53 protein-coding genes, 2 tRNA genes and 3 pseudogenes (1 of these 58 only partly in view) are annotated in these 57,444 nt (G+C 62.5%); 21 read left to right on the top strand and 37 right to left on the bottom strand.

All coding sequences use genetic code 11. The features are described 5' to 3' along the window. The 4 genes in view from V3587_RS28760 to pknB are tightly spaced (at most 3 nt apart) and all read left to right on the top strand, a layout consistent with a single transcriptional unit that may run on beyond the window. On the top strand, nt 1–282 hold the final stretch of the coding sequence (locus V3587_RS28760) for an FtsW/RodA/SpoVE family cell cycle protein (protein WP_003943414.1). 1,170 nt of this gene lie to the left of the window's left edge; 282 of the gene's 1,452 nt are visible here — the last part of the coding sequence; its start codon lies off the left edge, out of view; it ends in the stop codon at nt 280–282. Continuing rightward, a complete protein-coding gene (locus V3587_RS28755; protein WP_007735774.1) occupies nt 279–1,745 on the top strand; it encodes a peptidoglycan D,D-transpeptidase FtsI family protein in 1,467 nt (488 codons plus the stop codon). The genes V3587_RS28760 and V3587_RS28755 overlap by 4 nt, the downstream gene beginning before the upstream one ends. 3 nt (nt 1,746–1,748) lie before the next feature. Continuing rightward, nucleotides 1,749–3,107 (top strand): protein kinase domain-containing protein, encoded by a 1,359-nt coding sequence (locus tag V3587_RS28750; RefSeq protein ID WP_283377578.1) that lies wholly within the window; start codon nt 1,749–1,751, stop codon nt 3,105–3,107. Beyond that, the gene (gene pknB / locus V3587_RS28745) at nt 3,104–5,029 is read left to right on the top strand and encodes a Stk1 family PASTA domain-containing Ser/Thr kinase (protein ID WP_007729221.1); all 1,926 of its coding nucleotides are present in this window, start codon (nt 3,104–3,106) and stop codon (nt 5,027–5,029) included. The genes V3587_RS28750 and pknB overlap by 4 nt, the downstream gene beginning before the upstream one ends. Before the next feature lie 57 nt (nt 5,030–5,086). On the opposite strand, the gene V3587_RS28740 is transcribed toward pknB, so the two are convergent. Together V3587_RS28740 and V3587_RS28735 are read right to left on the bottom strand one after the other, a co-directional pair. Beyond that, the gene (locus V3587_RS28740) at nt 5,087–5,752 is read right to left on the bottom strand and encodes an aminodeoxychorismate/anthranilate synthase component II (protein WP_003942537.1); all 666 of its coding nucleotides are present in this window, start codon (nt 5,750–5,752) and stop codon (nt 5,087–5,089) included. A 22-nt stretch (nt 5,753–5,774) separates the two neighbouring features. After that, on the bottom strand, nt 5,775–6,488 hold the full coding sequence (locus tag V3587_RS28735) for a DUF881 domain-containing protein (RefSeq protein ID WP_003942461.1): 714 nt from the start codon (nt 6,486–6,488) through the stop codon (nt 5,775–5,777). 102 nt (nt 6,489–6,590) lie between these two features. Between V3587_RS28735 and crgA the strand changes: the two genes are divergently transcribed. Together crgA and V3587_RS28725 are read left to right on the top strand one after the other, a co-directional pair. Continuing rightward, nucleotides 6,591–6,854 (top strand): cell division protein CrgA, encoded by a 264-nt coding sequence (gene crgA / locus V3587_RS28730; protein ID WP_003942576.1) that lies wholly within the window; start codon nt 6,591–6,593, stop codon nt 6,852–6,854. Nucleotides 6,855–6,961: 107 nt separating this feature from the next. After that, a complete protein-coding gene (locus V3587_RS28725) occupies nt 6,962–7,453 on the top strand; it encodes a PH domain-containing protein (RefSeq protein WP_003942511.1) in 492 nt (163 codons plus the stop codon). 7 nt (nt 7,454–7,460) lie between these two features. On the opposite strand, the gene V3587_RS28720 is transcribed toward V3587_RS28725, so the two are convergent. Together V3587_RS28720 and V3587_RS28715 are read right to left on the bottom strand one after the other, a co-directional pair. Continuing rightward, a complete protein-coding gene (locus tag V3587_RS28720) occupies nt 7,461–8,309 on the bottom strand; it encodes a TauD/TfdA family dioxygenase (RefSeq protein ID WP_042453359.1) in 849 nt (282 codons plus the stop codon). A gap of 122 nt (nt 8,310–8,431) precedes the next feature. Next, nucleotides 8,432–9,799, bottom strand: coding sequence for an FAD-binding oxidoreductase (locus V3587_RS28715; protein ID WP_024487653.1), 1,368 nt, complete (start codon nt 9,797–9,799; stop codon nt 8,432–8,434). A gap of 139 nt (nt 9,800–9,938) precedes the next feature. Between V3587_RS28715 and V3587_RS28710 the strand changes: the two genes are divergently transcribed. Further along, nucleotides 9,939–11,804 carry a helix-turn-helix domain-containing protein gene (locus V3587_RS28710; protein WP_283377577.1) on the top strand — a complete coding sequence of 622 codons (1,866 nt, stop codon included), beginning with the start codon at nt 9,939–9,941 and terminating at the stop codon, nt 11,802–11,804. On the opposite strand, the gene V3587_RS28705 is transcribed toward V3587_RS28710, so the two are convergent. After that, nucleotides 11,795–13,138 (bottom strand): MFS transporter, encoded by a 1,344-nt coding sequence (locus tag V3587_RS28705; RefSeq protein ID WP_042920739.1) that lies wholly within the window; start codon nt 13,136–13,138, stop codon nt 11,795–11,797. The two genes, V3587_RS28710 and V3587_RS28705, sit on opposite strands and share 10 nt — an antisense overlap. Before the next feature lie 304 nt (nt 13,139–13,442). On the opposite strand from V3587_RS28705, the gene V3587_RS28700 reads away from it, so the two are divergent. Beyond that, nucleotides 13,443–13,970, top strand: coding sequence for a lipoprotein LpqH (locus V3587_RS28700; RefSeq protein WP_283377576.1), 528 nt, complete (start codon nt 13,443–13,445; stop codon nt 13,968–13,970). A gap of 31 nt (nt 13,971–14,001) precedes the next feature. Here the strand turns inward: V3587_RS28700 and V3587_RS28695 are convergent, their stop codons facing one another. Both V3587_RS28695 and V3587_RS28690 read right to left on the bottom strand, forming a co-directional pair. After that, nucleotides 14,002–14,946 (bottom strand): rhomboid family intramembrane serine protease, encoded by a 945-nt coding sequence (locus tag V3587_RS28695; RefSeq protein WP_030536709.1) that lies wholly within the window; start codon nt 14,944–14,946, stop codon nt 14,002–14,004. Nucleotides 14,947–14,963: 17 nt separating this feature from the next. Next, nucleotides 14,964–15,491, bottom strand: a complete 528-nt coding sequence (locus V3587_RS28690) for a peptidylprolyl isomerase (protein WP_007729190.1) — start codon at nt 15,489–15,491, stop codon at nt 14,964–14,966. A gap of 90 nt (nt 15,492–15,581) precedes the next feature. Between V3587_RS28690 and V3587_RS28685 the strand changes: the two genes are divergently transcribed. Further along, entirely contained in the window at nt 15,582–16,034 is a 453-nt protein-coding gene (locus V3587_RS28685) for a hypothetical protein (protein WP_039973062.1), read from the top strand. A 57-nt stretch (nt 16,035–16,091) separates the two neighbouring features. Here the strand turns inward: V3587_RS28685 and V3587_RS28680 are convergent, their stop codons facing one another. The 16 genes and pseudogenes from V3587_RS28680 to dnaA form a co-directional block, all read right to left on the bottom strand. Beyond that, nucleotides 16,092–17,369, bottom strand: a complete 1,278-nt coding sequence (locus V3587_RS28680; protein WP_283377575.1) for a lipase family protein — start codon at nt 17,367–17,369, stop codon at nt 16,092–16,094. Nucleotides 17,370–17,496: 127 nt separating this feature from the next. Next, nucleotides 17,497–19,161 (bottom strand): alpha/beta hydrolase, encoded by a 1,665-nt coding sequence (locus tag V3587_RS28675; RefSeq protein ID WP_007729186.1) that lies wholly within the window; start codon nt 19,159–19,161, stop codon nt 17,497–17,499. Between the two features lie 62 nt (nt 19,162–19,223). Then, nucleotides 19,224–19,970 (bottom strand): annotated as a pseudogene (locus tag V3587_RS28670) (baeRF11 domain-containing protein). A gap of 639 nt (nt 19,971–20,609) precedes the next feature. Then, nucleotides 20,610–20,682 (bottom strand) — tRNA-Ala (locus V3587_RS28665). A gap of 176 nt (nt 20,683–20,858) precedes the next feature. Beyond that, a tRNA-Ile gene (locus V3587_RS28660) sits at nt 20,859–20,932 on the bottom strand. A gap of 75 nt (nt 20,933–21,007) precedes the next feature. Continuing rightward, nucleotides 21,008–22,402 (bottom strand): DUF3566 domain-containing protein, encoded by a 1,395-nt coding sequence (locus V3587_RS28655; protein WP_283377574.1) that lies wholly within the window; start codon nt 22,400–22,402, stop codon nt 21,008–21,010. Beyond that, nucleotides 22,402–24,933 carry a DNA gyrase subunit A gene (gyrA, locus tag V3587_RS28650; protein ID WP_047272672.1) on the bottom strand — a complete coding sequence of 844 codons (2,532 nt, stop codon included), beginning with the start codon at nt 24,931–24,933 and terminating at the stop codon, nt 22,402–22,404. Before gyrA ends, V3587_RS28655 begins: the two co-directional genes overlap by 1 nt. 86 nt (nt 24,934–25,019) lie before the next feature. Then, entirely contained in the window at nt 25,020–27,056 is a 2,037-nt protein-coding gene (gyrB, locus tag V3587_RS28645) for a DNA topoisomerase (ATP-hydrolyzing) subunit B (RefSeq protein ID WP_003942515.1), read from the bottom strand. Between the two features lie 197 nt (nt 27,057–27,253). Beyond that, nucleotides 27,254–28,177 (bottom strand): alpha/beta fold hydrolase, encoded by a 924-nt coding sequence (locus V3587_RS28640; protein WP_047272671.1) that lies wholly within the window; start codon nt 28,175–28,177, stop codon nt 27,254–27,256. Between the two features lie 28 nt (nt 28,178–28,205). Then, nucleotides 28,206–29,327, bottom strand: a complete 1,122-nt coding sequence (locus V3587_RS28635; protein ID WP_039973074.1) for a PDR/VanB family oxidoreductase — start codon at nt 29,325–29,327, stop codon at nt 28,206–28,208. Then, nucleotides 29,327–30,238 carry a metal-dependent hydrolase gene (locus tag V3587_RS28630; RefSeq protein WP_007729174.1) on the bottom strand — a complete coding sequence of 304 codons (912 nt, stop codon included), beginning with the start codon at nt 30,236–30,238 and terminating at the stop codon, nt 29,327–29,329. Before V3587_RS28630 ends, V3587_RS28635 begins: the two co-directional genes overlap by 1 nt. A 124-nt stretch (nt 30,239–30,362) precedes the next feature. After that, a complete protein-coding gene (locus V3587_RS28625; RefSeq protein ID WP_003942471.1) occupies nt 30,363–30,908 on the bottom strand; it encodes a DUF721 family protein in 546 nt (181 codons plus the stop codon). After that, a complete protein-coding gene (gene recF / locus V3587_RS28620; RefSeq protein ID WP_007729171.1) occupies nt 30,901–32,130 on the bottom strand; it encodes a DNA replication/repair protein RecF in 1,230 nt (409 codons plus the stop codon). The genes V3587_RS28625 and recF overlap by 8 nt, the downstream gene beginning before the upstream one ends. Next, a complete protein-coding gene (gene gnd, locus V3587_RS28615) occupies nt 32,131–33,039 on the bottom strand; it encodes a phosphogluconate dehydrogenase (NAD(+)-dependent, decarboxylating) (RefSeq protein WP_047272670.1) in 909 nt (302 codons plus the stop codon). A 44-nt stretch (nt 33,040–33,083) separates the two neighbouring features. Next, entirely contained in the window at nt 33,084–34,268 is a 1,185-nt protein-coding gene (dnaN, locus tag V3587_RS28610) for a DNA polymerase III subunit beta (RefSeq protein ID WP_007729165.1), read from the bottom strand. A 584-nt stretch (nt 34,269–34,852) separates the two neighbouring features. After that, on the bottom strand, nt 34,853–36,415 hold the full coding sequence (gene dnaA / locus V3587_RS28605) for a chromosomal replication initiator protein DnaA (protein ID WP_003942491.1): 1,563 nt from the start codon (nt 36,413–36,415) through the stop codon (nt 34,853–34,855). Nucleotides 36,416–37,195: 780 nt separating this feature from the next. On the opposite strand from dnaA, the gene rpmH reads away from it, so the two are divergent. The 7 genes from rpmH to V3587_RS28570 all read left to right on the top strand — a co-directional run bounded on the left by rpmH (nt 37,196) and on the right by V3587_RS28570 (nt 41,011). Continuing rightward, a complete protein-coding gene (rpmH, locus tag V3587_RS28600; RefSeq protein WP_003942540.1) occupies nt 37,196–37,339 on the top strand; it encodes a 50S ribosomal protein L34 in 144 nt (47 codons plus the stop codon). A 26-nt stretch (nt 37,340–37,365) separates the two neighbouring features. Next, complete coding sequence (gene rnpA / locus V3587_RS28595; protein ID WP_003942450.1) at nt 37,366–37,746, top strand: ribonuclease P protein component; 381 nt, start codon at nt 37,366–37,368, stop codon at nt 37,744–37,746. Further along, nucleotides 37,743–38,123: a membrane protein insertion efficiency factor YidD gene (gene yidD / locus V3587_RS28590; RefSeq protein WP_007729147.1), complete on the top strand. Its 381-nt coding sequence runs from the start codon at nt 37,743–37,745 to the stop codon at nt 38,121–38,123. Before rnpA ends, yidD begins: the two co-directional genes overlap by 4 nt. A gap of 4 nt (nt 38,124–38,127) precedes the next feature. Then, complete coding sequence (gene yidC, locus V3587_RS28585; protein WP_047272669.1) at nt 38,128–39,234, top strand: membrane protein insertase YidC; 1,107 nt, start codon at nt 38,128–38,130, stop codon at nt 39,232–39,234. 20 nt (nt 39,235–39,254) lie between these two features. Beyond that, nucleotides 39,255–39,818 carry a Jag family protein gene (locus V3587_RS28580; RefSeq protein WP_003942504.1) on the top strand — a complete coding sequence of 188 codons (564 nt, stop codon included), beginning with the start codon at nt 39,255–39,257 and terminating at the stop codon, nt 39,816–39,818. Nucleotides 39,819–39,937: 119 nt separating this feature from the next. Continuing rightward, on the top strand, nt 39,938–40,264 hold the full coding sequence (locus tag V3587_RS28575; RefSeq protein ID WP_054781443.1) for a hypothetical protein: 327 nt from the start codon (nt 39,938–39,940) through the stop codon (nt 40,262–40,264). Nucleotides 40,265–40,519: 255 nt separating this feature from the next. Next, entirely contained in the window at nt 40,520–41,011 is a 492-nt protein-coding gene (locus V3587_RS28570) for a DUF6301 family protein (RefSeq protein ID WP_047272667.1), read from the top strand. 70 nt (nt 41,012–41,081) lie between these two features. On the opposite strand, the gene V3587_RS28565 is transcribed toward V3587_RS28570, so the two are convergent. Continuing rightward, entirely contained in the window at nt 41,082–41,444 is a 363-nt protein-coding gene (locus V3587_RS28565) for a hypothetical protein (protein WP_003942456.1), read from the bottom strand. Between the two features lie 707 nt (nt 41,445–42,151). Here V3587_RS28565 and rsmG point away from each other — a divergent pair. From rsmG to V3587_RS28545, 4 genes are all read left to right on the top strand, one after another. Continuing rightward, nucleotides 42,152–42,832, top strand: coding sequence for a 16S rRNA (guanine(527)-N(7))-methyltransferase RsmG (rsmG, locus tag V3587_RS28560; protein WP_039973059.1), 681 nt, complete (start codon nt 42,152–42,154; stop codon nt 42,830–42,832). An 81-nt stretch (nt 42,833–42,913) separates the two neighbouring features. Further along, nucleotides 42,914–43,915 (top strand): ParA family protein, encoded by a 1,002-nt coding sequence (locus V3587_RS28555; protein ID WP_003942510.1) that lies wholly within the window; start codon nt 42,914–42,916, stop codon nt 43,913–43,915. Nucleotide 43,916: 1 nt separating this feature from the next. Beyond that, nucleotides 43,917–44,957, top strand: coding sequence for a ParB/RepB/Spo0J family partition protein (locus tag V3587_RS28550; protein ID WP_007729136.1), 1,041 nt, complete (start codon nt 43,917–43,919; stop codon nt 44,955–44,957). 255 nt (nt 44,958–45,212) lie between these two features. Further along, complete coding sequence (locus V3587_RS28545) at nt 45,213–45,896, top strand: hypothetical protein (RefSeq protein WP_007729135.1); 684 nt, start codon at nt 45,213–45,215, stop codon at nt 45,894–45,896. A gap of 20 nt (nt 45,897–45,916) precedes the next feature. Here the strand turns inward: V3587_RS28545 and V3587_RS28540 are convergent, their stop codons facing one another. From V3587_RS28540 to nox, 4 genes are all read right to left on the bottom strand, one after another. Next, on the bottom strand, nt 45,917–47,107 hold the full coding sequence (locus V3587_RS28540; protein WP_003942558.1) for an N-acetylmuramoyl-L-alanine amidase: 1,191 nt from the start codon (nt 47,105–47,107) through the stop codon (nt 45,917–45,919). A gap of 128 nt (nt 47,108–47,235) precedes the next feature. Next, nucleotides 47,236–47,559, bottom strand: coding sequence for a thioredoxin (gene trxA / locus V3587_RS28535; RefSeq protein WP_003942530.1), 324 nt, complete (start codon nt 47,557–47,559; stop codon nt 47,236–47,238). A gap of 38 nt (nt 47,560–47,597) precedes the next feature. Next, nucleotides 47,598–48,605, bottom strand: a complete 1,008-nt coding sequence (trxB, locus tag V3587_RS28530; RefSeq protein ID WP_003942521.1) for a thioredoxin-disulfide reductase — start codon at nt 48,603–48,605, stop codon at nt 47,598–47,600. A gap of 131 nt (nt 48,606–48,736) precedes the next feature. Continuing rightward, entirely contained in the window at nt 48,737–49,948 is a 1,212-nt protein-coding gene (nox, locus tag V3587_RS28525; protein WP_007729131.1) for a 4,4'-dithiodibutanoate disulfide reductase, read from the bottom strand. A gap of 98 nt (nt 49,949–50,046) precedes the next feature. On the opposite strand from nox, the gene V3587_RS28520 reads away from it, so the two are divergent. After that, nucleotides 50,047–50,613 (top strand): helix-turn-helix domain-containing protein, encoded by a 567-nt coding sequence (locus V3587_RS28520; protein ID WP_003942539.1) that lies wholly within the window; start codon nt 50,047–50,049, stop codon nt 50,611–50,613. A 9-nt stretch (nt 50,614–50,622) separates the two neighbouring features. Here the strand turns inward: V3587_RS28520 and V3587_RS28515 are convergent, their stop codons facing one another. From V3587_RS28515 to V3587_RS28475, 9 genes and pseudogenes are all read right to left on the bottom strand, one after another. Then, a complete protein-coding gene (locus tag V3587_RS28515) occupies nt 50,623–51,339 on the bottom strand; it encodes a hypothetical protein (protein WP_007729130.1) in 717 nt (238 codons plus the stop codon). A gap of 53 nt (nt 51,340–51,392) precedes the next feature. Next, nucleotides 51,393–51,719: pseudogene (locus V3587_RS28510) on the bottom strand (sigma-70 family RNA polymerase sigma factor); the annotation flags it as partial. A gap of 546 nt (nt 51,720–52,265) precedes the next feature. Then, nucleotides 52,266–53,105, bottom strand: a complete 840-nt coding sequence (locus V3587_RS28505) for a phage major capsid protein (protein WP_283377573.1) — start codon at nt 53,103–53,105, stop codon at nt 52,266–52,268. A 146-nt stretch (nt 53,106–53,251) separates the two neighbouring features. Next, the gene (locus V3587_RS28500) at nt 53,252–53,797 is read right to left on the bottom strand and encodes a hypothetical protein (RefSeq protein ID WP_283377572.1); all 546 of its coding nucleotides are present in this window, start codon (nt 53,795–53,797) and stop codon (nt 53,252–53,254) included. Nucleotides 53,798–53,837: 40 nt separating this feature from the next. Next, a complete protein-coding gene (locus V3587_RS28495; RefSeq protein WP_283377571.1) occupies nt 53,838–54,125 on the bottom strand; it encodes a hypothetical protein in 288 nt (95 codons plus the stop codon). Nucleotides 54,126–54,128: 3 nt separating this feature from the next. Next, nucleotides 54,129–54,623, bottom strand: coding sequence for a hypothetical protein (locus V3587_RS28490; RefSeq protein ID WP_156519390.1), 495 nt, complete (start codon nt 54,621–54,623; stop codon nt 54,129–54,131). Between the two features lie 46 nt (nt 54,624–54,669). Further along, a complete protein-coding gene (locus V3587_RS28485; RefSeq protein ID WP_283377570.1) occupies nt 54,670–54,999 on the bottom strand; it encodes a hypothetical protein in 330 nt (109 codons plus the stop codon). 235 nt (nt 55,000–55,234) lie between these two features. Next, nucleotides 55,235–57,097: a hypothetical protein gene (locus tag V3587_RS28480; protein ID WP_283377569.1), complete on the bottom strand. Its 1,863-nt coding sequence runs from the start codon at nt 57,095–57,097 to the stop codon at nt 55,235–55,237. Beyond that, nucleotides 57,094–57,444: pseudogene (locus tag V3587_RS28475) on the bottom strand (bifunctional DNA primase/polymerase); the annotation flags it as partial. The pseudogene V3587_RS28475 and the gene V3587_RS28480, both read right to left, overlap by 4 nt.

The following is a 57,444-nucleotide window of genomic DNA, read 5'->3' as shown; positions in this document are numbered from 1 at the left end:
TTGGCAGTGCGCGACAGCTTCGGCAAACTGCTGGCCGCCGGTCTGTCGTTCACCATCGCGATCCAGATCTTTGTCGTCGTCGGCGGCGTCACCAAGCTGATCCCGCTGACGGGTCTGACTACACCGTTCATGTCGTACGGCGGCTCGTCGCTGCTCGCGAACTACCTACTGCTGGCCATCCTCGTCCGGATCTCGGACGCGGCTCGTGCGCCGGTAGTGACGAAGAAGAAAGGTCCGCCCCCAATCGCTGACGCCAATACCGAGATGATGCCGCGCGTATGAACACTCCACTGCGCCGCGTCGCGATGGCCGTCATGGTGATGGTCGTCGCGCTCCTCGCCAACGCCACGTACGTACAGGTCATCAAAGCTGACGACCTGCGAGCCGACCCGCGCAACTCGCGGGTGCTGCTCGACGAGTACTCACGCCAGCGAGGTCAGATCTCGGCTTCCGGTCAGGTGCTTGCCGCCTCCCGCGCCACCGACGACCGGTACAAGTACCTGCGCGAGTATCCGAATCCGTACCCGTACGCACCGGTCACGGGCTTCTACTCGATGCAGTACGGCAGCGCCGGCCTCGAGCGCACCGAGGATCCGATTCTCAACGGCTCGGACAACCGGTTGTTCAGTCAGCGCTTCTTCGACCTGGTGTCCGGACGCGATCCGCGCGGCGGCAACGTCGTCACGACGCTCAATCCGGCCATGCAGCAGGTGGCGTACGACCAGCTGACCAGCAAGGGTTACACCGGGTCCGTCGTCGCGATCGAGCCGAGCACCGGACGCATCCTGACGATGGTCAGCACTCCGAGCTACGACCCGAACCTGCTTGCCAGCCACGACGGCGCCGAAACCACCAAGGCGTGGGACGAGCTCAATGCCGATCCCAACGATCCGCTGGTCAACCGCGCGATCTCGCAGACCTACCCACCCGGCTCGACGTTCAAGGTGCTCACCACGGCCGCAGCTCTTGGCAACGGTGCGACGCCGGACGACCAGCTGACCGCGGCTCCGCAGATCACGCTGCCCGGCACCAGCACGACCCTCGAGAACTACAACGGCAGCACGTGCGGCCCCAACCCGACGGCGTCGTTGCGCGACGCGTTTGCGCGCTCGTGCAACACGGCGTTCGTCGAACTGGGCATCAAAGACGGCGCCGACGCCATCAAGGACGAGGCCAGCGCCTTCGGTATCGGACCCAACACTCCCGCGATCCCGCTGCCGGTTGCAGACAGCACGGTCGGCGACATCTCCGACGACGCGGCTCTCGGCCAGACCAGCATCGGCCAGCGTGACGTCGCGGTGACCCCGCTCGAGAACGCAGTGATCGCCGCGACCGTCGCCAACGGCGGTGTGCGGATGCAGCCCAACCTGATCTCCCAGTTGCAGGCACCCGATCTGACCGATCTCAGTACGCCGTCACCGGTGTCGATGGGTCAGGCGATCTCGCCGGCAGTGGCCGCAACGCTGACTGATCTGATGATCGGCTCGGAGAACTTCACCGGCGGCGACGGCAAGATCCCCGGAGTTCAGATCGCGTCCAAGACCGGTACCGCCGAGCACGGCGTGAACCCGCGGGAAACTCCGCCGCACGCCTGGTACATCGCTTTTGCACCGGCGCAGAATCCGACGGTCGCCGTGGCCGTCATCGTCGAGAACGGTGGTGACCGCGGACTCGCCGCTACCGGTGGCTCGGTTGCTGCGCCGATCGGTCGTGCAGTCATCGCAGCCGGAATCCAAGGGGGCTGAACCGTGGCGTTGAACAACGGCGCTTTGATCGCCGATCGTTACCGATTGATCCGTCTCATCGCCACCGGTGGGATGGGTCAGGTGTGGGAAGCCACGGACTCCCGGCTCAACCGTCGCGTCGCCGTCAAGGTACTCAAGTCCGAGTTCTCTTCCGATCCGGAGTTCTTGGAGCGCTTCCGCTTCGAGGCCCGCACCACCGCGCAGCTCAACCATCCCGGTATCGCCGGAATCTACGACTACGGCGAGACCCGCGACAGCTCGGGTGATTCCACGGCGTATCTGGTGATGGAACTCGTCAACGGTGAACCGCTCAACGCCGTCCTGGCACGCGTCGGCCGCCTGGCGGTTCCGCATGCCCTCGACATGCTCGAGCAGACCGGCCGCGCCCTGCAGGTCGCACACGACGCCGGTGTCGTGCACCGCGACGTGAAGCCGGGCAATATCCTCATCACGCCTACTGGCCAGGTGAAGATCACGGACTTCGGCATCGCCAAGGCCGTCGAGAACTCTCCTGTCACGCGCACGGGAATGGTGATGGGCACCGCCCAGTACATCGCGCCCGAGCAGGCTCTCGGTCAGGACGCGACCGCGGCGAGTGACGTGTACTCGCTGGGAATCGTCGGATACGAAGCACTTTCGGGTCGACGTCCGTTCACGGGTGACGGCGCGCTGACCGTCGCGATGAAGCACGTGCAGGAAACCCCGGCGCCGATGCCGGCCGACCTGCCGCCGAACATCCGCGAGCTCATCGACATCACGTTGACCAAGGATCCGGCCGGCCGCTACGCCAGTGGCGGCGAGTTCGCCGACGCCGTTGCAGCCGTTTGGGCAGGGAGACATCCACCGCCGCCCGGTCTGCTCGCTACCGGTGCCGCGAGCGCGTTGCCGGCAACGGGTGCCACGCAGGTCATGCCGCCGACGTACGCGGGCCCGGTGACGGGCGCCGCTGCTGCGGACGACGCGGCAGCCGGCGGACTGACCAGTGGACAGAAGGCCGTGGCGTGGGCCGGCGGCGGATTGATCCTGTTGGCGTTGATCATCGGCGGAGTCTGGATCGCGACCGACGGTCCGAGCGACCCGACGCCGCCCGTCGTCACGTCCACGACGTTGCCGACCACCACGACGACCAAGCCCACCACCACGACGACTCGGCCGACGACGACGACCACCGAGCCGACAACAACGACGACTCGGCCGACGACCACAACGACCGAGCCGACAACCACCACGACAACGCCGACCACGACCACAACAACTCCGACGACCACAACCACCACCACGACGACAACGACGACCACAACGACCACTGAGCCGTTGGCGGATCCCGGAGACGCTGAAGAACCGCTAGGACAAGACCAATGACGACACCCCGCAATCTCTCCTCCCGCTACGAGCTGGGTGAGATTCTCGGCTTCGGCGGAATGTCCGAGGTTCACCTGGCGCGCGACCTCCGACTCAGCCGCGACGTCGCGATCAAGGTGCTGCGTGCAGACCTCGCGCGCGATCCCACGTTCTACTTGCGGTTTCGTCGTGAGGCGCAGAACGCTGCCGCGCTGAACCATCCGGCGATCGTGGCCGTCTACGACACCGGTGAAGCCGAGACCGACGCCGGGCCGCTGCCGTACATCGTCATGGAGTACGTCGACGGCGACACGTTGCGTGACATCGTGCGCAGCACCGGGCCGATGGCTCCGCGCAAGGCGATGGAAGTGATCGCGGACGTCTGTGCCGCTTTGGACTTCAGCCACCGCAACGGCATCGTGCACCGCGACGTCAAGCCCGCCAACATCATGATCAACCGTGCCGGCGCCGTGAAGGTGATGGACTTCGGTATCGCCCGTGCCATTTCCGACGCGTCGAGCCCGATGACGCAGACGGCCGCCGTGATCGGCACCGCTCAGTACCTCTCGCCGGAGCAGGCGCGAGGTGAGCAGGTCGACGCGCGTTCGGACGTGTACTCGCTCGGTTGTGTGCTGTTCGAGATTCTGACGGGCGAGCCGCCGTTCAAGGGTGATTCACCGGTCGCCGTGGCGTACCAGCATGTTCGTGAAGATCCGCAGACGCCGTCGGAGATCAATCCCGACATTCCGCGCGAGCTGGATTCGATCATTCTCAAGGCAATGAGCAAGAACCCGGCCAACCGCTACCAGAGCGCCGGCGACATGCGCAGCGACTTGGTACGCGTTCTGGGCGGTCAGCGTCCGAGTGCGCCGATGGTGATGAACGACGAGGACCGCACCACCATCCTCGGCGCCGTCGGCTCCGACACCGGGAACTACCGCACTGCTCCCGATCCGGTCGAGCCGGTTGCTGCGAGGACAACTCGCGCCGCCGAGCCGCCTGCCAAGAAGAAGGGCGGACGCTACGCCCTGATGGGCATCGCGGCGCTTCTGGTGATCGGTCTGGTGACGTTCTTCCTCATTCGGGTGAACTCGCCGAAGGTCGAGATGGTGACCGTTCCGGGTGACCTGACCAACCAGCCCGCCGACGTCGCCGAGGCGACGCTGACCAACGCCGGATTCCAGGTGGAGCGTCAGCAGAAGACGGACAAGGTGATCGCCGCCGGAAACGTCATCACGACGCGTCCGGTTGCCGGGGTGCGCATCGAGAAGGGCAGCACCGTCACCATCGACGTGTCCACCGGCCCCGAGCAGGTCGCGATCCCACGCCTGACCGGGCTGAGCCAGGACGACGCGGAGAAGAAGCTCAACTCCGTCGGACTCCGACTTGATCCGACCATCGGCAAGGCGGCATCGACCGTCGCCGAGGTCGACAAGATCGTCAATCAGGATCCTGCCGTCGGAGTGTCGGTTGTTCTCGATTCCGCGGTCTCGATCACCGTCGGCACCGGACCGGAGCAGGTTCGTGTCCCGGATGTCACCGGTCAGCGTGAAGAGGTGGCGAGGCCCAACATCGAAGGTGCCGGGTTCGTCGTCCAGATCACGGAGATCGATTCGGGTCTGCCGAAGGGACAGGTCGTTTCGACCGACCCGACCGGCGGTACTTCGGCCACCAAGGGTTCGACCGTGACGCTACGAGTGTCCAACGGCAACCAGGTCGCGATGCCTGATCTGACCAACAAGACGGTGTCGGAGGCGTTGAGCACGCTTCGCGCAGCCGGTTGGGCGGGAACCGCTTCGCAGCTGGTGCAGAACCAGAGCACGACGCTCACCCCGGAAATGGTGGGCAAGATCGTCTCGCAGACGCAGCCTCCGGGCTCGGAGATCTCCAAGGACGCAGTCATCACCGTCAGCGTCGGAGCGCTCGGAATCCCCGGCCGCTAGCAAAGTGAAAAAGTGCCTCCCGGAGATTTCCGGGAGGCACTTTTTTGTGGACAGGTGTCAGAGAATTGCGGGTAATGCGCCACCGAGCGCCGACGCGACCTCGGCCTCGAGGGCTGCGACGAGTCCTTCCGGAGGCGCCTCACCGCAGACTGCGAGCCAGTTCGCGAGCATCCGGTGCCCACCCTGGGTGAGTACGGACTCGGGGTGGAACTGGACGCCGTGAATCGGCAGTTCGCGGTGACGCATCGCCATCACGACGCCACTCTCGGTGTGTGCGGTCACCTCGAGTTCCTCGGGAATGGTGTCCTCGAGAACCGTCAGCGAGTGGTAGCGGGTAGCGGTGAACGGATCGGGCAGTCCGGCCAGGACGCCGACGTCCTTGTGGTGAACCAGACTCGTCTTGCCGTGAAGCAGTTCGGGCGCGCGGTCGACGGTTCCGCCGAAAGCCGCACCGATCGCCTGATGTCCGAGGCAGACGCCAAGCAGCGGGGTCTTGGTGTCGGCGCAGACCTTCACCAGATCCATCGTCGCTCCCGCGCGCTGCGGAGTTCCGGGGCCCGGGCTCAGGAGAATGCCGTCGAACTGCGCTACTGCACCCTCGAGGTCTGCCGTCAGTTGTGGATCGTCGTTGCGCCAGACCACGGCTTCGGTTCCGAGCTGGCCGAGGTACTGCACCAGGTTGAACACAAAGCTGTCGTAGTTGTCGACGACGAGAATCCTCATGAGAGCAGGGTAAACGCCCGTGCTATCCGCCGGTATAGGCGGGGACCGTGATCTGCGACGGCGTTGCCTGCGTGTACCCGAGGCCGAAGCGGGTCGCGTACTGCTTGTAGATCCGAATGCCCGGTTCGGCGGCGAGGGCCGCCTCGAGGCGCGCAACGTCACCGATGGCGCTCATCACGTAGGGCGGGCTGTAGGTACGTCCGTGAAGAAGAAGAGTGTTTCCGATGCACCGCGGCGCCGACGTACTGATGATCCGTTGGTCCTGCATGCCCACCGCTTCGGCCCCGCCGGCCCACAGTGCGTTCAGGACGCTCTGAACGTCCTGCTGATGCACGACGAGGTCGTCCGGGGTGGCGTCGACCGGATACTTGCCGTCGGCGTTGCGCGGAGCGTCCGTCATCGTGACGACAACACCCGGGCCGGTCATCTCCGTCAGTCCCGCGTCGGCGGAGATGTTCTTGATGTCACCGAGCGCGGCGGCCACTCCGGCGTCGGACCGAGCGGCGTCTTGCTGCAGCGAATCGAGCTGGGCGGCAAGTTCGTCCCGGTCGGCCGAGACTTTTTCGGCATTGGCCTGGGCGCTGCGAACCAGATCGGAGAGCCTGGTGCTTTCGGTGACCTGGAGCTGGTTCTCCTCGGCGGATCGTTGCGCCGTGGCGACCATCAGACCGGCTACCAGGCAGACGGCAAGTACACCGATGTGCCAGACGGTTCGTGAAGATTCACCCGAAGACACGTGGCTCCTCCCGGATTGTGCAGGTCGGCCGGTGACCAACTGGACACAGCTACGTTAGCGTGTAGGTAACACATGCAGGTCACACCGTAGAGCGAGGACGTCATGCCCAAGTCGAAGGTCCGTAAGAAGAACGACTACACAGTCAACCCGGCAAACCGCACTCCGGTGAAGGTGAAGATGGGTCCGTCGAGCACGTTGTACGTCTCGGTGATGCTCGGATTCATGCTTGTCGGCCTGGCATGGCTGATTGTGTACTACTTGGCCGCGGATTCGATCACGTGGATGAACGACTTGGGAAACTATAACTTCCTCGTCGGCTTCGGTTTCATGGTTGTCGGCCTTGTCATGACCATGAGATGGCGCTGACCAGCGAGTATCTGATTCGACCCGGATCGTGACCGTCATTCAATTACATGGGTGTCATTCATCCCCATTGTGGATAACTCCTGTGGACAACCTAGGAAGTTATCCACATGCTCGAGGATGAATTTCATCCACAGCCTCGTGACAACGTCACGGAGGTGATCTCGTGGGCCACTCCGATGGGTGTTGTCTACGCGATGTTCGGCGGCGGAATTGCCCTCGCGATCGCCTCGATAATCGCGCCCACGGAGCCTGCCGGACGCTTCCTGCTCGCCCTCGCGGTGATCGGGCTGTTCGTGATGGGCGGACTCGCCCTGCGTCAGCGTCCCCGCCTGGCTGTGATCGAAGACGCGGGAACCAAGTCGATCGCGGTGCAGCGACTGCGCGCCCGCCACGAGTTCACCCGCGAACAGATCGACCGCGTGCGTCTCGTCCGCTACCCGCGTCTGGGTCGACGCGTCCCGATGCTCGAGATCGACATCGTCGACCGTCCCACCGACACGGAGAAGCTGTTGATCTTCGGACGCTGGGATCTCGGCACGTCGCCGGAGGACGTCCTCGACGTGCTCGCTGTCCACGGATTGGTACCGCCCGAGAAATAGGCGCGGGTTACATGGCCAGTGCCGCGAGGTCCGGCTGCACGATGTCGAGAGCCTGCTGCGGCACCGCGACTGCGTCGCTCGACCATCCCCAGATCGAGTACAGCTCACGGCCGGGGTCGGTGTATCCGTCGCGGCCGTGCAGTACCCGGTAGTTGTCGATGCAGATCATCTCGCCGGCTTCGGCGCGGAACATCGGACCGCTGTCGCGCACGTGAATCACAGCCTCACTCCACTGCTTCACCAGCGGCCACTGCGCTACTTCCGATTCACCGGCGATCGGCGCGAGGTACGGGTGATAGCGAACCTGGTTGCGTCCACTCGGCACCGTCCTGGCGATCGGCGCAAATGTGTTCTGCGGGAAGTTCGGTTCCGAATGGTCGATGTCTGTGCTCCAACAGAATTCGGCCAATTCAGCGGTTGCGGGATCGAAGGCGAGCAACCGCGTCAGTTTGAGCGCATCGATGAGAAACGAGTCGCCGCCACTCGGATACGCCGGACGCTTGCACCACAGAAACAGATAGTCGGGCGCGTAGTCACCGAACGCAAAACCGTCGTTGTGGGCGGTCATCCGCTCGCCGGAGATGCCGAACGAGCGCTTCCTGCCGCGTTCGTCCACCGGTTGGGTGTCGACGACAGCTGCTTCGGCATCCTGACTCTTGGCACTCGCCTCGAACTGACGGCCGACGCGAATGCACTTCTCACCGAGCAAATTCGACGCGAAGGCAATGGCATCTTCCTCGGTGTGCAGGCCACCGAAGACCGCGGCCCCGTCGAGAGCGATTGCCGCCCGGACGGCCTCGACCGTGTCCACGCGCCGCGGAACAACACTTGCCAGCGTCAAATCGGAAGAGAACATTCATGACTCCATACGTCGAGTTGGCCAAACGGTTCAACTCGAGCGTAGGAACTCGTCATTTCGACGGCGTAACTCCGGAAACCGATTCGGTTACGGAGCCGGCCTTCAGATCACCCGGCCTTTCAGATCACCTTGCCGGGGTTCATGATTCCGTGAGGGTCGAGTGCGCCCTTGATTGCATGATGCATCGCGACGACGGCCGGTGACAGTTCCTGCGCCAGGCCACCCATCTTCAGTAGGCCGACGCCGTGCTCACCGGTCACGGTTCCGCCCAACTCGAGGGCGTTGTCGATGATCTCGGCAAAAGCGGCCTGAGCGCGCCTCCGCGCCGCTTCGTCGTCGTGTGGCGTGATCAGCAGCGGGTGCAGGTTGCCGTCACCCGCGTGCGCGATGTTCGCGATGTGCGTGTCGTGCCGGGCCGAAATGGCCTCAATCCGTGCCAACATCTCCGGGACCGCTGCCTTGGGGACACAGATGTCCTCGGTGAGCACCGGGCCGAGCCGCTCGAGGGCGGGGTATGCCAGACGCCGGGCGGAGAACAGGGCGTCGGCTTCCTCCTGGTCGGTGGATCTCGCGCTCCAGGTAGCCCCGGAGCGGTTGAAGCAGGCCAACATTCGCTCAGCTTCGGCGTCGCCGATCTCGCCAGGTGTGTCGATGCGGCCGAGCAGGACCACCTCGGCGTCAGCCGAGAGGCCCATGTTCTTCCAGGCATCGACGGCAAGGAGACACTGCCGATCGATCAACTCGAGAGCCGACGGCGTGAGACCGTCCGCGGCGACGGCTTCGACGGCCTTGCCCGCAGCAACGATGGAGTCGAAGTATCCGACGATGGTGCGTTCGGGATCGCGCTGAGGACGAAGCTTGACGGTCACCTCGGTGATCACCCCGAGAGTGCCTTCGGAGCCGACCATGAGTGCCGAGAGATCAAACCCAGCCACTCCCTTGGCAGTTCGACGCCCGAGCCGAACCAGCTCACCGGTTCCGGTGACCACCTGCATGCCCAGTACGTAGTCCTTGGTGACGCCGTACTTGACGCAGCACAGGCCGCCGGCATTGGTCGCGACGTTGCCGCCGATCGTCGACCAGGGTGCGCTCGCCGGATCGGGTGGATACCAGAGGCCGTGCTCGGCGCAGGCGTCGCGGAGGTGATCGTTGACCACTCCGGGTTCGACCACGGCCAAACGCTCGAGGGTGTTGATCTCCTTGATGGCGTTCATCGCGTCGAAGGCGATCACGACGCCGCCGGCGACTGCGTTGGCTCCACCCGACAGACCGGTTCCGGCGCCGCGCGTGACGACGGGCGCACCGTGGGCGATGCACGCCTGCACAACTGTCTGTACCTGCTCGGCTGTGCGCGGGCGGACCACGGCGACAGGCATCTCGTAGGGAGCCCACTCGGCGTCGTCGTGGATGTAGCTCGCCATGATGTCGGGGTCGGTGATCAGTCGATCCGCATCGATCTGCGAGCCGAGCGCCTCGAGGAGTGTCATGTCTCCACGATAGTGACGGCGGCTACACCGCCCCATGTAGATTTACTCCGAGAAACCGGAAACTGTATGGACATTCTCTCCATACTCATCTTTGGTCAGACGAGTTGGTCTGACGAGTTGGTCTGACAAGGGAGCGCGGATGCACGAGAACTGGCTACAGCTTCTCCTGGCCGAGGCATCCACCGAGGAACTGATCGAACACCGCGATCAGTTGGCCGCTGGGTCAGGCCCCGAGGTCGCCGCCGAAATCGAGCGAGAAGCCCGATCGGCGCTTCAACTACGAAGTCTCCTGGCTCAGCGCCGACAGCGCGCCACCGAACTCGGGGCACTCAACGACATCGCGTCGCTGCTGACCACGATGCACGATCACCACGCCCTCCTGCAGGAGATCGTGCATCAGGCCAAACGACTACTCGGCGTCGACCTTTCGTACCTTGCTCTCATTCACGACGACATCTTGATCATCGAAGTCACGAGCGGTGCGTACACGTCCCAGCTACTCGGCCTCACGGTTCCCTTCCGCGAAGGTCTGATCGGTCGCGTGGTCGAGAACTCCTCTCCTGCTTGGTCTCCCGACTACCGAAACGATCCCTCGTTTGCACACATCGGACCGGCCGACGACGCAGCGCGAGCCGAGAACATGCGCGGCCTGCTGGCTGTGCCGCTGACTTTGAACGGCAAGATACTGGGTGCCCTGTGCGCGTGCAAACGTCAAGAGCGCCGATTCGGCAACGAGGAAGTTGCGTTGCTGTCCGCCCTCGCAGCCCATGCCTCGGTGGCGATCGAGAATGCCCGCTCTCTCGAACGCTATCGCGCGACGGTTGCAGAAGTGAACGCCGCGAACACCGAACTTGCCAAGCGCACAGCACTTCTCGAACAGACACTGACTTGGGATCGTTCGCTCACTCAGGTTGTCCTGCGCGGCGGCGGTGTTCGCGAACTCGTGGAGGAAACCTCGGCGTCGACGGGTTCGCCCGTGTTCTTCGTGACCGGAACATCCGAGATCCCACCGGGACTGCAACGGGTGAGCGAGAGCGTGCATCGGGTCTTCGACATCCTTGCCGCCGACCGACGCGAGCAGGAAGTGACGCTTATCGTCGGTGAGCAGTTCCTGTTCGCCACCGAAGTACGCAGTGCCGGTGACCAACTCGGAGTTCTGTTCCTACTCTCGCGCCAGGAACCCACCGCCGCCATGAGATTGGCACTCGAAAGGTCTGCTCCCGCCATTGCGCTGGCACTGGTCGGCGAACGGGCAGCCCGGGAAGCCACCCGCCGAGCACGCGATGCATTTCTGGTCGATCTGATCACCAGGCCTGCGCCGACGCCGGCCGAGGTCACCGGTCAGTTCCGCCTGGCCGGGCTCAATCCTGACCGCTCGTACACCGTCGTGGTGGCCCGCCCGGCCGACGCCGTCGACCGTGCGCGTCGCAGTATCGAGGAAATTGCATTCCCCTCGGGAACCGTTGTTGCCGAACATGGTTCACGAGTCATCGCACTGATTCCCGGAATGTCACCGGCAGCAGTTGCGGCGGCGTGGGTTCAGCCGGCGGAGAACCCGACAGTGGGAATCGCCGATCCCGCGGTGGGAGCGGAAGGTCTGGCGCGGGCGTATGTCGAGGCACAGCACACCGTCGACGTCCTCGAGACTCTCGGTCGGGCCTCCCACGTGGAACCGGCAAGTTCACTCGGCATCTACCGAATTCTCCTCAGCCGCACGGGCCGCGAAGAACTGGAAGCCCTGACAGAGCGTTCCCTCGGTCCTCTCCTCGAGGAGGAGCAACGACGCGGCGTTCCGCTATTGGACACCCTCGCGTCGTACCTGTCACACAATTGCAAGCACTCCGCGACCGCCGCCGCGCTCGCGATTCACGCCAACACTCTGTACCAACGGCTCGAGTCGATCGACCGATTGATCGGTACACAGTGGCGTCAGCCGGACCAGGCGCTCGATCTTGCGCTCCTGATCCGGCTGCGTGCCAGTGCCGGGAAACTCGGTCAGATCTGAGCGGGCTTGCTCGATCGCTTTGCCAGTGCCACCACAAGGATTGCGGCACAGAGCATCACGGCGCCCACCACCCACAGTCCTGCCTTGGCATTTCCGGTCACATCGGTGAGCCAGCCGGTGATGTACGGAGCACCGAAGCCCGACGCGTTGCCGATCGAGTTGATCATGGCGATGCCCGCGGCCGCGCTGGCACCCGTCAGGAACGTGGTGGGCAGGTACCAGAAGACGGGGAGCGCACAGAGGACGCCGACAGCAGTGAGCGAGACCGCAATCATGACGGTGAACGGTGAATCCAGGTACAGCGCAATCGGAATGGATACCGCGCCCAGGAGCGTCGGGGCTGCAACGTGCCACATTCGTTCACCGGTCTTGTCGGAATGGCGGCTCCACAGCACCATCGCGACAGCGCCGATCGCGTAGGGGACGGCCACGATCAGGCCTGTCTCGACGAGCGAGAAATCGGTGTCGAACGTCTGCTTGAATCCCGCGACGATGCTGGGCAGGAAGAAGCTCAAAGCGTAAAGCCCGTATGTGATTCCGAAGTAGACCAGACCGAAACCGATGACGCGGGGATCGCGCAGGGTCTTACCGGCCGACTGGTGACCGGCGTCGCCGAGTTCTTTCTCCTCGTCGGCCATCGACTTCATCAGCCAGGTGCGCTCCTCGAGGGTCAACCACTTTGCGTCGGCGGGACGATCGGTGAGGTAGAACCAGACGACAAACGCCAAGATCACGGCGGGCAGACCCTCGATCAGGTACATCACGCGCCATCCGGCGAGGCCGAACAGTCCGTCGCCGTACTGGATGATGGCGGCCGAGAGCGGGGCACCGAGCGCCGACGAGAGCGGAAGCGTCAGCAGGAACAAGCCCATCAGGCGTACGCGGTACTTCTTCGGGAACCAGAAGGTCAGGTAGAGAAGAACTCCGGGGAAGAAGCCGGCCTCGGCGATTCCCAGCAGAATGCGGAGGAAATAGAGGCTGCCCACGTTGGGCACGAATGCCAGCGCAGCGGCGAGGATGCCCCAGGTGAGCATGATCCGCGCGATCCACAGCCGGGCGCCGAAGCGGTGCAGGGCCAGGTTGCTCGGCACCTCGAACAACAGATAGCCGACGAAGAAGAGTCCGGAGGCGAGGCCGAACATCGTCTCGGTCATCCCGAGGTCGGCGCTCATGGTGAGCTTCGCGAAGGCGATGTTCGTACGATCCAGATAGTTCACGAAATAGAGCAGGATCAGGAAGGGAATCAGCCGGCGCGCTACCTTCTTCACCACGCGAGATTCGATCTCGCTCGGCGCAACCCCACCGTCAGTGGTGGTGCTATCGGTGGAGGTCATGGCAGGGGTACTCCTCGGAAAAGGTCAGCGTTGCTATCTACGAAGTGACTCAAGCCACAGTAGAAGCACGACTGAGCCCAACCTATGTGGACAATCTCTACAGAAGCCGTCTCTGCATGTGCGATTGCTCCCAAAGATCCGGCAGATGATCCCGGGCAGCCCGACGAACGTCCCTGAACAGTCGAAGGCGACAAACCCGTCTGAGCTGGGGGTTTAGAGCTACGAGCACCGAGTCACTGGCTAGTGTTGTCGGCGAAACAGCCAGAGCAAGTGCGGACGCACCGCGTGACTTGAAGGACAGAACATGACGAAGTTGGTTCGGACCACGATGACCCGCCGGTCCTCCACCGCAGTCGCTGCCACCCTCGCGGCGGTCGCTATATTCGCCTCCGCCTGCGGCAGCGACTCCGACAAGACCAACTCCGACAAGAGCGCTGCCGGCGCCTCGTCCGCTACATCCTCGGCCACCGTCGGCGGGAAGACGCTCGACGCCAAATTCGAGACGAAGTGCGCAAAGGACGGCGGCACGACAGTTATGACACTGCTCGACGCGGAAAATCCCACCTACGGCATGTTGACCGTCTCGGCCATCGTCGATGAATCCGGCACGGTTCAGACTGCCGGAATCGCCGGAAGCGAGGGTGGATCGAACGGTCTGCCGTACACCGCCGGATTCGCACCGGGACTGCCCGGCGGATCTGCCAGTGCCAAGCAGAACGGCGATACCTTCGTGGTGACGGGCGAGGGAATCGGCGCCCGGGACAAGGGCAACCCGACGGCGACGTCGAGCTTCGAGATCACGTTCGCCTGTGAGTCCATCATCGGCGGCTGAGCCATAGAACGGCTGGGCCCTAGGATTCTTGCTAGCTGATTCCCAGCTGTTCGCGCAGTTGAACGACGCGGAGCACGATGACTCCCAACGTCACCACAGTGACGGCACCAAAAGCGATCCAGCCGATCCGCACCGCCTTCACGCGGTTCTCACCGGCGCCCAACCACTGCGGGGCGTACAGGAATGCAGCGGCCGTTGCGGCACCTGCCACCAGACCTCCCGCGTGACCCCAGAACGAGATCCCGGGCAGCGAAATGCTGATGATCACATTGATCGCGATCACCGAGATGATCGGGACCGGGCTTCGACGCAAACGCAATAGAAGGACTGCCTGTGCGCCCATGATGCCGAAGATCGCTCCCGACGCCCCAGCAGTCCAGGACAGGGCCGTGAGCGAAGAGAACACCGGCTGGAATGCCATCACCGAGGCTGAACCGCCGAGAAGCGAAACCAGGTAGATGCCGATGTACCTCGAGCGGCCCATCACGATTTCGGTGTCGCGTCCGAGGATGTAGAGGGCGTACATGTTGACCGCGAGGTGCAAGATGCCGAAGTGCAAGAACCCGGAGCCGATGAGCCGGAACCAGTCACCGCTGGCGACCAGACCCGGATTGAGTGCCCAGTTCGCGAAGATCGACGAGCCGACCTGATTGTTCATGATGCTTCGCGACTGCGCGAAGGTGGCGAGGAACGCCAGGACGTTGAGCCCCATCAAGGTGTACGTCACGATCGGGATCGCACGGGCGGGGCTCACGGTGTTTCCGGCGACGCCCCGAACGGGGCGGACATCGCGTTGGCCGGCAGCTACACAGTCAACACATTGGTATCCCACCGCCGCCTCGCGGAGGCAGTCCGGGCACGCCGGACGTCCACAACGATTGCAGGAAAGTGCGGTGGGTCGATCTGGATGGCGGACGCACCGCGGTTGGGGCGGGATGCCCTCACTCGCACCGCCGCCCCAACCGGGGTTCGTCATCTGCTTGTTTTACCTGTTCAGGAGATGGTGATGCTGTTGATCACGACGGGCTCGACCGGACGATCGCCACGATCGACGGCGGTGGAGGAGATAGCGTCGACAACCTTCTTGGAATCGTCGTCGAGAACCTCACCGAAGATGGTGTGGCGACGGTTCAGGTGCGGCGTCGGGCCGGTAGTGATGAAGAACTGCGAGCCGTTGGTTCCCGGGCCTGCGTTGGCCATGGCCAGCAAGTAGGAGCGGTCGAACTGCAGTTCCGGGTGGAACTCGTCACCGAACTTGTAGCCCGGGCCGCCGGTGCCGGTTCCGGTGGGGTCGCCACCCTGGATCATGAAGCCGTCGATGACGCGGTGGAAGATGGCACCGTCGTAGAACGGGCCGGTCTTGGTGCCGGCGGCGTTTGCGGTGGTGTACTCCTTCGAGCCGTCGGCGAGGCCGACGAAGTTCTCGACGGTCTTCGGCGCATGGTTGCCGAACAGAGCGATCTTGATGTCGCCGCGGTTCGTGTGCAGCGTTGCGGTTGCGGTCTGATGAGTTGAAGTCACACCACCATCGTGCCATTGCCGGCGTTCTCGCGGATGTCGCCCCGCAAAAGTCTCCCTGTCCTCGCCCCACTGTTATGGCACAGTGAAGTCATGACACGAGTGACCGAGTCCCTCAGCACGCAGTTGCCCGACACCTTCGATCACGCGCGCGCCCGCGTCGAGGACACCTTCGACGAGACTGCCGCCTACCTCGAAGAGACAGCTGCTCGCATCAAGGAGTCCGAGGCAGCCGACAACGCTCGCCGTATCGCCGCGGTGGTCGCGACGTCGGTCGCTCGCGGCGCTGGGCAGGTCGGGTTGTTCCTGGGTCGTCAGGGCAAAGTCCTCGCCAAGAAGGGCGTCGAGCGCGCAAAGGCCATCCCCACGAAATCCACGGAACGCACCGAGAAGCCTCGCGGTCGCAAGCGCGTCACCGTGTTCGTCATCGCCGGTGTTGCGGTGATCGGTGGCGCGGTGTTCTTCAAGAGCCGCCGACGCGAGCATCCGCCGGTCGCTTCCGCACCCCCTCGCCTCGAGGAGAACTCGGCCGAGAAGACCGCTTAGTCGAGATACGAAAAGCCCCGGAACAGATTGTGTTCCGGGGCTTTTCGATGTTCACGTTCAGCAGTTGGACGGTGCCGGGACGTTGTTGAAGCGATCGATCATGTATCCGATGGATTCGGGGGTACCCACCAGGTACGGCGTCGCATGATTGATTGCCAGTCCCGGAATGATCGGGGGCAGTTCGTTGACGGAGAACTGCACCGTCGCGCCCTTGCCGCACCAGTCTCGCGCCAGTTGCTGTCCCTGGCCGAACGGAACGATGTCGTCGGAGCGGCCATGCTGAATGAGCACGGGCGACTCCGGCGTCAGCTTGCCGATCTTCTGCTCGTCGAGGATTGCCTGCGCCATGGGTAGACGCGCCAGAACTGCGGAGAGTGATTCACCGGAATTGGTGAAGCTCGACGACTGCTGGAAGCCGAACTGCAATCCACTTTCCGCGACGCACTGGTTCTTGGTGGCGGCCAACATCTGTCGGCCGCGATCGTTGATCTCGGCGTCGAGCAGCGGCTGAACCTCGGGGTACTGCGCAAGGATCCCGTTGAGCGCGTAGCCGATCACTCCGGTGAGGAACGTGCCGTCGACCTGCTGCAGCGTCGCCGCCAGATCGGCGGGCGGTGCACCTGCATACGTGCCCTTGAGATCAAGCTCCGGAGCGTACGACGGCTTCAATTCCGTTGCGGCAGCGGCAGCTCCACCACCTTGCGAGTAACCCCACAGTCCGACGGGGCCGTCGGCGGAAATGCTCGTGTTCGGGAGTTGCTGAGCGGCTCGCACCGAGTCCAGAACCGCGTGCGCTTCGGCTTCACGGTTGACGTAGGTGTGATCGCCCGGAGTTCCGAGGCCCTCGTAATCGGTGACAACGACGGCAATGCCGTTGAGCAGCAACGTGTTCACCCAGATGGACTCGTAGCCGACCATGACGTCCGTCGGGAACTGGTACTCGATACCGGTGTTGAACAGCTTGGATGGTGCGCATTGATCGCCCTGCCCATGCGTTCCTACCGCTGCGGCAACCAGTGGACGCGCCCCCTGCCCGGTCCACGGGTTCGACGGTTCGAGATAGGTGCCCGTCACGGCAACGGGGGCGCCCTTGGCGTCCTCGCTTCGGTACATGATCTTGGTGGCGGTTGCCGGCCACGCACCGTTCGATCCGGGCACGCTCAGCAGCAGTGGTGACGGCTCACTCTTGATGAGATCTCCGTTGGCACCTGCCGGAAGCTCGACCGGCGGCGTGTAGAAATCCGCCGGCCCCGCCGTTGCGGCAGGGGCCGTCACAGCACCCATGACCAGTGCCGCGACGGAGACCCCTGCCGCCCACCATGCTCTGCTCTTCACGTTTCGATCTCCCCACGTTCGCTTGCGCTGTGGCTTGGCACACAGCGAACGCAGAGTAACACATACCTCACGTAACACTTTTTCGTGAGGTTTTCGCCTTAACAGGCTGAATTACAACCGTTTACGACTACTTCGTGGGCTCCAGATTGGTGGTCAGCAGCGCACGAAGCTTGTCGGTATCAGCCGAGGTCCAGGCCTCGGGGTGCAGGATCTTGGCCCACATGTCCGCTGCATCCTCGCCGTAATTGTGACCGTGCCCGGACGGGACGTCAGCCGAGAAGACCATGTCGAGGGTTACCTGCCAGAAGGTCACGAGAGGAACCCACGTCATTCCCGGATCCACGTCGCGACCCAGCGGTTCCTTGAGCCAATCCGGCTTGTTGAGCAGCAGGTCGAAGGACCACCACGTGATCGGGTCGCTGGCGTGCTGCCAGTACACGATGCGATCGTCGTCCCAGTCCGACTTCAGCTCCAGATCTTCCGGATCACCGGCAAACCGAATTGCCTGGCCGCCGTCGATCACCGGCAGAATCTCCGGTGAGCCCGAGTCACGACTGTCCGTGATTTCCTGCCACTGAGCAGTGAAGTTGGGGGTTCCGACCCACAGTGCGCCGTCGACGCGCGTCATCATGTCCTGGGCGCCGGCGAATGCGGCCTGGCCACCGTAGGAGCCGAGGCTCTCACCGAAGACAACCAGTTCGGGTCGCGTCTCAACGGGCAAGTCGATCCACTTGGCGTAGACCGCGTTGAACAGCGCGCGGCCGGCGATCATCGGCGTCTCACGGTCGGCGATGAAGGCCAACGGACTCGGAAGGAACGAGTACTGCATCGACGCGATCGCCGTGTCCCCGCCCTCGACGTACTCGAACGCCGACGCGACGTCCTCGTTCACCCAACCGCGACCGGTGGTCGTGACAACTGCGAGAGTTCCGCGGTCGAATCCGCCGGTGCGCTCCAACTCGTCGACGACCCGCTGTGCGACACCGTTGATCGAGTCCGAGGATTCACGTCCGGCATACACCCGGATCGGTTGCTTCGCTTCACGTCCGGTCAATGCAGAGATCTCGGCTGCGGTGGGACCGCTACCCATGAAGGTGCGCCCCTCCTGGCCGAGAGAATCCCAAGCCTCGGCGGACATCGGCGAACCGCTGCGCTCTGCAATCATGGGCTGTTCGATGCCGTCCGGTGTTTCGTGATCCGCACCGGAGAAACTCCAGTTCGCGAAGGCGATCAGCCCGTTGTACAGCGCACCGTTCACGATGAAGATGCCGAGGGCGAAGATGACGATCAAGCTGCCGACCTTCGCCGCCTCGAGGGGAACGAACCGTAGTGCGACGGCGGTGAGCTTGTTGGTGGTGAACCGAAGACCACGGCCTGCCTCGAGCAGGATGAACCAGATTCCGAGCGAAATCATCAGCACCAGAAGATAATTCGCTTGATTGGTGCGTGGAGCTTCCACGAGATCGCGAACGATCTGCTGCCACCACGAACCGAGGACCAAGAACGTCGGCACCAGAATGACGGCCGCGACCAACAGGATTCGCCAGCCGATCTTCTTGGTGCGATCCGACCACTGCGGTTCGACGCCGCACTTGCGGATCATCCAGGCGACCGTCACGCCGACGCCGTATCCCATCGCGAGCGAGATGCCCGTCGCAACGCCCTGCAGGTACCACGCGCGCGGCAACAGGGACGGACTCATCGACCAGGTGAAGAAGACCAGAGCAAAGGCAAGCCCGACCGGGTGCAGCGTCTTGCAGTAGAGGCGCAGCCGTTCCCACACACGTTTCATGCCGGAATCGTATGCGCCCCGTGCCCGAATCAGGTCACGAAGCGCACACGCGTCCAGTCTGTTTACGGGGCGAAGCGCAAAATCGCGGCAACTGCGCCGCCGCCCGGAATGTCCTCCGCGCGAACAGCGAGCACCCGCGCACCCGTCAGGAGCGCACGACGAGCGATCTCGTCGACGACCCCGTAGGTGCTTCCGTTGGTCGACTCACCGGTCGTGAGAGCGCCCGTCTGGGGATCGAGACTTCCGGGTACGACGGAATCGATGTCGATGAAAACGGTGTCGACCTGTCCGTACGTCGCGGCTGTTGCCACGTCGGCGACGTCGGTTTGAGTGCGACCTTGTTCCGTGCGCACATTGAAGGTGTCCCGCACCGCCGCCAGCTGCTCGGCATGGAAGTCGTCGAGCGCCGGACGCGAACCGTCCGCCACTTCCTGCGTCGACAAGGCTTCGGGGTTTCCCTCGACGGTTTTGTCGACCAGGTGGCGGTACGAATTCACGGAGCGATACACCGACGCGATGGGTTCCGCAGCGGCCAGAATCAAGGGGACGTCACGGCCGGCGAGCACACCGCGGACCTCGTGATCGACTGCGCGGGCGTACTGATTGACGCGCAGCTTTCGGCTGTCCGAACCCTAGAGCCGACCCGCCTCGGTGCGACTGTTGATCGACGACTTGCCCGCGTGATCCGCAGCGTTCTTCGGCATTCCCTGAACACGAACCTCGTCGGCCGGTTGATCGGCGGCGATCTCGATCAGTCGCACCGAACCCTCTGCCAGAGCGAGAACAAACGCCGTCTGGGGGAACGTCACCGAACGGAGCAGTGGCTTGAGATGAAACCGATCGCTGACCGTTTCGAGCGCCTGCAGACGGTTGGGGAGGCGGAAGGTCACCAGACGGTCCGGCGTCGCGTACGTGACCAATGAGCGCGACTGGAAGCGCCAGAAATCGTCGTCGTCGTCGAGTTCTGCGTATTCGGCCTCGAACTGCTTGCGCTCGGCCGGATCCTCCACCGATGCGAGTGCCGAGCGGACCTGGTCCTTGAAGGCTATGCGCGCTTTGTCGTAATCCTGCGGCGCATCTTCAGTCGGAGTAACGATGGTGATGCAGGTGGGCCCCTCCACCTCCGCGAGTGCGGCAATTTCACCGTGGCTGGGAATGTCGTTGTGAAGCACTACGAACCTCCTGAAATTGGGTTCTCCTCAAACTACGCCCGGCTGGTTATGACCACTAGACTTTCCGGAGAATTCGGGACGAACGGTCCATAGTTGGCGCGGTTCTGGCCACCCCACTCCGAGCGAACGGCATGTTCATCGCCTTCAGTGCGCCGAAAGTACCGTTCGCTCAAGAAGGGGAGGCCACGAGTCGGGCACCGGCCGGGGCGAGCAGAGATCGGGTACATCGGCATACAAAAACACCCTCCCGGATCCCGGGAGGGTGTTTTCTTACTGTGGAGCCTAGGAGATTCGAACTCCTGACATCTGCCTTGCAAAGGCAGCGCTCTACCAACTGAGCTAAGGCCCCGTTCGGTTTTCTGACCGGAGTCAGAGTACCTAGGTTCTATCCTGTTTCCAAATCGTGCCAAACCTTGTCTCCGCGCTGACTTTTGATCAGCTTGGTGACCCCGAGAGCTACCAGAATTCCGGCCCCGACAAGCAGGAAAACCTTCATTCCAGCAACCCTTCTTCGGCACATGGGAGTGGGCCTAGGAGGACTTGAACCTCCGACCTCTTCATTATCAGTAAAGCGCTCTAACCACCTGAGCTATAGGCCCCTGAACCGATTCCAAAGATTACCCCACCGGGCCGCTGACACCAAAACGGGCCCGGCGGAGCAATGTTTTCGCAGGTCAGTCGCGGTCGGCGAGAGTTACCTCGACGCCGCCAACCAGGTCGCTGCAGAGGTTGTAGATGAACGATCCGATCGTGACGAGTGCCGTGAAAAGCACCATGTTCGCGATACCGATCAGTGCGGCGTAGCCGAACACCTGGCCGGCCGTCACCAGACCGTCGGAGCCGCCGTCGGCAACGATGTCGGTGAACGCGTTGTTCAGGCGATCCCAGACGCCCATGCCGTCGAGAACCACGTAGAGCAGTCCGACGGCCACCATCCACACGAAGAACAGCGACACCGAGATCACGGATGTGATCTTGAGCGTGGACCACGGGTCGATACGACGGATCTGGACCGTTGCGCGCAGCGGCGCACCGTCCACGACCGAGGCCGATACGGCGTGAGTTTTCTCACCCTTCACCGCAGCAGGCAACGGATGCTTGGCCTCGGAGAGGTCAGGCATGTCCTTCGGTAGATCCTTGCGATCGATGTGCCGAGTCGGCCCGTCGATCGCGGCGGCTTTTGCTTTCGGATTAGCGACCGTGGGATTGGCGACCGTGGCGTTTCCAGCCTTGGGATTTGCGCCCGAGGGTGTAACAGCCTTGGCTGCTGCCGCGCCGGCGACGCCACCGGTAGCTGCGGCAGCCGCCGTTCCCGTCACGACGGGACGTGCCGACGGGTTGCCGGCAGGACGACCCGTCGGTGCACCGGCAGCGGGGCGACCCGATTGCGGCTGTCCCTTCGGCGCACCACCCTGCGCGGGGTTTTTGGCCGGACCACCCTGCGCCGGACCACCCTGCGCCGGGCCGGCCGCTGCAGGACGCTGCGGACCCGCAGGCGGCTTACCCCCGGCAGGAGCTGCCGGTCGACCCGCAGGAGCACCAGCGCCGGCTGGGCGCGTGATGTTGGTCTGCGGCTGACTTTGCGGCGCCTGATTCTGCGGTGGCTGAGTCTTCGACGCCGGGGCTTTGGACGCCGGGTTCTGAGCAGCGGGGTTCTGAGCTCGCTGCCCCTGCGGCTGACCCGACGGCTGGGGTCCGCGTTGCCACGGCGGCGCCTGGCTGCCACGAGCCTGATTGGCAACCGGTTGCGGCGGAGCCTGACCGTCACCCTTTGCCGGAGTTACCGGCGCAGCCGGAGCCACTGAAGGAGCGGAAGGAGCTTGACCCTTGGCCGCACCCGCGGCGTCGGAAGCCCCACCCGCCGGCTTCTGAGCCGACGGGCCGCGAGGCGGCTCCGGTGCCTTGGGCGCCGGAGCTGCCTCGGAAGCTTTGGGTCCGCCGTCCGCTGGAGCTGCAGGTTTCGAGGTCTGCGGCCCCGCCGGAGCAGTTGCCTGCTCCGGCTTCGGTGGCGTCGAACCTGAAGTGCTTTCGCTCTTCTGGTCACTGCCCGGCTGGTTGGGAGTGCTCACTAGGACTCCTTAGCTCCATCGGCATTGTCTGCGTTGTCGGTGGTCTCTGCAGCGAGCTCTTCGGGCTCGTCGGCGTTGCGCGCAATCGCGAGCAGTGTGTCGCCTTCGCCGAGGTTCATCAGACGCACGCCCTTGGTCTGGCGTCCCGCCTTACGAACCTGCTTGGCAGCCGTCCTGATGACGCCGCCGCCCGAGGTGATCGCGTACAGCTCGTCGTCGTCGTCGACGATGAGCGCACCGACCAGAGTGCCACGTTTCTTGTCGTACTGAATCGTGAGCACGCCCTTGCCGCCGCGACCCTGCACCGGGTAATCCTCCATGCCGGTTCGCTTGGAGTAACCGCCCGAGGTGGCGACCAGGAGGAACGTTCCTTCACGAACGACGTTGAGCGAGAGCAGCTCGTCGTCACCGTTGAAACGCATGCCCTGGACACCGGAAGTGGCGCGGCCCATCGGACGCAGTGCCTCGTCGGTGGCCGAGAAGCGGATCGACTGGCCCTGTGCCGAGACGAGAAGGAGGTCGTCTTCGGCGGAGCAGAGGACAGCGCCGACCAGTTCGTCTTCACCGCGCAGGTTGATGGCGACGATGCCACCGCTGCGGTTGGAGTCGAAGTCGGTGAGCTTGGACTTCTTGACCAGACCGTTGCGAGTGGCGAGCACCAGGTAGGGCGCGTCTTCGTACGTCTTGATCTGGATGACGGACTGAATGCGCTCGTCCGGCTGGAAGGCCAGCAGGTTGGCAACGTGCTGACCGCGAGCGGTACGGCTCGCCTCGGGCAGTTCGTAAGCCTTGGCGCGGTAGACGCGGCCCTTCGTGGTGAAGAACAGCAGCCAGTCGTGCGTCGACGTGACGAAGAAGTGCGAGACGATGTCGTCCTGCTTGAGGCCGGCACCCTGAACACCCTTGCCGCCGCGCTTCTGCGAGCGGTACAGGTCGGTCTTGGTGCGCTTGGCGTAACCGGTCTCGGTGATCGTGACGACGACGTCTTCGCGGGCGATCAGATCCTCGTCGTTGACGTCTCCGTCGGCGGCGATGATGCGGGTACGACGGTCGTCGCCGTACTTGTCGACGATTTCCTTGAGCTCGTCACGAACGATCGCGCGCTGACGCTCCGGGCGAGCCAGAATGTCTTCGAGGTCCGCGATTTCGAGTTCGATCTCGGCCAACTCGTCGACGATCTTCTGACGCTCGAGGGCGGCCAGACGACGCAGCTGCATGCCGAGGATGGCGTCGGCCTGGATCTCGTCGACGTCGAGGAGTTCCATCAATCCGGCGCGAGCGATGTCGACGGTCTGCGACGCACGGATCAAGGCGATGACCTCGTCCAGAGCGTCGAGGGCCTTGACCAGACCGCGCAGGATGTGGGCGCGCTCCTGTGCCTTGCGAAGCAGGTACCTGGTACGACGAACGATGACCTCGAGCTGATGCGCCGTGTACAGACGGATCATCTGGTCGAGGCGCAGCGTGCGCGGCACTCCGTCGACGATGGAGAGCATGTTGCAGCCGAAGCTGGTCTGCAGCTGGGTGTGCTTGTAAAGGTTGTTCAGCACGACCTTGGCAACGGCGTCACGCTTGACGGTGACGACGATGCGCATGCCGACGCGGTCCGAGGACTCGTCGTGGATGTCGGAGATGCCACCGATCTTGGCGTCACGAACCTGCTCCGCGATGGAGGTGATCAGGTTGTCCGGGTTGACCTGGTAGGGCAGCTCGGTGATGACGATCGTGGTGCGGCCCTTGGCATCTTCTTCGATCTCGACGACGCCGCGCATACGAACGGAGCCACGGCCGGTGGTGTAGGCGTCCTGGATGCCCTGTCCACCGACGATGAGCCCGTGCGTGGGGAAGTCGGGTCCCTTGATGCGCTCCATGACGGCCGCGAGGGTGGCTTCCTCGTCCGCTTCGAAGTTGTCGAGCGCCCAGTAGATGGCCTCGGCAACTTCACGCAGGTTGTGCGGCGGAATGTTGGTGGCCATACCGACGGCGATGCCGTTGGAACCGTTGATCAGCAGGTTCGGGATACGGCTGGGCAGAACCGTCGGTTCCTGCGTCTTGCCGTCGTAGTTCGGGGTGAAATCGACTGTCTCGTGGTCGATTTCGCGCAGCATTTCCATCGCGAGCGGCGTGAGCCTGCACTCGGTGTAACGCATGGCGGCTGCGCCGTCGTTGCCGCGGGATCCGAAGTTTCCCTGACCGTCGACGAGCGGGTAACGCAGCGACCACGGCTGGGCCATACGGACCAACGTGTCGTAGATCGAGGAGTCGCCGTGGGGGTGGTAGTTACCCATGGTCTCGGCGACCGGTCGGGCAGACTTCACGTATCCGCGGTCGGGGCGATATCCGTTGTCGTACATCGCGTAGAGCACGCGGCGGTGCACCGGCTTGAGTCCGTCGCGGACATCCGGCAGAGCGCGACCGACGATGACGCTCATGGCGTAGTCGATGTAGCTGTTCTGCATTTCCTGCTGGATGTCGACCGGTTCGATCCGGTCGTGTTGCGGACCGTCCGGTGGCAACGTGGTGTCGGTCATGAGCTCACTTTCTTAAAAGAGGGGGCAAGCCCCTGTGCGCGGAAAAGGAGTCCGGGGACTCCTCAACCGCTCACAGGGCCGCAGGCCTACACGTCGAGGAAACGAACGTCCCGGGCATTGCGGGTGATGAAGCTGCGTCGTGCTTCGACGTCTTCGCCCATCAGCACGCTGAACAGCTCGTCGGCAGCAGCCGCGTCGTCGAGCGTGACGAGACGCAGAACGCGCACCGTCGGGTCCATCGTGGTTTCCCACAGCTCCTTGGCGTTCATCTCGCCGAGGCCTTTGTAGCGCTGGATGCCGTCGTCCTTGTTGATCTTCTTGCCGGACTCGAGGCCGGCCTTGACCATCGCGTCGCGCTCGCGGTCGGAGTACGCGAATTCCGGCTGCGCACCCTTCTGCCACTTGAGCTTGTACAGCGGCGGCTGCGCGAGGTAGACCTTGCCGTGCTCGACGAGCGGCCGCATGAAGCGGAACAGCAGCGTGAGCAGCAGCGTTGCGATGTGCTGACCGTCGACGTCGGCGTCGGCCATGAGCACGATCTTGTGATAGCGCAGCTTGGCGATGTCGAACTCGTCGTGGATGCCCGTGCCGAACGCGGTGATGATCGACTGGACTTCGGTGTTCTTGAGGACGCGATCGATACGCGCCTTCTCGACGTTGATGATCTTTCCGCGAAGCGGGAGGATCGCCTGGTACATCGAGTCTCGGCCGGACTTGGCCGAGCCGCCTGCGGAGTCGCCCTCCACGATGTAGATCTCGGACTTCTCCGGATCGTTGGAGCGGCAATCGGCGAGCTTGCCTGGCAGGCCACCGAGGTCGGTCGCGCTCTTACGACGGACCAGCTCACGCGCCTTACGTGCGGCGACGCGGGCCTGCGCCGACGAAACAGCCTTGTTCACAATGGTTTTCGCGTCGGCCGGGTTCGCCTCGAACCAGTGCGCGAGGTGCTCGTTGCACGCCTTCTGCACGAAGGACTTGACCTCGGTATTGCCGAGCTTGGTCTTGGTCTGACCCTCGAACTGGGGTTCACCGACCTTCACCGAGATGATGGCCGCAAGTCCTTCACGGATGTCGTCACCGGTGAGCTTGGGATCTTTGTCCTTGAGCAGCTTCTTTTCGAGCGCGTACTTGTTGACCGTTGCGGTCAGTGCGGCGCGGAAGCCCTCTTCGTGGGTACCACCCTCGTGGGTGTTGATCGTGTTGGCGAAGGTGTGCACCGACTCCGAGTAGCCGGAGTTCCACTGCATTGCGACCTCGAGCTCGTGGCCGGTGCCCTTGGCGGTGAATCCGACGACCGAGTTGTGGATCGGGGTCTTGCTCTTGTTGATGTGCCGGACGTAGTCCTCGAGTCCACCGGGGTAGTGGTAGATACGGGTCTTGGACTTACGCGGCGCTGCCTGAGCAGCTTCTTCGGCTTCTTCGGCAGCAGACTTGGGAGCCTCGGCCACCTCGGCAGCTTCGTCGTCGATGACCTCGGCGCGCTCGTCGGTCAGCGTGATGGTCAGGCCCTTGTTGAGGAAGGCCATTTCCTGCAGACGACGCGCAACGGTCTCGAAGTTGTAGCGGGTGGTCTCGAAGATCTCGGGATCGGCCCAGAAACTGACGGTGGTGCCGGTCTCCTTCGTCGGGTCGCCCTGTACGAGCTCTCCCGGCTTGGAATCGGTGTACGTCTGCTGCCACCGGTAGCCGTCGACCTTGATGTCGACGTCGAGCCGGGTGGAGAGCGCGTTGACCACCGAGATACCGACGCCGTGCAGACCACCGGAGACGGCGTAGGAGTCGGAGTCGAACTTGCCGCCGGCGTGCAGCTGGGTCAGCACGACCTCGACGGTGGGAACTCCGGAGGCGTGCATGCCGACCGGGATGCCACGGCCGTCGTCGATGACGCGGATTCCGCCGTCTTCGAGGAGGGTGACCTCGACCTTGGTGGCGTGTCCGGCCATCGCCTCGTCGACCGAGTTGTCGACGACCTCCCAAATGAGGTGGTGCAGGCCGCGTTCACCGGTGGAACCGATGTACATGCCTGGACGCTTACGTACCGCCTCGAGTCCTTCGAGGACGGTGATGGACGACGCGTTGTAGTCCTTGCTGGAAGTGCTTGTATCTGACTTCTGGGCAGCCACGGGTGGGTAGCTCTCCTTCTCCGTCAATACTCGAGCGCAGCCGTCAGCAAGCCCTTGCGGGTGTCGTCGGAGCGGGTTCGAGAATGTTGCCGCTAGTTACCGTTGACCATCTTACTGGTAAGCACCGACTAGAAGCGGCCAATGACACCCCTGGCTGCGCCGCAGACGAATTTTTACGATCCCCGGAAGGTGAAACGCTAGGAACTTTGCTTCTCCGAGCGACGCTCTCTCAGGCTCGCGATAAATGCCCGCGCATGTTCGGCAACTTCGCCCGGATGTGAAAACGGCGACCAGTGTCCCGCGGCAATTTCGCGTCGCTGCAGGTCGGAGACCCATTTTTCGGTGTCTTCGTATCCCACCGGACGAACGGCTTTGTCGTACTTGTTCAGAATGAGCTGAACAGGCACGTCCGTGTACCGATCCCGCGGCTTGCCGAGAGACGGCCGGATGTTCGCGCGATAAAGCTTGAGTCCGTTCACCATGTCGTCGGCGATGGTGGGCGCGGTGTTGACCACACGGGGGTCCAGACCGTCGAAGAAGCCCAGAAATGCCGGCCAGTGCTTGGAGAACCACAGACGCAACGGAAGGGTGCACAGGCCGGGAATCTGGAACAGAACGGTGTAGGCCGACGCAATTCCCTGCGCCGCCGGGCCGAGGAAACGACGCTTGGACGCGCTCGCCCGGATCCACATGCCGAGATGATCGAGATTGGGGCCCGAGATGGACGAGAACGACGCGATCTTCTCTTCGGCACCCGGCTCGCAGACCGCTTCCCACGTTTCGACGGATCCCCAGTCGTGCGCGAGGACGTGCACCGGCTTGCCCGGGCTGACCGCGTCGATGACGGCAAAAAGATCGCCGGCCAGTGCGCTCAGTTGGTAGTCCTGCACCCTCGAGGGGATTGTGCTCTCACCGGCCCCGCGGCTGTCGTAGCTGACGACGCGGAAGTCGTCTGCCAGCAAAGGCACGATGCGGTTCCACAATTCATGGGTGTCGGGCCAACCATGCACCAGGACGATGGTCTCGCCGTCTGCCTTGCCCTGCTCGAACACGGCCAGGCTGACGGAACCGTTGGTCACGCGACGCGCGGTCACGGCATGGACAGGAGAGTGCTTCGACATTGTCGAACCCTTCGGAGTCGGGAAATATCTAGAGATCGAGAACGAGACGTCCACCGTCGGAACGGGATACGCAGATGAGCATCTCCGTTTCCTGTTCGGTGTCGGTCAGACGCCTTTCGCGGTGATCGGGTTTACCCGCGAGTACCTTCACACGACAGGTTCCGCAGAAACCCTGCTGACACGAGTACCCGACACCGGGCAATGTCTTCTTGATGACGTCGAGCGCGGACTCGTCGGCGGGCACGGTGAGCACCTGTCCCGAATTGACAAGCTGCACTTCGAATTCCTTGCCGTCGATCACCGGCGGAGCCCCGAACCGCTCGAAATGCAAAGCGGTGGAGGGTGTATCGCGGAAACCGCGGCGGACGGCATCGAGCATCGGCGTCGGGCCACAGCAGTACACGGCGCCGCCGACCGGCGCTCGTCCGAGAAGGTCTGTGGTGGTGGGCAATCCGAACTCGTCGTCCGGGCGCACGAAGACACGCTCGGGATCCCAGGTTGCGATCTCGTCGAGGAACGGCATGGATTCACGGGAGCGGCCCGAGTACACGAAGTACCAGTCCATCCCCAATTCTCTTGCCGCACGGACCATTGCGATGATCGGCGTGATACCGATGCCGCCGGCGACGAACAACGCGCTGCCTTCTCCGACAAACGGGAAGCCGTTGCGTGGTCCGCGTACCGTGACGTGCTCACCGGGCTGGAGAGCGTGCATCTCGATGGAACCGCCACCGCCGTCGGGGATCCGGCGCACCGCGACGCTGTATCCCGTGCGATCGGCCGGGTCGCCGCACAGCGAATACTGACGCCGCAGACCCGAAGGTAGATGGAAGTCCAGGTGCGAACCCGGATGCCACGGCGGAATCGGTGAGCCGTCGGCGGATTCGAAGCGCAGGCGAACGACGTTCTCGTCAGTCGCCACCACCTCACGTGTGCTGACCACCATGTTCATGGCCGTGTCGGGGTTGTGGCCCGCGATCTCGGGGTTGTAGTCGTAGGCCGTCAACACCCGAAGGTACTTGTCCGCCAACAACTCCGTGATGCGCATGGCGCGGTCGGGACGGTTCTTGCCGGACAGATCGGGTGGCGCCGGAAACCGCGGCAACCCGTCGTGCCCGGAGATGACGTCCTTGACCCTCGAGAGTGAAATCACCGTGCGGCCGCCTGGGCTGCGGGTGACGACGCGAGGTATTGCACCGCCTGGGCGGTCGAGCCCTCGTTACTGGGGTGATAGGACTTGCTGAAGTAGGTCGACATCCGCTTGACCAGCTCGAACGACGTGGGAACTGTGCCTCGCTTACCGGCCGCGATGAAATCGGACAGGTGGGGGCGTCGACGGCTGGGAGCCTGAGCGGCAAGCTCGGGATCGTTGCGCATCAAGAACCGGGTACCACGAATCCACAGCCACACGATTGCGGGCGTGACGAGGATCTGGGTACGGATCCGGCGGGTCTCACGCTTGTCGAAGTAGCGCATCACGTCGTACGCGACGGCGCGGTGTTCGACTTCTTCGGCGCCGTGCCAGCGAAGGAGATCAAGCATGGTCGGGTGCATGCCGGCTTTGTCCAGTCCCTTGGCGTTGAGCACCCAGTCGCCGAGAAAAGCCGTGATGTGTTCGATGGCCGCGATGATCGCCAAGCGCTCCACCAGGTGATTCTCGGCACGCAGACCCGTCATCGGACGCGGTCCGAGCAGCTTCGAGAATGCCCACTCCATCTGCTGGGTGTACGGCGTCGGATCGAGGCCGTTTTCCTTGAGATGGACCAGGACACCCGAGTGCGCGTTGGAGTGCATCGCCTCTTGGCCGATGAATCCGACGACGTCTTCACGGAGTTTCTCGTCCTCGATCAGAGGAAGAGCTTCCTTGAAGGTCTCGACAAACCATTCCTCACCGGCGGGGAGGAGAAGGTGAAGCACGTTGAGAACGTGTGTGCTGAACGGATCGCCCGGAATCCAGTGCATGGGCAGATCGGACCAGTCGAACTCGACATTGCGAGCCTGCAACAGGATGTGATCCGGCTCGGCGAACGACGAAGCGGGTGTCGATATCTTCTGCGACATCTAGCTACTCCTTCATGCCTGCCGATCGGTGGGGAACGACAGCCTTGTGACACAATTCACTCACTAGCGAGTTTTAACTGTAACACGAAGTAATAGGTAGAACCAGGGCCTGGTTGAGTTTTCCTCAGCCGTACGTATCGCGAGGTCCGCGGCCTTTCACATGCCTTTCTCCCTTGCGCCAGCTAGGCGCACTCGGACCGGTGATCCGCAGTGTCTTCACGACGCCGTCACCGACGGCAGCAGCGATCTTGGCCAGAATCTGGGACTGCATCATGCGCAACTGGGTAGCCCACGCCGTCGACTCGGCGGAGATGCTGAGAACACCTTCTTTCAGAGAGATCGGCTCGGCGTGCGCGGAGATGTCTTCTCCGACGACCTGCGGCCACCGACCGAGGACCGTGCCCTCGGACACCTTGGGGGACCACCCACGCGATTTAGAGATAGCGCTGGTGAGAGCGCCGAACGGCTGAGGGTCCCGCGCATCCGGGCCGGGGCCGGACCAACCGCTGCGTCGACGCGGTCGGCCACTTCCGTATTTGGGCGACGAGCGCCCCTGCCCGACGGCCTTACCGTTGGCTTTGGCTGTCGCGCGTGCCTCCTCGAGGGCACGGCGCGCCAGATCGATCCCCTTGAGCTCGGGCTCCGGGGCCGCGCTGCTGTCTTCAGTCATCGAACTCGACCTCCTGATCTGCCGAGCCTACGGGCACTATCCGGGATATCCGACCGTCTCCGGTATCGGAGGCTTCGACGCCGAACTTGGCCGCCTCGAGTTCGTCCGGTACATCCTCGGGAACGGCGGCCGTGATCAGCACCTGTTCGGCGGTGGCTGCAACGGTGGCGAGCGCACGACGCCGACGACGGTCCAATTCCGCGAAGACATCGTCGAGCATCAGGACCGGGTCGCTGCCGTCGGCGCGCAACAGGGCAAAACCTGCCAGCCGCAGCGAAAGCGCAAAAGACCACGATTCACCATGGCTTGCAAAGCCTTTCGCCGGGCTGTCACCGAGAATCAGCTCCAGATCGTCCCGATGCGGACCGACCAGACACACTCCGCGATCGATTTCCTTCGACCTCATCTGTGCCAACTCGAGATGGAATCTCTCCTCGAGGTACGCAACGTCGTCGATACCGGAAATCCTTGCAGGGTCGGTGAATTCGGGATCCAACGAGGACCCCAGACTGCTCTTGTATCGAATCGACGCCGGCCGAGATTCGGGTGCGATGGAACGATACGACTCCGCCAGATGCGGCGCCAGATCATGGACCAACTCGAGGCGCCCGGCCAACAATTGTGCGCCGTGAGCGGCCAGATGCCCGTCCCACACCTCGAGGGTGGAGAGGACGTTGTCGGACTCGCCACCACGAGAACCGCGACGCAAAGCCGCACCGGCAGTTTTGAGTAGGGCTGAGCGCTGACGCAGAACTTTGTCGTAATCCGCACGGACAGCAGCCATTCGGGGTATCCGGGACGTCAACAACTCGTCGAGATAGCGTCGACGATCGCCAGGATCTCCGCGAACCAACGACAGATCTTCCGGCGCGAACATCACCGACTGCAAAATCCCCAACACTTCGCGTGGGCGACGCGTCGGAGACTGATTTATCCTGGCGCGGTTGGACTTTCCCTCGATCAGTTCGACGTCGATGGTCAGTTCGCGTCCGTTGTTGACCACCGTTGCACCGGCAAAAGCACTGGCGGAACCGCTGCGGATCATCGGTGCGTCCGTGGACACTCGATGAGACGACAGCGTCGACAGATACCCGAGTGACTCGAGGACGTTGGTTTTACCGTGCCCGTTCGAACCGAGGAAAACGGTTGTTCCCGGTGTGAGGTCAAGCGTCAGCGAATCCCAGGATCGGAAGTCCCGCAGCGAAAATCTACGAACGAACACTTAGCTTCCAGAAGCCGAATTCTTGGGCGAAGCGCTCTTGACCGCGTGACCGCCGAACTGATTGCGCAAGGCGGACACAGCCTTCATGGCCGGTGAATCATCCTGTCGTGAAGCAAATCTCGCGAACAGAGCAGCGGAGATGACGGGAGCGGGCACAGCGTGCTTGATAGCTTCCTCGACCGTCCAGCGGCCCTCGCCGGAATCCTCGGTATAGCCCGTGATCTGCGCAAGCTCCGGATCTTCCTCGAGGGCGTCGACAAGCAGATCGAGCAACCACGAACGTACGACGGTCCCCTTCGACCAAGCTCGGAGCACGCCGGGAACGTCCGCGATCAGGCTTTCCGCCTCGAGGAGCTCGTACCCCTCGGCATACGCCTGCATCAGGCCGTATTCGATGCCGTTGTGCACCATCTTCGCGTAATGACCAGCACCGACGGGACCGGCGTGGACAAAGCCGTCTGCAGCCTCACCGTCGGGGCGAAGGGCGTCGAAGATCGGCATTGCCTTCTCGACGTCAGGCTCGGATCCGCCCACCATCAGGCCGTAGCCGTTCTCACGGCCCCAGATGCCACCGGAGACACCGCAGTCGAGGAAACCGATCCCACGGGCGCCCAGAAGCTCGGCATGGACAGCGTCGTCGGTGTAACGCGAGTTCCCACCGTCGATGACCAGATCACCGCCCTCGAGGGCATCCGCCAGTTCGGCAATGGTGCTCTGGGTGATTTCACCGGCCGGAACCATCACCCAGACGACTCGAGGTCCCTCGAGGGAAGCAGCGAGTTCGGCAAGTGACCCGACATCGGTGACTTCCGGTCGAGGGTCGTATCCGATCACCTCGAGGCCATGCGCGCGCAAGCGCTCACGCATGTTGAAGCCCATCTTGCCGAGACCTACGAGTCCGATCTTCATACTGTTCTCCCTGGTCAGGCGCGAACTGAAGTGCGGGGTTCCACTCAGCCCGGAAGGCGAACCGGCATCAGCAGGTACGTGTACTCGCTCGAGGGCGCAGCGAAGTTACCGGACTCGTCTGCCGTGGGCTCTTCCTCGGCCGCGGGGCGAAGAACAGCCGGACGGCTGGGAGTGGTGAAGCCGAACAGAACGTTTTCGCTGTGAAGCGAGTTCAACCCGTCGATCAGGTAACCGGGGTTGAACGCAATGGTGAGTGCTTCGCCCTGGAACGACGCGTTGAGCGTCTCTTCCGCGCGGCCGGCGTCGTCGCCACCCGCAGAGAGGAGCAGGCCGTCAGCGGAGAACTGCATGCGAACCTGTGCGCCACGCTCGGCGACGAGTGCTACACGCTTGATGGCTTCGATGAGAGGCGTGACCTCGACCGTTGCCATCGCGGTGTGCTGAGCAGGCAGCAACTGACGGAACTTCGGGAACTCGGCGTCGAGGAGGCGCGTCGTGGTGCGGCGTCCGTCGTTGACGATGCCGAGGAGTCCGTCGTTTCCGATGGTCGTACCGGAGCCGAGAGCCAACTCGACCGGCGAATTTGCATTGCCGGCAAGCGTTTTCGCGGACTCGGACAAAGTCTTGGCCGGGATGAGAACAGCAGCCTGGACGTCGGGATTGGCCGGAGTCCACTCGAGTTCACGTACGGCGAGACGGAAGCGGTCGGTAGCGGCGAGGACGATCGAATTCTGTTCGATCTCGACACGGATACCCGTGAGCATCGGAAGGGTGTCGTCCTTGCCGGCTGCAACAGCTACCTGGCTGATGGCTTCGGAGAACAGGTCGACGGGAATGGACCCGGACTGCTGCGGAAGCGTCGGAAGCTGGGGGTAGTCCTCGACCGGCATCGTGGGCAGGGAGAACTTGGCGCTTCCGCACGAGATGAGCACGCGAGTGCCCTCGAGGGTCACATCGACCGGCTTGTTGGGAAGCGACTTGGTGATATCTGCGAGGAGGCGACCGGAGACGAGTGCCTGACCTGCAGTTGTGACATCTGCCGAGACGCGGACCTGCGCGGATACCTCGTAGTCGAACCCGGAAACGGTGAGGCCGGCTTCGGTTGCGTCGAGAAGAACTCCGCCGAGAACCGGCACGGGCGGCCTCGAGGGCAGGCTACGAGCAACCCACGCTACTGAATCAGCGAACTCTTCCCGGGAAACGCGAAACTTCAGGCTTCCAAGCTCCATCGCCGGGTTATTCCTCTCGGTAGGCATGTTCGTCTGCTGCGGATCTGCATCAGCTCACTTGAAGTCTGACACAGACCAAGCGATGCCCACCGTATGCCCTCGAGGGCGCAAGTGGAAAGCCGAAGCCGCGGCGAGCGCAGCCTGAGGCGAGGTTCTCAACAGGAGTTGTCCCCAGAACTATTTTCAAAGAGCTTTTCCTAGGAAATTCTCAGTAGTAGTAATAAGTCCTGTGCAATCTGTGGAGCAACGGTTGTCGACGCTGGTAGGTCCCCTCGAGGGCCTGTGCACTTCTCGAGGACAGACTCGAGGACCAATCGACCCCCTCTGTGCACTCTCTGAAAGTTTTCGGATTCCTCCTCGAGAACTCCACAGACTTTCGGAGTTATCAACACACTTATCCACAGATGTGAATACTTTTCACAAGAAACGAAGAGTTTGTTCTCATCGGCGTGTCTGACTCCGGCGTGTCGTCCCTCGAGGTGGACAACCGCCCTCGAGGGGACCGCACGTGGAACCCTTCGAATACACCGATGCCGCTCGAGGGAACCTCTGCCTCGAGCGGCATCGATCGAAATAAGTGCAGGTCAACGCTTGGAGCGCTGCTTGATCCTTGCGGTCAACTCCTGAACCTGGTCGTACACCTTGCGGCGTTCCGTCATTTCCTTACGGATCTTCTTGTCGGCGTACATGACCGTCGTGTGGTCACGGCCGAACGTCTGACCGATCTTCGGCAAGGACAAATCAGTGAGCTCACGGCACAAATACATCGAGATCTGGCGGGCCTGAGCGAGTGGCCGGGCCTTACCCGGCCCACACAGGTCGTCGATCGACATGTTGAAGTATTCGGCCGTCACCGCCATGATCGTCGCCGCGTTGATCTCGAGGCTCGACGAATCGGGCATCAGATCGCGCAGGACCACCTCGGCCAACGTCAGATCCAACGGCTGGCGGTTGAGCGAGGCAAAAGCGGTGACGCGGATCAACGCGCCCTCGAGTTCACGAATGTTGCGCTCGATACGGCTGGCGATCAACTCGAGGACGTCGTGCGGGACCTCGAGGCGATCCATCCTCGCCTTCTTGCTCAGAATCGCGATACGCGTCTCGAGCTCAGGCGGCTGAACGTCGGTGATCAGGCCCCATTCGAAGCGCGTCCGCAGACGCTCCTCGAGGGTTGCCAACTGTTTGGGCGGACGGTCCGAGGAAACGACGATCTGCTTGTTCGCGTTGTGCAAGGTGTTGAAGGTATGGAAGAACTCCTCCTGAATACCTTCCTTGCCTTCGATGAACTGGATGTCGTCGACCAGCAGGACATCCGTTTCCCGGTAGCGACGCTTGAACGCGACCTTGCGGTCGTCACGAAGACTGTTGATGAAGTCGTTGGTGAATTCTTCGGTCGAGACGTACTTGACCCGCATGCCGGGGAACAGTCGCTGTGCGTAGTGGCCGGCGGCGTGAAGAAGGTGCGTCTTGCCCAGGCCCGAAGCTCCCCAGATGAACAAGGGGTTGTAGGCACGCGCCGGCGCCTCCGCGATCGCGACGGCAGCGGCATGAGCGAATCGGTTGGACGATCCGATCACAAAAGTGTCGAAGGTGTACTTCGCGTTGAGGCTGTTGGCGCCGGACCCCGAAGCAGAAGGAGTAGCGGGCGGCTTCGTGAAGTACGACGGCCACGATTCGTGAACGCTCGCGAGTGCTTCGCGGTCGTCGTCGACTTCTTCGGTCTCGGCAGTCTCGGAGTCCGAAGGTTCGCCGTCGCCTTCGGTGAATCTGCGCCGACGGTATGCGCCCGATGAGTTGACCGACTCGAACTGACGGCTGCCCGTGCGCTCCTCGACCGGTTCGGCGGGTGCGTCGGCATCGTCTTCGAGTGCAATGCGGACACCGAGTCCCTCGACCTGGCCGCCGAGGTGGCGTCCGAGTGCCTGCAGGATCGGCTCGCGTAGATCGCGCTCGATCGTCTCTTGAGCAAATGGCGATGGAACCGAGAGGAGTGCAAAACCCTGAGCAAGTGTGAGAGGCCTCACCAGACGGACAAATGCCTTCTGCTTGCTGCTCAAAGCCGGAAGATTACTTCCGGGGTCATCACTCGTGAGTTCTGCAACCACGTCGACCCAGACCCGTGCGAGCGCGTTGGGATCGTCGTTCACGTGGTTCCTTCCCGTGTTTCGCCGACAGTGGGTGTGCTGCAGCTGCCGAGCGTATGGCTGCGGCGTCGAATGATTCGGTGGATTACCACCCGGGGTGAGAACCCCGTAACAGGCTACGAATATGCCACCTGGGCTGTGTTTCCACACAATTATCCACAGATGTGGACAAACCTGCACTGAGTCGGTTTTTTCGTCAACCAAATTCGTCAAAGTGATCGAGAAATTGATCTACCTGCAACTTTGTCGGAACTCGAGGCGTTCGCCACTTGGTGTCGGGGATGCGTCAACACTCACAGCCCTGTGGATGAATGTGGAAACTCGGGATTCGGGGTCGCGTCCGGCGCTCGTGCCCGTATGTGCTGATGAGGCCTTGTCGAGAGCATGCGCCGGTGGAACTGTCCGGGTTGCCTTCGGGTCACCTGCAGTCCGTAGCGGAACTGTTGCCAAGGTCACACTTGCCGCCTCGCTCGAGGTCACGGCCGTATGCACACTGTGAATGGAATCTGCGGAATGATGTAAGTATCGGCGTGTCGCCGCAGTTGCCGCGGGAGGGCCCTGAATCGGGCTGGTTTGACCTTGGCAACGGTGGTAAGTAACCTCGAACGGTCACCCGCTGGTGGTGATCGCTTCGTGCTGGCTACATATGTCAGGTCGGAACGGTCTTCCAAGCCACAACGAGTGAAGCTGATTGTTCTGTACCTGTTGTATCCAAAGGCGCCGTAAGGCGTCGATCACTGAATGACGCCGGGAGGCGTCAATGAACTTCGAGGAGTGTTGACCGTGGCCAAGGGCAAGCGGACGTTCCAGCCGAATAATCGCCGCCGCGCGCGTGTTCACGGCTTCCGTCTTCGTATGCGTACCCGTGCGGGTCGTGCAATCGTTTCGGCGCGTCGCCGTAAGGGCCGCGATTCCCTCACCGCCTGATCTGATTTCGAGTTCAGGAGCTCGGGGTGTTGCCTGAGCCGTTCCGGTTGCGTCGCCACGCGGATTTCTCCGTGGCGGTGCGACGTGGACGTCGTATGGGAAGACGCGACCTTGTCGTGCACGCGTTCGATCGCGAGCAAGTAGAGGCGCTGGTAGTAACAAATCACGGTCCCCGGTTCGGGCTGATCGTGAGCAAGGCTGTCGGGCCGGCGGTGATTCGACATCGAGTCGCACGCCGGCTTCGTCATATCTGTGCAGATTTCGTCGGACAGGTTTCACCGGAGACAGACGTGGTTATCCGCGCACTTCCGGGTGCAGCTACCGCCAGTTCAGCCGAACTGGCCAAGCAGTTGCGCGGGGGCCTGACCAAAATGAACCTATTGGTGTCGGTAAGTGAAGAGCCATGAGTACTCCGCTCTCTGAGCAGATCGAGACTCCCAGAGCCTCCCGTGTCATCACGGTGTTGAAGGCTGTGCGTCGCGCTCCCGCCACTGTTCTCATCTTCTGTATCGAGTTGTACCGGACGTATGTGTCGCCCTTGAGGATGCCGACCTGCCGGTTCACCCCCACCTGCAGTGAATACGCAGTCGAAGCGCTGCGCACTCACGGGGCGATCAAAGGCCTTTTCTTGACTGTGGTGCGGTTGGCGAAGTGTGCCCCCTGGCATTCTGGAGGGTGGGACCCTGTCCCTGCCCGTCGTGACCGTGATGCGGGTAGCCGCCATAGCTGTCCGGAAGCACGCGCAGCGTGTCACAGTCCGACGGACGAACAGAGGAGTACTTAGAGCCGTGCTCAATTTCATCTACTATCCGGTATCCGCGATTCTGTGGGTCTGGCACAAGGTCTTCGGGTTCATTCTCGGCCCGGACAACGGAATAGCCTGGGCGCTTTCCGTGGTGTTCCTGGTGTTCACCTTGCGTGCGGTTCTGTATAAGCCGTTCGTGAAGCAGGTCCGCACGACGCGTCAGATGCAGGAACTGCAGCCACAGATCAAGGCATTGCAGAAGAAGTATTCGGGCGACCGTCAGCGCCAGGCCGTCGAGATGCAGAAGCTCCAGAAGGAGCACGGATTCAACCCGATCATGGGCTGTCTCCCGGTCTTGGCTCAGGCTCCGGTGTTCATTGGTCTGTTCCACGTCCTGCGCTCGTTCAACCGCACCGGCACCGGCATGGGCCAGCTGGGCATGAGCGCCGAGGACAACCTCAACACCCCGAACTACGTCTTCTCGGCCACTGACGTCCAGTCGTTCCTGGATGCTCGTCTGTTCGGCGCGCCCATCTCGGCCGCGATCACGACGCCGGTTGCGCAGCTTCAGGCCTACGTCACCGAGAACGTTCCCGAGCTTCCGTCACGGCTGAACATCATTCTCGTGGCCGCTCCGCTGATGATCATCGCCAGCATCGCGACGCACTTCAACTCACGCGCTTCTGTTGCCCGTCAGAGCGAAGCAGCTGCCGCGAACCCGCAGTCCGCGATCATGAACAAGCTCGCCCTGTACGTCTTCCCGCTCGGTGTTCTGGTCGGTGGACCGTTCCTTCCGATCGCGATCCTCCTGTACTGGGTGTCGAACAACATCTGGACCTACGGTCAGCAGCACCTCGTCTTCCGCAAGATCGACGCGGAAGAAGAAGCCAAGAAGCAGGAAGCGATCACTCGCCGCAACGACAATGCGCCCAAGCCCGGTGCCCGTCCTGATCCCAGCAAGAAGAAGGGATCTCCGGCTGCGCTGAAGACCGCGGATTCAGCCGACGACGACGGTGACGCCCCGGAAGTTTCGCTCAAGAAGCCACAGCCGAAGCCCTCGGGTTCCGGTGGTGGTTCCACGTCGAAACCCAAACAGAACCGGCCACAGAGCAACCGCGGCAACTCCCCCAAGCGCAATAAACGGCGCTGATCCAGGAAAGAGAACGACCAATGTCCAGTGAAGCTGACATCGTTGTGGATGGAGAGAACGCAGACGTGAGCACCGAGACCACTGCGCCGGTTACCGATGTGGATGTAGACATCGACGATTCCGATGACGACCTGATCGAAGAGGGCGAGATCGCCGGCGACTACCTCGAGCAGTTGCTCGACGTTCTCGATTTCGACGGAGACATCGACCTTGACGTCGAGGGCGATCGGGCGATCGTCAGCATCGACGGCGGCGACGACCTGACCAAGCTCGTGGGACGCAAGGGTGAGGTTCTGGATGCTCTCCAGGAGCTGACTCGTCTGGCAGTTCAGCAGTCGACCGGAGAGCGCAGCCGCTTGATGCTCGACATCGCCGGGTGGCGTGCGGGCCGGCGCGAGGCACTCAGTGCTCTCGGTGCGGAAGCTGCACAGCGTGTTCTCGAGACCGGCGAACGCGAAGAGCTTGCTCCGATGACGCCGTTCGAACGCAAGATCGTGCACGACGCCGTCGCCAAGGTCGCCGGTGTTTCCAGCGAGAGCGAAGGCGCTGAGCCGTCTCGTCGAGTGGTTGTCCTCAAGGACTGACACTCCCCCCCTGATCGAATGCGGGCCCCGGATTTTCCGGGGCCCGCTTTTGTGTCCGAGAGTGTTTCACGTGAAACCGAATCCGGCGCCACGGTGAAGGTCTGCCTATCGTTGTCGACATGTCCAACGAGCGGTCCGGATTCTCTCTCAGATTGATGACCCTTGGGGCCTTGATAGGGATGCTCGTGTGCGGCCTGAGCTATTGGCCCGTGGTCTTCGAACTACAGCAGAAGATGGAAGTCCAGTCCTTTCCGCCGGGCGGTCTGAAGTATTGGCTCTGCTGGTTGTTGCCGCTGGGAGTAGTCGCCGTCGTATTCATTCCACTTGCACTGGCATGGCGATCCGGAAGACCGGTCATGCTCAGCTTCGCGATTGCCTTCTTGTTCGTCGGGGGTGCACTGTGCATGTTCGGATATTCGATCGACAACATGCCGTACTACATGTGAGCCCCTCCCCTCCCCCAGACCGAATAGTCGGCCTTCGTTTCACGTGAAACCGGATCGATGGTTGTTGCCCGAGCCCTCGAACTCCGACTCAGATTGCCACCACAATGGATCCCCGACCTGACGTCGTCAGGCCTGCTGGCAAGGTCGCCACCTCGGCGCTGGCATCCGATGACCGACAACCCGCGAGCCCTCACTTTGACGGCCCCCGGATTGGGGCGTCGTCAACAACGATCACGAAGGAAGTAGCATCCGCACATGCACGTCGACATCGAAGGCGCCACCCGGATTGCCCGCCTCGCCGCAGAATTTGACTGGACCTGGTCCGTCGACGACCTGGAACCCTTCTGCGCACAGGCTGGATGGGAGGTCGTTGAATTGGATCAGACCGGCGCCTCGATTCGGACCGGACTCCGTGTTGGTCAGTCCGAATCGATAATGTTCGGGCGGCAACACAGAATGAATTGGATCTCGATCTTCGTCACGGACGTGGCAGATGACGCTACGCCCATGACAGTGGTGCGCCCGCTGCTGGACGAAGGGTTCACGAACCTCGATGTGGCATTTACCGCACTCCTGGGGACAGCCACGAGCGCCGAACCCGAACCAAAGACAGCTCTCCGGTGGGACCTGCCGAAAGCGGTCATTTCACTGCACCTGGGTGTCAATGCGATCGACTTGCGTCTGACGAGTCCGGGATATCAGGCATGGGTGGATGAGCCCGAACCGGAGTACGAGGACGAGGACTAGCGATCGAGGTCGGCGAGATCGCATCCGGTGCGGGAACAGGTTTGCGCGCTCCTCACACGAATCGGACCACTCACATCGAATGGGCTTCGTCGCCACGCAAAGTCGATGATGTTGTTGCGGGCTTCGGGGTGAGATCGGCGGCGACTACTTTGCCAAGCAAACCGGAATCGACATCGCCTACACGGGCTCCGGTCCATACACTGCGGACCGCGTCGGGGTAATCATGGGACCGCCTTGAGTTCGGTTGACTCGCGGGGTGTGCGATCGGCGTCGCGCCCACACCTGCTGCTGGTCTCGTCATGAGGGCGGATCCGGACTGTTCGAGGTGGAAGGACTTCGCTGTGCCCGGATCGAACTCGTAAGCGGTGATCTTGTTGGTTCCGGGTTCGGTATGCACCAACAGGTAGTCCTTGCCGTCCAACAACTCCCGCACCAAGCGCGGATCTTAATCGCGCAGAGCCTAGGCGCAGGAATTCATCCTGCGCATCGGGCAGGTCCCCTGCTCGACTCTGATCTTCCCGCCGACACCGGTATCCACATCGAAGGCGAACTCTCCATGCGCATCCTGTGGTGCGAAGCTCCTTGGATTGATTCGCGGTTTGCGATGCCAAGTCTTCGGTGTCCCGCAACAGGGGTGTCAAGCCGACGGATGTATCGCTCGCAACAACCGGCGATGAGATACCGAAGCTGTCCGAGATCTGGAATCGAAGTCTGTTTTCCGAGTCGACCTACAGAGAGGATCTGACTGACCGAGTCCGTTCTGCAGTCCGACGTCGGCGATCTTTTGCAACGACTTTTTCATCGAAAATTGGTCTTTTTGGGTCAGAATTCCATCCATGTAACTACCCATGGCAGTTTCGTCACTGTGATGATACTAAGGATTGCGCTCCTATCTGCATTCGATCGCCCGGCCATGTTTCACGTGAAACGCGTCAGAATTGGAAGAATTTTCAGCGCAATGTTTCACGTGGAACGTGAACCCCTCCCCTCCCCCGCTTGAATTTTGGGCCGAATACTTCCCAAAGAATGAACGAGTCGGCAGACTCACAGCGAGTCGGTGTGCAGAAGCGAACACATGTCGGCTCCAGAGCGGATAATGATTTCGGTCTTGATTGTTGATTTCGCGGTTTACGCGGGAGGATGTTTCACGTGGAACAGAATGGTGCGGCGTCGGTTGACTGGGACGAACAAGAGACTGCGCGCGCAGTGTTCGGTGACAGATATGAGATCGCGGAACGGTATTACCAATCCCTGGCGACGGATGGTGTCGAGCGCGGGCTCATTGGTCCCCGTGAAGTCCCTCGACTGTGGGAGCGTCACCTTCTCAATTGCGCCGTCATCGGTGAGTTGATTGCCGAAGGCGAGTCGGTTGTGGACGTTGGAAGCGGCGCCGGCCTACCCGGTATCCCTCTCGCAATCGCCCGCCCGGACTTGAAGGTAACTCTGGTCGAACCGTTGCTTCGACGCTCGGTGTACCTCGCGGAGTTCATCGAGTCCAACGGATTGGACGTATTGGTTGTCCGAGGGCGAGCCGAGGAATCGGGTGTTGTGAAGGAAGCGGGCGGCGCGGATGTAGTCACCTCGCGAGCTGTGGCGCCTCTCGAGAAGCTCGCACGTTGGTCCCTCCCACTCATTCACGAGCACGGCCGGATGTTGGCACTCAAGGGTTCGAGCGCCTCCGAGGAGATCGAGCGAGACCGTACGGCGCTCACCAAGTTGGGCGCAGGTAAGTTGGAAATACTCGAATGCGGAGCCAAGATTCTCCGCACCCCCACTGTTGTGGTGAAGGCCGAACGTCTCCCGAAGCGCCGCCAGCGTTGATGATTTACACGCATGCAATCGAGAGCAATGTACAGATGATGAGAGCACCTAGTGATCGATTCCCAATCGAAGGAGCAGTCAATGTCGGGTCGATCTGAATCCGCCGTTTCACGTGAAACACCGAAGCAGCACACGAGTGCGGGTGCGGATCAGATCGTCAACGACGACGACAATTTCACCGCCCCCTACGCGGCGATCTCCTCGGAGGAGACCCCCATCGGGGCGGCCGCGCATCGAGCGAGCCAAGTGCTTCATCCCCATTCGGTTACGCTGCCGAAGCCGGCGTTCCGCCGCGTGATCACCATCGCGAACCAGAAGGGTGGCGTCGGCAAGACGACGACCACGGTGAACCTTGCGTCGGCGCTCGCTCTTCAAGGGCTCACTGTCCTTGTGGTCGATTTGGACCCTCAGGGCAATGCCAGCACCGCTCTGGGCGTCGTCCATACCTCGGGCACCCCGTCGAGCTACGAGCTGCTCATAGGCGAAGTGAAGGCCCCGGAGGCGATCCAGACCAGCCCGCACAGTGAGCGCCTTCTCTGCATCCCGGCAACGATCGATCTGGCGGGCGCCGAGATCGAATTGGTCTCCATGGTTGCCCGCGAGAATCGACTCAAAGGCGCGCTCAACGACAAGGTGCTCGCAGAGCTTGACGTCGACTTCGTCCTCATCGACTGCCCGCCCTCGCTGGGACTGCTGACCGTCAACGCGATGGTCGCTGCCAAGGAAGTTCTGATCCCGATCCAGTGCGAGTACTACGCCCTCGAGGGGGTCGGTCAGTTGCTCCGCAACATCGAACTCGTCCAGGCTCATCTCAACCCGGATCTGCATGTCTCCACCGTCCTTCTGACGATGTACGACGGGCGCACCAAGCTGGCCGACCAGGTCGCCGAAGAAGTACGCAAGCACTTCGGTGAGGCCGTTCTGCGCGCTGTGATTCCGCGCAGCGTGAAGGTGTCCGAGGCTCCCGGATACGGGATGACAGTTCTCGACTACGACCCGGGTTCACGTGGCGCCATGAGTTACCTCGACGCCGGCCGTGAACTTGCCGCCCGCTCTGCCACCACGACGACCCAGGAGCAGTGAGATGAGTCAAGCACGCAAAGGTGGATTGGGCCGCGGCTTGGCTGCTCTCATCCCCACTGGGCCGGCCACGGCGCCGGGTCTGGGATCGGCTGCAGCGGACGTCGTAATCGGCGTCGACAAGCGCAACCCCTCCCCTCCCCCACCGACCAAGGCGGCCCCGAAAACGCAGAAAGCCACCAAGGCGTCGGCTGCGAAGGCTCCGGTGGAAGCTGAGCCGGAGACCGAACTCGAGCCGACCGGCGCGGTCTATCTCGAGATCGAACCGAGCCTGATCGAGACGAACCCGAAGCAGCCTCGCAGCGTTTTCGACGAGGAAGCACTCGCGGAGTTGGTTCACTCGATCCGCGAGTTCGGCTTGATGCAGCCGATCGTGGTCCGTCGTCACGGTGACAAGTACCAACTTGTCATGGGTGAGCGTCGCTGGCGCGCGAGCCAGGAAGCCGGGCTGGAGAAGATTCCGGCGATCATTCGTGAAACAGATGACGACTCGATGCTGCGCGACGCGCTCCTCGAGAACATCCATCGAGTGCAGTTGAACCCCCTCGAGGAGGCAGCGGCGTATCAGCAGCTGCTCGAGGAGTTCGAAGTCACCCACGAAGAATTGGCTAATCGGATCGGACGTTCGCGTCCCGTCGTGACCAACATGATTCGTCTGCTGAAGCTGCCGGTGGCGGTTCAGCGTCGCGTTGCGGCTGGAGTACTTTCGGCGGGCCATGCTCGCGCATTGCTGTCCCTCGAGGCGGGTGCCGACGCTCAGGAGGTCATGGCGGCGCGCATCGTCGCGGAAGGAATGTCTGTTCGCGCGACGGAGGAAGCAGTCACTCTCGCCAACCGGGCGGATAATGAGATCGCTCCCCCACAGAAGCGCAAGCCCATCGTGATGCCGGGTCTGCAGGATGTGGCCGAGCGGTTGTCGGACTCGTTCGACACTCGGGTGACTGTCAGTCTAGGCAAGCGGAAGGGAAAGATTGTGGTCGAATTCGGCTCGGTCGACGACCTACAACGCATCGTCGGAATGATGGAAGCACAGAAATCCAAGTAGAGAACTCGGATGCCCGTTTGGTGACGTAATCATGATGACCGGGCACACCACCTATTTTCGTCACTGTGACAAATCTAGGTGGTCCGAGCTTCTCGAAATCTTGAACCGGGACGAAAGATGTTGAACAGCAATATATTAGGGCGATCAACTCTCGTGCCACTGCCGACTTGTCGTAGCTGGCCTATCCTGGAGAAGAGAAAAGCAGCGGGCGAGCATCAAAACCGCTTCGGGGACCTACGGAGAGTGAGTTAGTCAGTGTCGACTCACGTCATCACCTCTCTCACACTCGACAGCCTCGATCAGCTTTCCGCCCATGCGCGCCGATGCGTGTTCTGGGAGATGGACCCGGGCGCGCTTCACGACGCCCGAGGATTCTGTGATCAGGAATTCGAGAAGGAAGCCTGGCTGTCGATGGTCATGCTCGAGTGGGGTTCGTGCGGACAGGTCGCCGTCCGCGACGGAAAGCCGCTCGGCAGTGCGTTGTACGCCCCTCCCCGCATGATCCCGCGCGCGCAACTGTTTCCCACCAGCCCGGTCAGCTCGGACGCAGTGCTTCTCACAAGCCTTCGCCTCGAGCCCTCGGGCATAGAGGAAGAACTAGGGCCGAGCCTGCTGGCCGCTGTCGTGACAGATCTGGTCCGACGAGGAGTTCGTGCGCTCGAGGCATTCGGTATCCGTAGCGACGACTTGGGACCTGCTTCCGACGTGGCCAGTGCAACTGCCGCTCTGGAATGTTCACCCGCAGAATGCATGATCAGTGCCGAGTTCCTCGAGGACTACGGTTTCGAGGTCGTGGCACCGCACCATCGCTATCCGCGGCTTCGTCTCGAACTCAATCGAGATCACGAATGGAAAGTCGACGTCGAAGAAGCCCTCGACCGTCTACTGAAGGCCGCAGCTCTCGAAATGGTGGAGATCAGCGAACTCGCCAGAGTGTGAGCAGGTGCCGACCGCAGGATCTACGAAATGCGGTCGGCTACCGAAAGTTCTTCTGCGAGAAGCTCGGCGAAGGTGAAGGTGCCGGTCGGCTGATCGTCTTGACCCAGCAGGTACAGCCGCTTGACCGAGATCAAGATGGCTTCGGCGATGGTGTCACGCATCCGCGGATTCGTCAGTACCGCAACGTCGGACGCGTTGGACAGGTAGCCGAGGTCGATCTGTACTGTCGGCATGTTGGTCAGGCGCAACAACTCCCACGTTCGACCGTGAGTTCTGCAGTCCCGCAACGGAGTTCGCGCAACGATCTCGCGCTGAACAAAACCGGTCAACACCTGACCGATCATCGAGACCGAACCGTGCGAATTTCCGAAGTGGAAGCTCGCGACGCCGTTCGCCGACGGGCTCGAGTTGCTGTCGCAGCGCAGGGAGATCATCAGATCGGCGTCGAATGCGTTGGACGTCAGCGCGCGCTCGGCCTCGCTCGGATCGGCGTTGTGCGGGCGGGAGAGGAAGGTTTCCATCCCGGTTGCTGCCATCCGCCCCTCGAGGCGCATAGCCAGATCCCACAGGATGTCGGCTTCGGAGATGCCGTTGACGATGGTGCCGGTGGACGGACCACCGAGGCCTGGATCGATGACGATGCGCTTGCCGCCCAGCTGTGGGCCCTTGCGCCTCACCAGCTCCTCTTCGCTGATCGCGTGCGGCGATCCGCCGGTGACGCGAGTTCCCAGCAGTTCCAGCGAACGCAGTGTCTGCGGTCCGCAGATACCGTCGGCGGCGATCCCGATTTCACGCTGGAAAGACGAGAGTGATTCGTGGGTCTGCGGGCCGAAGAAACCGTCGACCCGACCTGCGTAGAAGCCGAGGTCCTGCAGTTTGGCCTGCAGAGCTGCGACGTCGTCGCCGTACAGCGGCGCAGAAAGCTGGTAAATCAACGTACGGGCGCCCAGGCGGTACGAGGCCTCGCGAAGTGACCGATAGGTGGCCGGGCCCACGATGCCGTCGACAAGGAGCCCACGCTGCTGCTGGAAGGCGCGAACGGCGCTGTCGAGTTGATGATCGAAGATGGCGTCGGGTGCAACCCAGTGGGCACCGTCGGCGCTTTCACGTCGAATACCGGAAGTTCCGTGATGGAGGTATCCCAGCTTCGTCAATGTGCCCCGAATCTCGGCGACGGCCGGGCCGTGATCGCCGTGTCGGAGTCTGTGCATGCGTGAAAGCCTCTCGGATCGGTTAACGAATTCGATCGATGTGCCTGGTCGTAGACCCGATCAGGCACATCGATCGATTATCTCAGAAATTCTGTGGATTGCGAGAATCCACGATGCTCATCCAGCCGTCAGAGAACGTCTGCGAGGTCCTTGAGCAGTGCGGCCTTGCCCTTGGCGCCGACGATCGTCTTGATCGGCTTGCCGTCCTTGAACAGGATCATCGTCGGGATCGACATGACCTGGAAATCGCGGGCGGCCGCCGGGTTGGCGTCGATGTCGAGCTTTGCGACGGTCAGCTTCTCGCTGTTCTCACCGGCGATCTCCTCGAGTACCGGGGCGACCATCTTGCACGGGCCGCACCAGGTTGCCCAGAAATCGACCAGAACGGGCTTGTCGCTGCCCAGGACGTCCTGCTTGAAGGAATCGTCGGTGATGGTGACGGTATTCGACACTGTTACTCCTCGAGGGTTGGGTTCGACAGCTTGATGAATCAGGGAGCGCCGACGACGTCGACCGTGTGGCCGGCTGCGTCGAGCGTGTTGGCGGTGATGTCGCCGCGGTCGGCCAGCCAGCGTTCGGCGTCGATTGCTGCGGAGCATCCGGTGCCGGCAGCGGTGATCGCCTGGCGGTACGTGTGATCGACCAGGTCACCGGCAGCGAAGACGCCGTCGACGGAGGTCGCGGTGGAACCGGGAGCGACGCGCACGTATCCGGCGTCGTCGAGATCGACCTGGCCCTTGACGAGCTCACTGCGCGGGTCATGGCCGATGGCGACGAACATGCCGGTGATCTCGAGTGTGGAGGTCTCACCCGTGACGGTGTCACGAACGACGAGCCCGGTGACGCTGTTCTCACCGAGCACCTCGACGGGCTCCGCGTTGGTCAGGAAGCGGATCTTCTCGTTGGCCTTGGCGCGCTCGAGCATGATCCGTGAGGCGCGGAATTCCTCGCGGCGGTGCACCAGGGTGACCGAGCGAGCGAAGCGGGTCAGGAAGGTTGCCTCTTCCATCGCGGAGTCGCCGCCGCCGACCACGACGATGTCCTGGTCACGGAAGAAGAAGCCGTCGCAGGTGGCGCAGGCGCTGACACCGCGGCCGAGGAGGCGTTCTTCACCGGGAATGCCGAGGTAACGGGCTGCCGCGCCCATGGCGAGGATGATCGCGTGCGCGGCGTACGTTTCGCCGTTCGCGACGACCGTCTTGATCGGGCCGCTGAGATCGATCTCTTCGACGTCCTCGGTGCGGATGTCGGTATCGAAGCGAAGTGCCTGCTCACGCATCTGTTCCATCAGGTCGGGGCCCATGATTCCTTCGCGGAATCCGGGGAAGTTCTCGACCTCGGTGGTGGTCATGAGGGCGCCACCGAACTGGGTTCCCTCGAAGAGCAGGGGCTGGAGCTCAGCGCGCGCGGTGTAGACACCAGCGGTGTATCCGGCCGGTCCGGAACCGACAATGATGACGTCATGGACCGCGGGCGTGTTTTCCAGCTGGGTGGTCATGCGAGCCTTCCAATAGTGAGTGCAGACCCTCCGCTTCTTGGAGAGCCGTACCGATCAACACCAGGATAAGGGGTGTTGTTCCCGCACTCCGCTGGAAAGTGGCTCACAGCCGGCAGCTCACAGCGCGGGACTCACGGGGCGGGGCGCGGTGCCTCCCGAACCACAAGCGCGTCCCGAACCACACAGCGCGTGCCGGTGTAGATGGTGGGCATGCACTTGTTGCAGTGGATACACAGACCCTCGTCGACGCTCTCGGCCTGAAATTTGTTGACCAGTTGTGGGTCCCTGAGGAGCGCACGCGCCATGGCGACGAATTCGAATCCTTCATCCAGTGCGTGCTCGATGGTGTCGACGCGGTTGATGCCGCCGAGCAGGATCAGTGGCATCCTCAGCGCCTGTCGGAACTGACGGGCGAAGGGCAGGAAGAAGCCCTCCTCGAACGGGTACGTCGGAAAGAGTTTGGGACCGTAGAACTTCAGCCCGTACCCGACGAGTTTGGGTTGGGAGGCGACAAACTCAGCCAGTGGGACCTCGCCGCGGAAGAAGTACATTCCGTTGAGAAGTGAACTGCCACCGGTCAATTGCATCGCGTCCAGATGGCCGTCGGCTTCGAGGATCTGGGCGATCGGCAGGCTCTGGTCGAGCCACAGACCTTTCGGCACCCCATCGGACATGTTGAATTTCGCGGTGACCGCCACGCTGGATCCAGCGGCCCGTCGCACCGCTTCGACGACTCGACGCGGATACTCGGCGCGCTTGGCGACGCTGCCACCGTATCGATCGTGGCGCTTGTTCAGATTGGGGCTCATGAACGAACTGAGGAGGTAGTTGTGGCCGAGATGGACCTCGATGGCGTCGAATCCTGCGTCCACGGCGACGCGAGCGGTCCGTTCGAAGTCGGAGACGACACCGTCGAGTTCGGCGAGTGTCGCGCCCTTGACGAGGCCCATCGCGGGCGGACTCAGCCGGGTCGACGGCGCCAGAGTCTTCGTCTTGTTGGAGAGCGTGTTGGCGACCAGTCCCGCGTGGCCGATCTGCGCCGCAGCAAGTGCGCCTTCGGCGTGGACGGCGTCGGTCAGTCTGCGTAGTCCCGGCAGCGCGCGCTCGTCCATGACAAGGGTGTCGCGGTGGACTCGTCCACCTGGTGAGACGGCGCAATAGGCGACAGTGGTCATCGCGGCCCCGCCGCGGGCCACCTCGGCGTGGAAGTTGATCAGATCGTCCGAGACCGCTCCCCGGGGCATGACGCCCTCGAACGTTGCAGCTTTGACGATGCGGTTGCGCAAGGTCAGAGGGCCGAGACGTGCGGGTTCGAATATCGACGGTGTGGGCGCTGTGGTCATTTTCAACTTCCTGCGGCGGCCTGATCTTTACGATGCCAGTGGACTCGTAACTACGACGATATAGCGCCTACTGCCAATCTGTCCGACAATTCGACACGATGAATGCCACAGGATCAGGTCGCCCACGAGACCCACGCATCGACGACACAGTCCTCGAGGTCACCCGAGCGATGCTCCTCGAGGTCGGTTGGGATCAACTCAGTCTCCGGGCGATCGCGGCACGGGCAGGGGTCAGCCGAGCCTCGATGTCGCGGCGATGGCCGTCGAAGGCACATCTTGTTCTCGGGTCGATCCTGGGGGCGACACCGGACCTGACACCGTTCGAGGGCACCGATCGCGACGGCTGGATCCGTTGGGTGGTGGAGGGAAGTGCTCAGCTCTTCTCCCGTCCCGAGGTTCGCGCCGCGTCGCCAGGATTGCTGGCGGCCCTGCGCGACCACGACGACCTGCGCAACGAATTGTGGCGCGGGTTCAGTGGACCGAGTACGCAACTGTTCCTTCAGAACGCCGAAGATCCTGAATCGGCACTGCTCGATGCCAAGGCCGTGCTGGTATTGGCGGCCGGGGCAGCGATGTTTTCGAGTCTGATAGCGGTCGAGGACGATACAGATGCGCTACGCGAAAGAATCCTCGAGCTCTTACTCCCGGCGGCATCGCCGCGCTGACCGTCGACGTCAGCCGATGTTCTTGACCGACAACGTATTCGGATTCCCGTCGCTGCAGTTGATGCCGACAGTCAGTGCAGTGATCTGACGCGGCTGCGATCCCGTGAAGAGTAGGACTATCGCCGGCGCCCCGTCGATGCGAATCTCGCCGGAACCGAGCAAAGGCCAGCCCTCGTCGATGCCGTTGGCGCGTAGGCATCCGGCAAGTTTGGATGGATCATCCAGTGGTCCAAGGTTTTTGGATCCGACGAGTGAGAGCAGAGACGCCGAATCCGGATCGTCGACAGCAGACGTCGCCGGTGTGCTCGGTTGAGCGACAACACTTTCGGCGGGTTCGGAATCTCGGGTTCCGATAACAACGATCACGAAGGCCGCCAACACGGCTGCTGCGGCACCGAGAACCCACGCTTGTGGGCGCCGCCGGAACGGCACGACAGCTGCCTCAGCTGGCGGCTCCAGCTGTTCTGACTGTCGATCCAGTGCCGAATTGATTCGCTCGGCAAGCGAATTCGGAATCCGTTCGTGAGTGGCCTTGCTCGAGTTCAGTGTCGCGAGTGATGCCGTGACGCCGTCAAGGGCGGTGACAAATGCATGGGCGTCAGGATCTGCGCGTACCACCGGCCACAGAGCCGCACTGGTTTCGGAATCGAGAACCCCGGCGTGAAGATCTGCGAGTAGGTCTTCTGAAAACGGAGGCGACGGAACGCGAACAGACGGATCTGTCATGAACCCTCCCTCGGCAGTCGATGCGGACCCTTACAAGATAGGACGCGGCCGGTTCACGAATGGTTCCCGCCTTCGCGAAAGTCCTCCAACTGGGCGGCAAGACGCTTGCGCGCGCGGGCGCAGCGACTCTTCACGGTCCCTACGGGCACTCCCAACCTCTCGGCGGCCTCGGCTACCGGATACCCCTCGACATCGACGGCGACGACGGCAGCACGCTGCTCAGGCGGCAGCGATGCCAGTGCCTGTTCGACGGTCAGGCTCATGTCCACTGTCGCCGCATAGTCGCGGTGATCGCGGGGTTCCTCCGCGTTCTCCGAAGACAGAGAGAACGCCGCCCGTGATTTGTTGCGTCGGATCCGGTCGAGGCAGGCATTGACCACGCACGCGTTCTCGGGCGTTGGTGGGTATTGAGGCTTTACGAGCACTTCGCTGACCTGCGAAAAGATGCGTTGTAAGCGTTGGTGAGTATGGGGGCGAAGTGAAACTACTGCGTACTCTCTGCGTACCGAAGCAACCGTGGGGATATGACCACAGGTGGTTTGAGAAGTCCTCGAAGGACCGCGCAAGTCACTCTCCGCCTTGAACTCGGAGAGTCGACAGGCCGGCCACAAGGGCCGCATTCCCAGGGTTGAAATTTAACACCCTCCGGGTGCAACCTCGATCGATCCTGCTGCCACCCGCTCCGCAATGTAACTCTTCTCTCTCCACGCACTTTTCGGGCCGGAACTCGGCAAAAGCCCAGGAGCCGGGGATCGAACCGACCCTGTATCCCGTACGGAATCCGAGGCTGTATGCAAAGCGCCCTTCCGTGTGGATCGATCGAGGGGGTATGGGCAGGGGTGGATCATAGACACCCCTGGGTTGTCCTTGTAGGCACGAAAGAGCCCCGACCCTGGGATTGGGTCGGGGCTCTCGTTGGTGGTTGTTTAGACACCGGCGGTGATGTTGATCCTCACTATTCCGAGGGACTGGGGGAACCCGAATCCGACACGCATCGTTGCTCGGATGGCGGTGCGGTCGCTGGTGTAGAACGCGCTGGCGTCCGTTGTCACCGAGGTGTCGTTGCGGATGGCGACGAAGCTGCGGGACTGCGGGATCGCCCAGACGGTGCCGGCAGGTACTGCGGGTGAGACGAGCAGCGGTACACCGCGGATTGTTCGTGCGGTCGGAGCGGTGGCGTCGAGCCCAAGCAGAGGCTCGTTGCTTCCGGTCTGCTTCTTCACCTTCGCGAGGAGTAGTGCATCGGCAGGGTTGGCGACAAAGTTCGTGATCACCACGCCTTTGGTCTCCGCGGCTGCGATGGCTTCAGCAAAGGGATCGGTGTTGGTCCAGGCTGAGCCAGCATCGACAGTGGTTGTGGTGATCGATTCCAGACCCTTGGCTGCGGGCGCTGCGAGGTTCCCGAAGTATGCGGTGTCGAGCTTCGTTTGGATGTCTCGAACCAATCCGTCGCCGACTACCTGGAGCGCGGCGGGGGAAGAGTCTGCAGCGAGCTCGTTGGAGATGACAACGAGGCCGGCGAGCTTGCTGGGGACGACTTCGATCTCGCCGAGGTCGGACTCGCTGACCGGGATCTCGGCGCCTTCGGCTACCCAGCCGGCAGACGGGTCTTCGAGCACGGAAGGTAGACGGAGTCCGTGTGTGCCGACGTTGACGACGGTCGAGACGCGGGTTGCGATTGCGAGATTCTGCAGAGGTTGAATGAGTAGTGCGTTCACCTGATCGGGGGTGAGGATAGATGTAACGCCAGCGGTTGAAGTAAGCATGGTGATTCCTATTCGTGGAATGACAAAACAGAGGATGTGTTTTGGTCGGTTCCACCAGGGAATCTCGCGACCGAATCGGCTCCGAGGCCAGAAGGGGAGCAGTGAATATCACTGCTCCCCTTCATCTTACCGCTTGCCTGGAGTAATTACCTGTCCTGGATGTCTTTCGAGTGAATCTTGCCGGCATTGAGAACACTGCTCCACGTGGGTGGCGCTTCGCGTGGATAGTTCGTAGGCGTTGCTCCGGGCCTCAATGTCTCCACTGGGCGATTGCTCGGCGGGGCCGCGGCCTGTTGATTACCGAGAGCCCAGTGTGGGCGTTGCTGCGCAATGTCATTGACGTGCGCACTGACTCGCTCGTGGTCGATGTTGCCATTCTCTCCGAGGAAGTCGTTCGGTGTCACTTCTCCAAGCCAAAGGTCTTTCGGGTCGGCGAGGACAGTCGCTGCGATTCTTTCGATTTCGTTGCGACGGAAGGATTCGACTTGAGTGTTCAGGATGCCGAGTTGATCCTCGGCGGTTTTGGCGCGTTCGCGGAGGTTTTTGTTCTCGGAGCGGAGCTTGCGGACGTGCGCGAGGTCGGCGCCGCTTTCTTCACGTTCGACGTCGTTGTCCGGCGTCTCTGTGACTGGTGGATCGGCTAGGTCTGCGGGTGTGGTGGTCTGCGGTTCTGGTGCTGCAGGTGTAGTCATGCTTCGGGTGCTCCTATGTCAGTGAGTCCGTAGGGAGGGGTCAGTTGTCGAGGGTCGGCCAAGTGCGTTCCCGTACGCCGCTGGTGACGTACCGGACGGTGGTGTCGAGTTCGTCGGGTAGTTCGTATCCCAGGTGGGTCAACAGGGTTCGTTCTGCTGGCGTCGCCGGCCTCGTCCACGGCGACCCACCGCTCACCGCTTTCGAGGTTTCATGGTCACCTGCTTGGGTGGCGTCCTCGGCAATGCGGAGGCCGCGAGGCAGGTGGTCGAATGTGAGTAGCCCTCGTGGGTCCGGCTGCGGGAGTTGGTTTCCGATGTTCTCGCTCATAGCTCAGCCGAGGTTCTTCTCGATGGCGGTCTGCTTGTGCGCGATCGCTTGGTCTCGCAGCCGTGCCGAGGTCAGTGGGTGCCGAAGATAGGGCTTGAGGAGTTCCGCGGCCCCAATGAGGAAGTTCTGATACCGCTCGGGATTGTCGGACAGTTCGAGCCAGCCGGGGCGGGCGTGGGCATCCTCGGCGTAGTAGTCGGCCAGCCATTCTGCGAGCTTGGCCATTTCGAGGTCGTTTGGCAGGTACTTGTCGAGCAGTTCGGGCTTCTCGGGCAGATCGGACCACTCGGAAGGGTAGGTGGAATCTTCGCTGTCGTGCATGATGTTCTCCTTTAGTTGGGGTAGTGATTCAACGACGTCGACTAGTACGTCAGCGAGTCCGAGCGCTTCGGTTTTGCTGAGCTGGTAGGTGACCCCGCCCATGTCGATGTCGATGCGGGACCTTTTCACGTAGGCCCGCACTCGTGGGGCACCAACTGGGGTGGGCTGGATTCTCATCAGCTGTCCTTTCTGTGGGCTGGGCACCGGGCGCTCGGATGGTGCGTCAGGTGCGGGCATTCAGGGTGAGTGCACTGGATTGGACGTGTGTAGTTGGCCATGATGCGGCCTTTCGGTGGGATGCGGTGAGTGCATCAGGGCACTCGGTCAGATGCGGGCAGCGACCGCACAGCCCGCGTGCATAGTTCTTGTCATCTCCGGTCGCCTTGCCGTCTGCGATGTCGTCGAACAGCTCCGCATGTGTCCGGCAGCGAGCCTCGGGGAGATTCGGCCGGCCAGTGAGGATCTCGGCCAGCAGAGATACCGTCCCCGGTTCCCTCCGAGATCCCGAGCGAGTTCTCTGCGCTTTCTCGGGAACTGTATTGCGTTCTGTCATCACGTCATCCCTCTCGACGACAGTGGTCACCACGGGTAGTCCGGCTCGTGCACGGCGCACACGACACCCCATGCGGACACGCGGTTACGGCACTCGTCTCCAGTTTTGGTGGGGGCACCGCAGTACGGCTTCGGTGGTGCCGGCGCAGTCGTGACTGGGGCGCTTCTACCGCACGGTGACCCGGTCCTTGGGATGTAGACGGCGGCGAGACCGAATTTCAATATCTTGGTTTCAGTCATGCCGACTCCTGTTCATGGGACGGGTCGAGACACCATTCGGTGGCGATGGAGCTGCCTCGCTTCTGGACGTACGCGGCGCGGGCCGCCGACTTGAGAGAGGTCCGCTCAGGCCCGTTCGGGTCGGCCTGGGCTGCGGCATGGACCTCGCTCGCGCGGACCCATCCACCGTGTGCTCGCAAAAAGTCCAGGAGCCACTGTGGGGCGGATATCCACGTGTCCGTGGCTTCCTCACCGATGTTCCACAGCGCGGTACCGTCGGCCCGTTTCTCGGCAGTACCTACGAGGGTGGACTTGCTGGCGACCTTGCGCAGATTTTGGAGGTTCCATCCGGCATCCTGACCGGCTGTGTATACCGAGTCGCTGTCGACGGTCGTGTGTCCGTTCTCGATGAGTCCTCGGACGTGTCGTTCGAACCATTCCCGGCATGTTCGCGATGGTCCCGGTTCGCCGTCGGGAACGGTGTAGAGAAGTGCAGCTAAGGGTACACCCTGTACCGGGGGTACACCGTCCCCTACCTGCGGTTTTAGACCCTGCACCTCGGTACGCCCTGTACTTTCCGGGGCAACATGAGCGATTGAGGCCCACTGTTCAATGTTCATCCCCTGTTCATCCCCTCTGACCAGCGGGTATGTGGGTTGAACAGAGTGTTCAGTGTTCAACCCCTGAAATAGTGCGTACCGAGTGCCTGGACCGCTCGAATCGGCGACAATCTGGCCCTCGTTTTCGAGACTCATGACGGCTTGATCGAACAGCTCCCGATACTCCCGACGACCGAGCGCTGCACGAAGCTTTCCGCCCGCCAAATCTCCATCCGCGAGCACCGAGATTATGCGCTTGCGGACTGTCGTCAGTCTTCGAAGATCAACTGCTTCTTCGCCAACGGCGCGACTTATGGCCCGGTCGCGAATCTTCCTACGGTCCGCCTTCTTCGATTCCGCCACCACCCAATCCCGGGTGCGGTTCGACACCTCCATTACCACACCCGACAGTTGCCAATCGAGTTCAGAGACGACGATCCGGTGATGCAGGATCGCCAGGCACGCTGCGACCTTCAGCCGGGTGAGCATGGCGTGTCCGTCAAGCGCATCTTCCTGGCCGCGCTGACGGGCGATGTGCGCCCCGATGATCATCTCGGTGATCTCGGGCGGACCGTAGACGATCTCGATAACACCGTCGGCGTCCGGTCGCCAGAACGGCAGGCGCGCATTGAGTGGCTCGGGGTCCAGGGTAAGGTCGGCGGGCATATTGGGATCCGTGGTGAGGAACCACAGGAACCGTTGCGGTGTTCCACCCGTCGTGTCGTTGAACAGCACTCCCGTGTGGGCAGGCTGTGCGCCGACGCTCATGCACAGCCTGTAGGTGTGCGGAGGGACGATACGGGTGGTTGCCTCGCTTGAGTTCGCCTGACCGAGTTGCTCACCCATCGCTGCCGACTTCAGCTGTGCCAACAAGATCGAGCCCTGCCGTGACGCGATGCCAGCAAGGGTGTCGATCTCCGGCACATTGATGATCGCCTTGGTGATCGGTTCGATGCCCTCCTTCTTCGGCGGCACGAATGTTGCAGCGATACCCTCACCCGATCCGATCGGACGCTCGACGATGGGGGCCGGCCATGCGAGGCGAGCTACCTTGTCCGAGATTCCCTTACCGCCACCGGATGGAGCGACGAACGCGCACAGCAGGTTCAGTGATGCGCGTCCGCCGATGACACCAGGCAGCTGGACTTCGGGTCCGGTGGTAGCGGCGACACGGAGTAGTACGCCACCGAAGACGGCCCACTCGGCTGCGTAGCGAGCTCGGGCCCACTGTCGGATTGTCTGCAGTTCGGGTGTGGCATCGAAGAACTCGGCGGTGCTCATGCGACCCTCCCAGCGGTGCGTTGCGCAGATCTCAGGCACGTATCCACCTCTCGCTCCGAGAGTCCCGTTCCCAGCGCTGCCCTGCAGATCTCGTCCACAAGAGACTGCTCCCCTCGTTCGAGAGCTCTGCATAAAGCCCAGAAGGTGATCTGATTTCGGCCACCGCCGACAGCCTCGGCGACCTTGCGCACCAACCCATCCGAGCGACGTTCCGGATTTACGGTGACCGGCGACGGTTTGTAGACAGGTGGGGTTACAAGAGGGAGCAGTTCTTGTGGCAACGGTGCGATCGGATGGTCGCGTTCGATCCGGTACAGCTTCCCGGTATCCGGGTGAACCGAGCCGGG

It is taken from the genome of Rhodococcus sp. IEGM 1306 (genome assembly GCF_036541985.1).
Taxonomy (GTDB): domain Bacteria; phylum Actinomycetota; class Actinomycetes; order Mycobacteriales; family Mycobacteriaceae; genus Rhodococcus_F; species Rhodococcus_F qingshengii.
Note: the sequence above shows the minus strand (reverse complement) of the source record. Positions and strands in the feature narration are given on the sequence as shown.

Bases quoted from the DNA above. Each gene is read 5' to 3' on its own strand.
- V3587_RS28580 (WP_003942504.1), top strand. From the start codon at position 39,255: ATGTCCAGTGAAGCTGACATCGTTGTGGATGGAGAGAACGCAGACGTG.
- V3587_RS28550 (WP_007729136.1), top strand. From the start codon at position 43,917: ATGAGTCAAGCACGCAAAGGTGGATTGGGCCGCGGCTTGGCTGCTCTC.
- V3587_RS28640 (WP_047272671.1), bottom strand. From the start codon at position 28,177: ATGTCGAAGCACTCTCCTGTCCATGCCGTGACCGCGCGTCGCGTGACC.
- V3587_RS28570 (WP_047272667.1), top strand. From the start codon at position 40,520: ATGCACGTCGACATCGAAGGCGCCACCCGGATTGCCCGCCTCGCCGCA.
- V3587_RS28675 (WP_007729186.1), bottom strand. From the start codon at position 19,161: ATGAAACGTGTGTGGGAACGGCTGCGCCTCTACTGCAAGACGCTGCAC.
- V3587_RS28710 (WP_283377577.1), top strand. From the start codon at position 9,939: ATGCACGAGAACTGGCTACAGCTTCTCCTGGCCGAGGCATCCACCGAG.
- V3587_RS28505 (WP_283377573.1), bottom strand. From the start codon at position 53,105: ATGCTTACTTCAACCGCTGGCGTTACATCTATCCTCACCCCCGATCAG.
- V3587_RS28495 (WP_283377571.1), bottom strand. From the start codon at position 54,125: ATGAGCGAGAACATCGGAAACCAACTCCCGCAGCCGGACCCACGAGGG.
- gyrA (WP_047272672.1), bottom strand. From the start codon at position 24,933: ATGACCGACACCACGTTGCCACCGGACGGTCCGCAACACGACCGGATC.
- V3587_RS28490 (WP_156519390.1), bottom strand. From the start codon at position 54,623: ATGAGAATCCAGCCCACCCCAGTTGGTGCCCCACGAGTGCGGGCCTAC.
- V3587_RS28540 (WP_003942558.1), bottom strand. From the start codon at position 47,107: ATGCACAGACTCCGACACGGCGATCACGGCCCGGCCGTCGCCGAGATT.
- nox (WP_007729131.1), bottom strand. From the start codon at position 49,948: ATGACCACAGCGCCCACACCGTCGATATTCGAACCCGCACGTCTCGGC.
- V3587_RS28575 (WP_054781443.1), top strand. From the start codon at position 39,938: ATGTCCAACGAGCGGTCCGGATTCTCTCTCAGATTGATGACCCTTGGG.
- V3587_RS28755 (WP_007735774.1), top strand. From the start codon at position 279: ATGAACACTCCACTGCGCCGCGTCGCGATGGCCGTCATGGTGATGGTC.
- trxB (WP_003942521.1), bottom strand. From the start codon at position 48,605: ATGACCACCCAGCTGGAAAACACGCCCGCGGTCCATGACGTCATCATT.
- V3587_RS28700 (WP_283377576.1), top strand. From the start codon at position 13,443: ATGACGAAGTTGGTTCGGACCACGATGACCCGCCGGTCCTCCACCGCA.
- yidD (WP_007729147.1), top strand. From the start codon at position 37,743: ATGAGTACTCCGCTCTCTGAGCAGATCGAGACTCCCAGAGCCTCCCGT.
- crgA (WP_003942576.1), top strand. From the start codon at position 6,591: ATGCCCAAGTCGAAGGTCCGTAAGAAGAACGACTACACAGTCAACCCG.
- V3587_RS28625 (WP_003942471.1), bottom strand. From the start codon at position 30,908: ATGACTGAAGACAGCAGCGCGGCCCCGGAGCCCGAGCTCAAGGGGATC.
- V3587_RS28555 (WP_003942510.1), top strand. From the start codon at position 42,914: ATGTCGGGTCGATCTGAATCCGCCGTTTCACGTGAAACACCGAAGCAG.
- dnaN (WP_007729165.1), bottom strand. From the start codon at position 34,268: ATGGAGCTTGGAAGCCTGAAGTTTCGCGTTTCCCGGGAAGAGTTCGCT.
- V3587_RS28715 (WP_024487653.1), bottom strand. From the start codon at position 9,799: ATGACACTCCTCGAGGCGCTCGGCTCGCAGATCGATGCGGATCGACTG.
- gnd (WP_047272670.1), bottom strand. From the start codon at position 33,039: ATGAAGATCGGACTCGTAGGTCTCGGCAAGATGGGCTTCAACATGCGT.
- V3587_RS28515 (WP_007729130.1), bottom strand. From the start codon at position 51,339: ATGACAGATCCGTCTGTTCGCGTTCCGTCGCCTCCGTTTTCAGAAGAC.
- V3587_RS28720 (WP_042453359.1), bottom strand. From the start codon at position 8,309: ATGTTCTCTTCCGATTTGACGCTGGCAAGTGTTGTTCCGCGGCGCGTG.
- V3587_RS28520 (WP_003942539.1), top strand. From the start codon at position 50,047: ATGAATGCCACAGGATCAGGTCGCCCACGAGACCCACGCATCGACGAC.
- rsmG (WP_039973059.1), top strand. From the start codon at position 42,152: ATGTTTCACGTGGAACAGAATGGTGCGGCGTCGGTTGACTGGGACGAA.
- V3587_RS28705 (WP_042920739.1), bottom strand. From the start codon at position 13,138: ATGACCTCCACCGATAGCACCACCACTGACGGTGGGGTTGCGCCGAGC.
- V3587_RS28485 (WP_283377570.1), bottom strand. From the start codon at position 54,999: ATGACAGAACGCAATACAGTTCCCGAGAAAGCGCAGAGAACTCGCTCG.
- V3587_RS28500 (WP_283377572.1), bottom strand. From the start codon at position 53,797: ATGACTACACCTGCAGCACCAGAACCGCAGACCACCACACCCGCAGAC.
- V3587_RS28630 (WP_007729174.1), bottom strand. From the start codon at position 30,238: ATGTCGCAGAAGATATCGACACCCGCTTCGTCGTTCGCCGAGCCGGAT.
- V3587_RS28685 (WP_039973062.1), top strand. From the start codon at position 15,582: ATGACACGAGTGACCGAGTCCCTCAGCACGCAGTTGCCCGACACCTTC.
- V3587_RS28725 (WP_003942511.1), top strand. From the start codon at position 6,962: ATGCTCGAGGATGAATTTCATCCACAGCCTCGTGACAACGTCACGGAG.
- pknB (WP_007729221.1), top strand. From the start codon at position 3,104: ATGACGACACCCCGCAATCTCTCCTCCCGCTACGAGCTGGGTGAGATT.
- V3587_RS28480 (WP_283377569.1), bottom strand. From the start codon at position 57,097: ATGAGCACCGCCGAGTTCTTCGATGCCACACCCGAACTGCAGACAATC.
- V3587_RS28740 (WP_003942537.1), bottom strand. From the start codon at position 5,752: ATGAGGATTCTCGTCGTCGACAACTACGACAGCTTTGTGTTCAACCTG.
- V3587_RS28695 (WP_030536709.1), bottom strand. From the start codon at position 14,946: ATGACGAACCCCGGTTGGGGCGGCGGTGCGAGTGAGGGCATCCCGCCC.